We start from the raw sequence: 41,496 nt of genomic DNA, 5'->3' as shown, positions 1-41,496 counted from the left end.
ACCAGATTGAGAGGAAAACGCTCTAATTTTCATCAGATGATCCTCCTCAGGCTTCTATCTCTTTGAGACTATAAGCGCTTGCCCGTTCGTCGGGGAGGTGTCGCCAGTGAATGGCAGATACTCCTGATCTGACGCAGAACATAAGGTGTGAAAATTTATGTAAAAAGCGTGCGCTCTTTGCAATTTTCTTCAATTTAATCAGGGGATTATAAAGTTAATCAGGGGATTATAAAGGCGGGTGGTGGAGCTAAGGGGAATCGAACCCCTGACCTCCTCATTGCGAACGAGGCGCTCTCCCATCTGAGCTATAGCCCCGCCTGTATAAGTCTGGGATCTAAAGGGCTTATCAAGACGGTGTCAAGCTGTATTGTATCGGCCTGAGGTCTGGTAAAGCCAGATCTTCCCCTTGTGTTGTGGAGAAGTGTTCTTGCTGTTTGTTCTTTTTTCAGTGTTGATGCGCTTGTTAGAGATTTATTGCTGGATCCTGATCCTGTCCTGCATTTTCATCAATCTCTGCCTGTTTGGTATTCTGGACAGCCGGAAACCGCTTGTCTGGAAAGTGGGCCTTTTCCTCAACCGGATGACAGAGCCTCTGCTGGAACCGGTGCGCCGTATTCTGCCCTCACTGGGTGGCGTGGATTTCAGCCCCATGGTTGTGTTGCTGGGCATCCAGTATGTGGTGCAGCCCGTGCTGGTCAGCCTTTTCAGAACCCTGATTTATCGCTGAGAAACCATACAGAAGGTTCGTGCCCTGAAAGCTGGAGCACGAACCGAACTGACTTTCTCATTTTAGTAAAAAATCAGGCAGCGACCTTGTTGGCATGCGCAGCTGCAACAAGGTCTGCGATCCCGACACCCATCTGTGAGACTACGGGGAGATATTCGTCGGGTTAAAAACGGAAGCGGTCAACAGCTTGCAGCTGTCTAAGCAGCGTTTCTGACGCCCCCACTTACAGCCATCAGTTTAATCCTCGTCCAAGAACGCATGTCCGTTTTCCAACGTAAACGGAATCTGAGATGCATTATTTTTGAGACGATCTTGTAAGGTAAAGATGGCCTGAGGGTTATCGACACAGCCTGTACTGCTTATCCACAAGCTTACCCCCGCAGCCATCCGCAGAATCTGGGGATAAGTGCAAAAGCAGAAAAATAAGACAGCATGAAATGGAAAAAAGTGTGTGTTTTCAGGCCGGTAGGGTGCGGCAACTCGGATATCATGCAAAAGAGGCCAGGTGCTCAAAGAGCATCAGCCTCATACAGCATATGCAATCTAAGACGGTTTAAACCGAAGCAGGAATAGCGTTTAAATTTTTAGGAAAAAATGGTGCCCAAGACCGGGATCGAACCAGTGACACTGCGATTTTCAGTCGCATGCTCTACCAACTGAGCTACTTGGGCACCGCAGCCTTGCGGCGTGAGAGAGCATGTATCGCAGGAGGGGAGGGAGATCAAGTCACCTTTCGTCATTTCTCTCAGGTTTTTCAAGATTCTCTTCATCAGCCGGTGGGCCGGGGATGCGATACTGCCCGGAAAACCAGCGTCCGAGGTCAATATCCGCGCAGCGCTGGGAGCAGAAAGGGCGTGTGGCGGCCTGGGTTGGCGCGCCACAAACGGGGCAGGTGCTGTTTTTGCTCATGCGTGTGTCGTCCAGAAAAAATCAGGCAGGGCGGGGTCAAGCTGGAGGCGCAAAGGCTTACCGCGTTGAGAGATACAGTCTGCCAGAGCCTGCGGGTCCTGTTCCAGTGCGGTGATGAGGCCAAGGCCGCCCCGCAGGACGGTCGCTTCCATCTCCTGCGTCACAAGGTGGCGCAATACGGCCAGCGCCTGCCCATGCGGGGAGGAGAGGAGTTCTGGCAGAGACGGGTGAATCCGTGCCCGTACCAGCTCAACCAGCCCCAACGCAGTAATGCCAAGGCAACGGGGGCGGAGCGGATCATCCTGCAGAGCCGCTTTTACAGGCTCCAGAAGTGCCTGCCGCTTGCGTGTGGCTAGTCCGGCAGGGTCAATCAGAATCGCACCAGAAAGGTTGCGCAGGCGAATCTGGCGCATCAGAGCCGGAAGAGCATCCCGGTTGGCGGCAAACTGTGCGGTTTGTTTGGGCCAGCCTGTTTTGGCTGGGGGCGCATCCATATCAATGGCGACCAAAGCAGGTGTTGGCGTAATACTGGCCTGCATGCCACCGGGCAGGCTGATAAGCGGTTCTTCCAGCGCCGTGCAGGCGTGGGCAATCTCTTCCGGGAACGGCTGGAGTTCCTGCTGGCGGCGCGGGCGCAAAGCGACCGGAAGACAGGCCGCAGCAGCCGGGGAATCGACAACAATTGTAGCATCCGGCCACCGGGCGGCCAGACGGTCCAGTGGCGTGGGGCCTCGGCTGATCAGCCCCGGCGGCTTAGCGGGCAGAGTCGCAGGAGCTTTTTCTGGCTTCAGCCGAACCCCTTTACCGCCCTGCGCAGCCCGCACCACCCTCACGGTGAGGGTTTGCCCTTCCGTGAGGGTGTCTGAGCCCTTCTGGTCGGGCAGGAAGCCACTTGCGCCCCCTCCCAGATCCACAAACGCTCCGCCCATGCCGGGGGCATGCGCGCTGATGCGACCCAGATAGACATCATCCACACCATCCGGTGCGGCAGGACGCCAGAGCGCGTAATCAAGCAGGGTTTCGTCTTGTGTAACGGCAATGCGCAGTTCGCCGGGATAGGTGGCGAGGCGCAGATACACGCTCACGCCAGCCAGTGGCCCGGCTGGCCACGCAAAAGCTGGGCCGTTTCAAACAGGGGCAGGCCAATAACGGCGGAGGCGCTGCCGGAAACAAAACGGATAAAAGCCGCAGCATGGCCCTGCAGCGCATAGCCGCCCGCCTTGCCTTGCCAGTCGCCCAGATCTAGCAGGCTTTGGATCTGATGAGAGGTCATGCGGGAGAACGTGACTGCCGTTTCTACAACCCGTTCGGCCCGGTGGCCTTCCGGCCAGCCAGCAGAGGGGATAACAGAAAGGGCGGTTAGCACCGTATGACGACGGCCGGAAAGCTGTTCCAGGCAGGCGCGTGCAGTCTCACGGTTTTCTGCTTTGGGCAGAATGCGTCGGCCAAGGGCAACAACCGTGTCCGCTCCCAGCACCAGAGCAGGTTCGCTCAGGCTGGCAGCAACCACGTTCGCTTTTTCCATGGCCATGCGGCGCACGTAGGGGCGCGGCAGTTCTCTCCGGGCTGGGGTTTCATCAATATCAGCCGGGAGAACGCGGTCTGGCACCAGCCCGACCTGACGCAAAAGGTCAAGCCTGCGGGGCGATGCGGACGCCAGCACAAAGTGAGGGCGGCCTCCGTTCTCCGTGCCATCCGGCCCGGATACAGCCATCGTCTTACTTGAAGCGGAAGGTAATACGACCTTTGGACAGGTCATACGGTGTCATTTCGACATTCACCCGATCACCAGCCAGAACACGAATACGGTTCTTGCGCATTTTGCCGCTGGTATGGGCCAGAATCATATGTTCGTTGTCGAGTTTCACCCGGAACATCGCGTTGGGCAGCAGTTCTGTAACCGTGCCGCTGAATTCAATCATGTCTTCTTTAGACATGGCGTCCTTCGTTCATTTTTAAGCCTCGTTATGGTTGGATGTGCAGATATGGGTGAGGGAGCCGGTTCGGTCAAGCGTTAGGCGTGGTTTGGTCTAACGCATCAAGCCGGGCAGAGATGCTCAGCGCATGCGCTTCCAGCCCTTCGGCCTGTGCCAGAGCGACCCCTGCCGGGCCAATACGGCGCAGGGCGTCCGGGCCACCAGCCAGGAAGGTTGTCCGTTTCATAAAGTCAAAAACAGACAGGCCGGACGCAAAGCGGGCGGTGCGGGAAGTCGGCAGCACATGGTTCGGGCCACCCACGTAATCGCCCACAGCTTCCGGGCAGAACCGGCCAAGGAAAACCGCGCCAGCGTGCCGGACCTTGGCAAATAGGGCTTCCGGATCATCCACCATCAGTTCCAGATGTTCCGGTGCCAGACGGTTGGCCAGAGCCACGGCTTCGTCCAGATCTTTGACGACCAGAACCGCGCCGTTCCGCTCCCAGCTGGCACTTGCAATAGCGGTGCGGGTCAGCGTTTTCAGCTCGGTTGTGACGGCTTCTGTTACTTTGTCGGCAAAGGCTGCATCCGGTGTGATGAGCGTCGCCTGAGCGAGTTCATCATGCTCGGCCTGCGCCAGCAGATCCAGCGCAATCAGGCGTGGGTCTGTGGCCGAATCGGCAATTACCACCACGTCAGACGGACCTGCAATGCTGTCGATGCCTACATGACCAAACACCTGCCGCTTGGCTTCCGCCACAAAGGCGTTACCAGGGCCGACAATACGGTCCACGGGACGAATGGTCTGGGTGCCGAACGCCATGGCGCCCACAGCCTGTGCGCCGCCAATCCGGTAAATTTCTGTCACGCCAGCCCGATGCGCTGCGGCCAGCACCAGCGGGTTAATCACGCCGTCCGGTGTCGGTACGCACATGGCCAGCCGCTGAACGCCAGCCACACGTGCCGGGATGGCGTTCATCAGCACGGAGGAGGGGTAGGCCGCTTTCCCGCCGGGCACATAGAGCCCGACCGCATCCAGCGCGATCCAGCGCATGCCCAGCGTCATGCCGACATCATCCGTATAACGGACATTCGACGGCATCTGGGCTTTGTGGAAGGATTCAATGCGCGTAGCGGCGACATCCAGAGCCGCCATCAGTTCCGGGCTGACCTGTGTGCAGGCTTTGGCAATTTCATCCGCCGTAAAGGCCAGCCGGGCCGGGGTAAGCGGCAGGCGGTCAAATTTTTCGGTCAGCGCACACAGGGTGGCGTCTCCATCCCGGCGCACAGAGGCCAGAATCTCCGCAACAGGTTTATGAACTTCCTGCCCCTGTTCTTCACGGGCGGTCAGAAGCGAGGCGAAATTAGCCTCAAAACCCGGGTCGCGTGTGTCTAGCCGTTTCATGAAGACTGCTCTGCCTTGATCTTTTGTGCGGCGGAAGGAGCGGCTTCCATCGCGCTGCGAAAGCCGTTGATAATCGCACTGATTTCTTCCGGACGGGTTTTCAGGGCCGTACGGTTTACAATCAGCCGACTGGTGATGTGCGTAATCGTTTCCACTTCCCGCAGCCCGTTGGCGCGCAGGGTAGAACCGGTATCCACCAGATCTACAATCAGGCGGGACAGGCCCAGCATCGGGGCCAGTTCCATCGCACCATGCAAATGCACGATATTGGCGTTAATACCGCGCGCTGCAAAAAAGCGACGGGTTATGGCGGGGTATTTGGTCGCAACGCGGACTTCAGACCACCGCGCCCATTCCTGCGGGTCATGCGGCAGGCTGGCAGGCTGCGCAACGGAGACACGGCAGCCACCAATGCCCAGATCCAGCGGGGCATAAATTTCGGGGTAGTCAAATTCCATCAGCACGTCTGCGCCGCAGATGCCCACATGCGCGCCACCGGATGCCACAAAGGTGGCCACATCGAAAGAGCGGACGCGCACAACATCAAGATTGGGGTTCTGGGTCGGGAAGCGCAGTTTGCGGCTGTCATCACCCAGACAATCGGGGGAGGGGGCCATGCCTGCTTTATCAAGAAGCGGCGTGACGGCTTTCAGGATCCGCCCTTTAGGCAGAGCCAGAACCAGAGGGCCCCGGTCCTGCGCTCCGGAAGAACGCTCGGGCTGAAGATCTGGCTGGGGCACGGTCATGAAAACTCCGGTGGGGCGGGCAGGTCTGTTTTTACGAAGACCTTACCTACCATACGTGGCCGGGGGCCAAAAGAGGCAGGAAGCAGTTAGGGGGCAGGTGCGAACACCTACCCCCTTCTCCTCAGTCCTGCTTTAGCGACGCCACCACCCCGTGCGGCGCTTGGGTGCAGGCTTCTCGTCATCAATAACAATCGGCTGCACGATGGACGCATCCGGTGCGTCTTCCTTCGCAGGCGCTTTGTCAGCACTGGCGTCCTGGGCTTCAGCCGGGGCGCTTTTGCTAGTCGCAGCCGTGCTCTTGGCTGCGGCCCGACGGCGGCGCGGTGCAGGTTTTTCTGCAGCGGGTTCCGCTGTTTCATCCTGCGGTGCGGCGGTGGAAGCCTCGTCCGTTGCCGTCGCAGTTTTCCGGCGCGTGGTTGCGCGGCGGCGTGTGCGGGGCTTGGGCTCTTCTTCCGGCGCTGCATCGGCTGCCAGTGCGGCAGGAGTATCTGCGTCCTGAGCGGGCGCTTCAACCTCAGCCGTAGCCTCAGCCTTTTTCCGCGTGGCACGGCGGCGGCGCGGTTTCGGGGCTTCTTCTTCCACAACCGGGGCTTCAGCAGCAGGAGCAGTTTCCGTCACGGCTTCTACCGCAGCAGGAGCGGCCTGCTCAGCGTCGGCCACAACCGGAGCTTCTTCCGCTACAGGAGCAGCTTTGCGGCGGCGTCCCGGGCGCTTGCGGGCCGGTTTGGCTTCAGCTGTCGGCGCTTCGTCAGCCGGAGCTTCAACGTCTTTCGGCTCTTCGGCTGTAGCCGGTGCTGCCACCGGAGCGGCCTTGGCAGGTTCCGGCTTTGCTGCTGCTTTGGAGGCCTTCGCCTTTTCTGCTTCAGCGGCTTCCATGGTGGAATTTTCGATCAGATCGAAAATATCCAGACTGCCACCAAACGGGTTTGCCGGGGTCGGCCCCTGCCATGTCGGACGGCGCGGCTGCGGAGCCGGACCTTCCTCAATCGCAACCCGGATTTCCGGTGTTTCCGTTTCTGTCGGGCGCACGCGGGAATGGCGGGTGCGACGGCGGCCGGGGATCAGATTGCCTTCAGCCTCAGCGGGTGCTGCGGCAGCAGCCTGCTCTTCAGCTACCGGAGTCTGAGCCGTTGCTGCGGTCTGGTCTGAGGTCGTCCCGTTCTCTTCGCGGTTCCCGTTACCACGACGGCGACGGCGACGGCGACGGCGGCGCGGTTCGTCTTCCCCCGTGCCAGGTTCAGCGGCAGCAGCGGGAACTTCGGCGCGTGGTGTCGTGTCCTGTTCCACAACCGGCGTTGCGTCTTCCGGGGTGACGTCCACTACGGCGTTTTCAACCGGCGGCAGCGGCGCATGGTTGCGGTTCGCTTTGGGCGGCTGGCGGCGTTCAATGCGAATTTCCGGCACAGGCAGCGTGGCGTCGGCTTCAAACAGAATTTCCATCTGATGCCGCTGCTCGATTTCAGCCAGCCAGTCGCGCTTGTTGTTCAGCACATAGAACGCAATTTCTGCGGCAACATGCACGGTAATGGCAGAAGCACGACGGCGTGCGCCTTCTTCTTCCACCGCACGCAGCACATGCAGTGCAGAGCTTTCAATGCCACGAACCATGCCGGTGCCCTGACAGTGCGGGCAGGGCGTAAACGCAGCTTCCGCCACGGAAGGTCGCAGCCGCTGGCGTGACATTTCCAGCAGACCGAAGTGTGAGATCGAACCCATCTGGATCCGCGCACGGTCATGGCGTAGCGCATCTTTCAGGCGGCGTTCAATCGCGCTGTTGTGGCGGCGGGATTCCATGTCAATGAAGTCAATGACAATCAATCCGGCCAGATCGCGCAGCCTGAGCTGGCGGGCCACTTCATCCGCTGCTTCCTGATTGGTGCGGAAGGCGGTTTCTTCAATATTGCGCTGGCTGGTTGCTTTGCCGGAGTTCACGTCAATGGCGACCAGAGCTTCTGTCTGGTTGATAACCAGATAGCCACCGGAGCGCAGAGACACGACCGGGGAGAGCATGGCGTCCAGATGCCCTTCCACATGGTAATGTGTGAAGAGGGGCTGGCTTTCCTTGTTCCACAGCCGGACTTTTTCTGCGTGCTGCGGCATGAGCATCCGCATGAAGTCGCGCGCAGCTTTCCAGCCATGCTCGCCGTCCACCAGAATTTCGCTCACTTCACGCGTGTACACATCGCGGATGGCGCGTTTGACGAGGCTTGCTTCCTCGTAAATCAGCGCCGGTGCGACGGACTGCATCGTCAGGTCCCGGATATCGTCCCACAGATGGAGCAGATATTCGCAGTCTCGTGTAATTTCCGGTCCCGGACGCTGCGCGCCAGCGGTACGGACAATCATGGCCATGCCACGCGGCAGATTGAGGCCGGAGATGATGTCACGCAGGCGGCGGCGGTCAGGCACAGACGTAATCTTGCGGGAGACGCCACCACCACGCAGAGCGTTGGGCATCAGCACACAGTAACGACCGGCGAGGGAGACATAGGTTGTCAGAGCCGCGCCCTTGTTGCCACGTTCTTCCTTGACGACCTGCACCAGCAGAACCTGCCGGCGGCGAATGACTTCCTGAATGCGGTAGTTGCGCAGGAAGCGGGCAATACGCTTCTGGATGAGCGCTTCCTCACCCGTGTCAGTTTCACCACCAACATAGTCAGGCGTATCATTCCGGCGGGAGGGGCGGCGGCCTTCGTCTTCGCTGGTGGATTCGTCAGCATCAGAGCTGGCGTCTTCATCATCAGCGGCGGAAGCCTGCGCGTCGGTCTCGTCTTCGTCGGACTCGGATTCGCCAGCGTCAATCAGGTTTTCTTCTTCAGCCTGCAGGGCGAGAAGCTTTTCCCGGTCAGCAACCGGAATCTGGTAGTAGTCAGGGTGGATTTCGCTGAAGGCCAGAAACCCGTGGCGGTTGCCGCCATATTCAACAAAAGCTGCCTGAAGGCTGGGCTCTACGCGAACAACGCGGGCAAGATAGATGTTCCCTTTGAGCTGCTTTTTGGAGGCAGCTTCAACATCGTAATCTTCAAGTCTGTTTCCATCCATAACGACAACGCGCGTTTCTTCCGCGTGCGTCGCATCGATCAGCATACGCTTTGACATAAAAAGAAAAACTCCGGCGTGCCGGTGGCCGGCCTATCCGGTGGAGCCGTCTGAACGGCTGGACACGGGAGGGGGACGCTTCCGACAGGCATAGGTCTGTACGTGTGAGAAAATGAGAGGCGGATGTCAGGCCAGGCGCTGAGGTGACAGCAGAGGCGCGGAAACAGGATGCTGTCTCCGGTCTGGTCATGCACTCCAAGATCGTGGCCCTGACGATAGTCATGTATCCTTCAACCAATGTTTCCTGCTCCCATCTGCGCTGGGCGGCGGTTAAACGCCAGCCGCGCCTTTAAACCCTAAAGGAGCGGAAACAGGATGCATGACGGGCAATCCTGCCTTGAGCCATGCTTGCCGACCATGACCTAAACGGCAACAAACCGCAAGCCATTCAGCAAGACTGTTTTGCATCTCTCTGGCCTTGACACGGTTTCGACATTATCTGTGTGCAGGATCGCCCCAATTAGAGAAGTGTGAGCCTCGTCATGACGTCAGAATCCGAAAAAACACCCGGTTTTTTTCTGATGGCCGAGCGGTCCGCCCGCGCAGCCGGGATCGATGCTCCACATCCTGCACAAAATTCCCTTAACCGCCGCGGGCTTCTGATAACCGGGGCCGGACTGCTGACCACTGGCCTGCTCAGCACGCAGGCGCAGGCCGCAGGTACGACGCGCCATGCAACCGGGCAGACACTTCACGCACCTGCCGTTGTCGGCAAAGCCCGGCCTGCGTTGCCGCTGGTCATGCTGGACCCCGGCCATGGTGGGAAAGATCCCGGTGCCATTGGCTATACCGGCACTTATGAAAAACATGTGGCAGAAGCGGCGGCCACGGAATTGCGTCAGCAGCTTCTGGCTACCGGGCGGTATCGTGTAGCCATGACGCGCACCACTGACCATTTTGTGCCGCTGGATGGGCGTGTGGAACTGGCGCAGGAGCATGGGGCGTCTCTCTTTATCTCCATGCATGCAGATGCTCTGCACAATGCCGGGGTGCGGGGGGCGAGTGTCTATACCCATTCGCACGGAGCGTCGGATAGCCAGACAGCGGATCTTGCAAAAACAGAAAATAGTGCAGACCGATATGGTGGTCCTCTGGTGCAGGGGACATCGCCGGAAGTACAGCAGATTCTGGCCAGTCTGGTAACGGAAGAAGCCCGGCGCGGGTCTGCTCATATGGCCAGCGCTGTCGTGTCCTCTTTTCAGTCTCGCATCAATCTGTTGTCGCATCCCCACCGGCACGCCGCGTTTGCGGTGCTGAAATCGGCGCAGATTCCGTCAGTTCTGGTGGAAATGGGCTTTATGTCCAACCGGCTGGATGAAGCCGCTCTGAGGCAGGCCGGGCACCGGGCCATGGTGGCGGGGGCGATGTGTACCGCCGTCAATCGCTATTTCGCCTCGGCTGGTGTCGGGTTGGCAGGGTAAAGCAGACGCTCTGGTTGGGTTGTTTGTTACCAAGTGTAAACAGACTGGCCGAACGCCACACTTCCTGATATTCAGGCTATATTATAACATAGTCTGACAGGATGATGTCTCGTGCGGAAAAAACAGACAGGTTTGAAGCTGGCAGGGTTGCTGGCCACGGTTTCTGTGCTGGCAGCGGGTGCTGGTGTAGCCGTTCAGCCGATTGCTTTGGCAGAAGATACGCATCAGGCGGCTGATGCCGCAAAACAGAAAGTCAGCGTAGAAGATTTTCTGGGCAAACCGCAAAGCGTGACCTCCAGCGGGTCCGTTACCGTGCATGGGGCGCATATTGATTATGAAGCCGTGTCCGGCACCCTGATTGTCCATAAAGGTGGTTGGGATGATTCCGAACTTCCTGATGCAGACAAGGACAAAGACAAGAAGCAGCCGGATGCCGCAGCGTCCATGTATTACGTGGCCTATTTCAAGAAGGGTGTACGTCCGGAAAACCGGCCCATCACGTTTGTTTATAATGGTGGCCCAGGGTCCTCCAGCGTATGGCTGCATATGGGCGCCTTTGGCCCGAAACGTGTGGTGACTGCGGACGATACCCATACGCCTGCAGCGCCCTACGCCATTGTAAATAATAATGACAGCCTGCTGGATGTGTCCGATCTGGTGTTTATCGATGCCCCTGGCACCGGTTACGGCCGTCTGATCGGCAAGGATAAGGAAAAGGCGTTCTGGGGCACGGACCCGGATGCCGGTGCGTTTACCGACTTCATCGCTCAGTTCCTCTCTCGTTTCGGGCGTTACAATTCTCCCAAATATCTGTTTGGGGAAAGCTACGGCACAACGCGGTCCGCGATTGTGGCCAACAAGCTGGCTGACGATAAAGGCATTGATCTGAACGGCGTGATTCTGCTTTCGCAGATCATGAATTACGACAATGACATTGATGGGGTCGCCATGAACCCGTCAATCGATCAGCCTTATGTGCTGGCCCTGCCGAGCTACGCCGCAACGGCGTGGTATCACAAGCGTCTGCCTGCCGAGCATCCGGACCTCAAGGCGTTTCTGAAAGAAGTCGAGCATTTTGCACTGACCGACTACACAGCGGCTCTGCAGGAAGGCAACGCCATTTCTGACGCGCAGCGTGATGCGACAGCCCAGAAGCTGCATGATTATACGGGCCTGCCGGTAGATTACATTAAAAAGGCCGACCTGCGGATTAACGGCGGCGAGTTTGAAAAAACCCTTCAGGGCGATAAGGATCTGGATACAGGCCGTCTGGATAGCCGCTTTTCTGGTCCGACCATGGATAAGCTGTCCCAATTCTCCTATTACGATCCGCAGTCTTCGGCCATGTCCTCCGCCTATATTGCAGCCTTTAATGATTATGCCCGCAATACGCTGCACTATGGCAATTCCCCCGCCTTTGGCGATGGGTATCAGGAATACAAATTCTTTTCTGATGCCATCATGAAATGGGATTTCTCACACAAGCAGCCCAATACGGATTTCCCGATCCACGGTGCGGTTAATGTACTGCCGGATCTGGCTTCTGCTATGAAGCATAATCCTGCTCTGAAAGTGATGCTCAATCAGGGTTATTATGATCTCGGCACACCGTATTTCGAGGGTATTTATGAAATGAAGCATCTGCCCATTTCCCGTGATCTGAGCAATAACATTCAGATTGTGCAGTATGAATCCGGGCACATGGTCTATGCGAATGAGAAATCTCTGACGCAGTTGCATGATAACGTGGCAAAGTTCATCACACAGACGCACGGTGCTCCGGCTCCGGCAACAAAATAACGAGAAAACGTGCGGCTGGGCGCAGGAAAACCCCTGTGCCCGGATCAGGTTTTACAGTGGGGTCTTGCTCATCCGGGCAAGGCCCCGTTTCTGTTTCAGCACTGCCATCAGCACGCTGGTGCTAAGTCCTGCGGCAGAGCCGAGGCCCAGCCAGTAAAAAATGCCAAGAGCCGGGTCCTGAAACAGGCAGAGGGTCAGTGCGAGGCAGGGCGCTAATGCCCGGACAATCTGGTTAACAGACACGGCGCCAGCCTGCCGGGGGAAAGAACTGCGTGTTCGGGGCTGCAAACATTCATGGCACCAGAAGGCAGCGCTCCACAGCGCCAGCACAAGCAGGAAAGTCATGCAGCAGGTTCCCGTAATTTCAACAATGCACAGAGCGCGATCAGGCCCGTGAGAAATGCCAGCGCATCCGCTGTCATGAAGACGCTTGCGCCCTGTGCCCATGCGTGCGAGCGCGAGACCAGATCCAATAATGGAAGTCCGCATCCGGCTCCCGCCAGAACCCCGAGTTGCTGACGCCAGCCGGAGGCAGCATGGCGCGTTAAAGAGACAAGGAGTGCATGCGCAGCGCACAGGCCCCACACAAGAAAGAAGAGATTAATTTCCATCATCGCACGGCCAGAAAATACAGCCGGAAGGCAACGATTGACCCAGAAAATCCCAAGGATTGCAGTAGGAAAACCTACAACTGTCGTCATGGTCAGGGCTTCAGCTATCCGGAAGAAAAACTGTTCACCCGATGAGCGGCGACGTTTCATGAGAAACACGACTAACCCGCTTGCTGCCAGAGTGGTCGCCGCCAGCCCGGAGAGGAAGTACAGCCAGCGCAAAGGGAGGGGCGCATAACGGGCATAATGCAGCCCGCGCACAAGCTGCATGGTCGCAACAGCCGGCGGGCTTTGTGTGACAGAGCGAAGGGAGTGTCCGTCTTTCCGGCTGAAAGCCACATGATCTCTGGTCAGAAACGGGCCAAATGCATCGCTTTTGAAAATGCGCACTTCGTCCGGCGTAAACAGAATGAGATTACCGTCAGGGCTTCGCAAAACATCCCGCGCCTGTGCAATTAAAGGAGCAAGGGGTGGCGGCAACGGGCCAGCCTGTAACACACGTCCTTTGGGGGCGGTCTTTTCTTTTTTGTGCGGGGTTGCCGTGTGAGAGGGGAAAAAGGACTCGGCAGGAAGCAATGCTCGTGCGTGGATGGCGGTGCCGGTATAGCCCATGAAAGCAATAAACGGCAGGAACAGAACCCCCATGATCAGGTGAGCATCCACCCAGGCGCGCGGACGTGCTCCAAACGGGCGGAACAGGATAAGGTCCGGCCAAAGCGCCTTGATGTGGATGACAAGCCCGGAGCCAATGGCCACCAACAGGCAAAGCCCCAGAAAGGTGACGATCTGCACACCGGGCTGATTGCCGCCGCGCAGTGAGAAATGGAAATTATAGAAAAACTGGCCGCCAGCCGTCTCGCGGGCAGGGAAGACGGCTCCGGTTGTTGAATCCAGCGCAGTGCCGACAAACTCATACCCATCATAATGCAAAACCCGCAGAACGGGATCACGCTGCGAGGGGAGAGTGAGGAACGCGGAAAGTCCTTTCTCCTCTTCAGCCTGGACAGCCTGTGCGGCGGCCTGCAAAGCGGCAGGTGTGAGGGATGTTCCCTGCGTCAGCGGGACTTCAGGCTGCATCCACTGGGTGATTTCCGTATCGAATACGGCCAGCGTACCAGACGCGAAAATACAGGCCAGCAGCAGCCCTGCCAGAAAGCCAACCCAGCTATGGAGCCACCCCATATGCACCCGCAGTGTTTCACGCATGGGTCGTCTTTCTCATCAGAACGGAAGAATACCGGCAAGGATTGCTGAACCACAGGCGACAAGACCAAGGATTAGCCCCCACCAATGGCGGCGTCCGGCAAAGCCAACCAGCACAAGAACAGGGAAAAGAGCAGCGATCACCATGCCGCCCAGATCCGTTTTCAGCCGCATGTCTTCAAACGGGAGGCGCTGAGCATCCAGCATGACCAGATGGGCTGTCAGAAAGGAGAGCGCGCAGACAACAGCCAGCAAACCGAGCCGCCGGAGAACAGCCTGACGCTTCTGGTTTTTCCTGGTGTCAGGCTGGACGGAAGACGCCGTCATGCCCGGGCTTTTGGTGCGACTCATTCTCATGTTGCTAAGTAGTCAGGAGACGGCTGTAAACCCCGGACATAGGAGGAAATTATAAAATAATATTGCGAATGTCTCTTAATTGCGCTTATGGAGGCGCGGTCGGTCTCTAATTTTGGATTAATCATGATGATGCGTGGTCGCCTGCCGGTCCTTCGTTTACTACACAGAGTAGGGCGGGTTGCGTTCTTGCTGGCAACAGTTGCGGTCTTCAATGATGCTGCTTTTGCCGCACAACAGGAGGCAACCGCACCGCAGAAAACGGTAACGGATAAGGCTGCGCCCGTTAAGAAAGCCCCACAAACGGAGACGCCGACAACAGAGGCCCAGAAAGATGAAAACCTTCTGGTCACGGCCCGACGTCGCAACCAGATGGAAGTCATCAGTGGTGGTCAGCTTGGGGCATTGGGCACCAAGAAGGGGCTGGATGTGCCGTTTAACATCCGGAGCTATACGTCCAGTCTGATTCTCAACCAGCAGTCTCAGACACTGGGCGAGGTGCTGGAGAATGACCCCTCAGTGCGCACCACATACGGCTACGGCAACTTCTCGGAAATTTTCGTCATCCGTGGTTTCCCTGTGTATGGGGACGACGTCGCCATTAATGGTCTGTACGGTATCACGCCCCGGCAGCTTCTCTCCCCCCAGCTTTATGATCAGGTTCAGGTGCTCAACGGCGCCAGCGCGTTCCTGAACGGGGCTGCTCCCAGCGGGACGGCCATCGGGGGGAACATCAACCTGATGTTCAAACATGCCCAGAATACGCCGATTACCCGTCTGACGGGTGATTATGCCAGTCAGGGTGTTGGCGGCGGCAGTCTTGATGTGGGACGACGTTTTGGGCAGGACAAAGCGTATGGGCTGCGGTTGAATGTTGCGGGTCTGGATGGTCAGACGTCTATTGATCATGAACGTCGCCACTCTGTTGCCTTGGGCGCGGATTTTGACTGGCATGATGACAAAACACGCATTTCTCTGGACATGAATTACCAGAATCAGGGTGTGAATGGCGGGCGTCCGGGGGTATTCCTCGGTACGGATATAACGGGTGTGCCGCGTGTGCCCAATGCTTCTCATAATTACGGTCAGCGCTGGACGTATAATGATCTGAATTACATTTTCGGCATGCTTAATATTGAGCATGATTTGTCAAAACATGTTACACTCTATGGTGCTTTTGGTGGTCTTGGGAGTGACGAGAAGGGCAATTACTCCACCCTGACGGTGAATAATTCCCAGACTGGTGCCGCCACAGCCGGGGCCATGTATGTGCCCTATGCGCAGACAAATGAAAGCACACGCGGCGGCGTGCGCGCCCATTTTGACACCGGGCCAGTCAAACATGAAATCAATGCTGGTGGGTCCGCCTTGTGGGAAGAAAGCCGCACGGCGTATTCCATGGCGCTCAGTTCCTTCGGTACGAACCTCTATAATACGGCGGCAGTTCCGGCCCCGACAGAAAACTGGACAGGTGGCAATCTGGACAACCCGCTGCCAACCAGCCGAACGCAGCTCTATAGTTTGTTCTTTTCAGACACAATGTCCTTCTGGAAGGGGCGCGTCGCGCTGACTGCCGGCTTCCGTTACCAGAATATGCTGATAAACGGATACGATGCCTATACGGATGGCTCCCGTACGTCGCATTATAGCCGGGATGCCATCACGCCGGTTGTCGGACTTGTGGTTCACCCAACTCGCCGCACGTCTATTTACTTCAACCGGATTGAAGGGTTGGCGCAGGGGCTGACGGCAAATGGCACCAATCTGGTCAATCTGGGGCAGATTTTCCCGCCTTTCAAAAGTGTGCAGTATGAAATCGGGGCTAAATACGATACCGGACGGTTTACAACTACACTGGCATTTTATCAGATTTCTCAGCCTAACTCCTACACGGAACCGTACGGTAATAATGGATCCTTCATCTTCCAGGAAAATGGATTGCAGCGGAACCGGGGCGCGGAGCTAAGTGTGAATGGCCAGATACTTCCTGGTCTGCGCTTTAACGGAGGTGCCACGCTGATTGATGCGGACTTGCGGCGCACCGCGCAGGGACTGGATAATGGTCATACCGCTATTGGGATTCCTAATTATACCATCAATGGAAATCTGGAATACGACTTGCCGTTCCTGCGTGGTGCAACGCTGGTCGGTCGGGTGGAAAATACCGGCAAACAGTGGGTGAACACAGCTAACACGGCGCATCTGCCAGTCTGGACACGGTTTGATCTGGGGGCCCGCTACACGTTTGCGGTTGCACACAAACCCCTGACTTTGCGGTTTGGCGTTGATAATATTGCCAACACACGTTACTGGGCCTCAGCTTTTAATGGCTACTTGCTGCAGGGACTGCCCAGAACCTTCAAGTTCTCATTCACCACAGATCTGTAATTGCCTGCCCGCGTGGTCATGCCTAAGTCTGGATAACATCGGGGCTAAAGAGCATTCCTCTTTGAACCCGGTTTTACAAAGCCACCCTTTGGGGTGGCTTTTCTTTTTTCCGGACAAAACAATGCAAGACGCACAATCTACAAGTGGCAACACTTCGTCGGGCTTGCTGGCAACTGCGGACCAGTTGCCGACAGGAACGTATTTTATCGACCAGAGCGGCGCGGTACTAATGGCCGATACGGTTGGCACGCTGCCTGCAGACGTCACTCTTAACGGGGGCGTCTATATGGCTGGTTCGGCCACGCTGCCTGCCGGTCTGTCAGTTAATGCCGCCACGGGCGTGATCCTGACAGACGGCACCACCTATTACCCCAATACAATCAATAATGTCGGCGTTCTCTGCGCCGCTTCGGAGTGATTTGCATGCGATACGCGGCAACGCGCATTGCATGGATCGACGCGCAGTGGGGTTATAGCGGCTAACAAATTAACCGCCCATACGCATAAAACATGCCGCCGTGTGGGCGGTTTTTTGTATCCGGAAAATCTATGACTGAAGAACAGAGCGGCATAATCGTTGCAGCTGATGGTGACCTGCGCGAAATTGTTGGTGGTCATGAAATTCGTCTCGCTGCCGTTGAGCGGCGACAGGACGCGACTGACGGAAAGCTGGACGGCATCAGCAAAGATCTTGCCACTATGAGGGCAGAAGAGAATGCCCGCACTGTGGCGACAACAGCGGGAATAAGCCGTCTGGAAGTAAGAGTTTTTGATCTGGTAACACAGCTCGCAAAACTCACCGGCGCTCAGGAAAACCAGAACCGGCTTGCTGAAGAAAACCTGCGCCGCTGGCGGACACGATCAGTCATTGTCGGGATTATTTGCACCATTGCTGCGGCAGCGGGTGGCACGGTCCTTTCCAGCCAAACCTGGGATAACTACCTGTTTGGAAAGGTTGGTTTTCTGCACCGCCACCATATTCCAGTTCCTGCGCCGCAGCCTCAACAGCAAGATTCTGTTTATGCACTGGCTCCCCGAAGTTGGGAAAAATCATGACAAGCACACTACCAATTACTGACTCCGTGCAGGCAGCTTCCCGCACGGCTTGGGGTGAGGCCAGAGGGGAGGGAACACGGGGCATGCAGGCGGTCCTGAATGTCATCGGTAACCGGGCGAAACATCCAGGCTGGTGGGGGCATGATATTGCCGGAGTGTGTCAGGCACATGCCCAGTTTTCCTGTTGGGATGCCAGCGATCCCAACCGTGAAAAGCTTCTGACAGTTTCTGACTCAGACATGCAGTTTCGCGAGGCTCAGGGGCTAGCTGCTTGTCTTGTGAACGGCCGCCTGTCTGACCTGACTGGTGGAGCTGACCACTATTACGACTGGCGCGGCCAGAGGCCCTATTGGGCGCAAGGTCGCTTTTATAAATGCACTATTGGTCATCACGCATTTTATCGTGTTGGCCTGAGGGGAGGTGGGACGTGACAGACTCCACGAAAAACGCTTTTGCGGTTAATGCGGCCAAGATTGGGGGCATCACTACGGTGGTGCCCCTTTTGTTTTCAGCAATCCCGGAACCGTGGAGTTCGGTCATCTCCGGGGTGATCATCATTTGTGGCGGTGTGACCGCAGCAATCCAGCCCCCGCAAGCCGGCAGCAAATGGACGATCCCCTATCAGGTCGTTTCCGCCATAGGCCTAAACATCGGCTGGGCCGTCAATCACATCGGGGCGCGGGTCGATACATCTCAGAGTTTGGCTGCGCAAGCCTCATCCACTGTGCAGGACAAACAATCATGATCCAGTCTCGTCGCACTTTCCTGTGCTCCGCCACCCTCGTGGCTGCGGCCGGGACGCTCACTGCTTGCACGGTTACGACAAGTGGAAAAACGACCACGCTTACGCTGAATACGACCAAAGTTAAGGCCTACGCGCAGGCAGGTATCAATGCTGTCACAACTATTCTCAGCATCACGGCCGTATCCACTGCTATGGGGGCTCCGGCTGTGGCCGTTATTGAGGCTGCGGAAGGCGCTTTGTCTACCGCACTCTCTGCGTTGGCGAGCGAGACGAATGGTAGCCTGACAGTCAGCTACGACAGCACGAATGCCAAAACGCGCATTGATACGTTGCTGGTGGACCTCAATAATGTTGCCGTGGCAATCCGTGCCGGGTTGGTCGCAGCTCAGCAGACTGTGACCAACAGCGTGATCAATACAGCGATCATCACCTTTAACGCACTTCGGACCGTGATTGATGCGTTTGAGGGGGTTCTGGGTATCAGCCTGCCAAGCGTTACAGACGAGCAGGAGGCAACAGCACTTTCCGTGCTGGCGGTGCAGTGACGAGCTTTGAGTGTGGCCTGATCTTAGGCAGCCTGAGCACTGTGGTGCTGGGATCAGGCCTCGCCGCCTTCCTGTCCTGGAAAAAGCGTCAGAATGATTTGTTTGGTTGATTGATAAAGTTACTGATGTAGCCTTCTGACTCGCCGCAAATATGCCCTCAATAGGTAGCAGGCTTTGTCGGGCAATAAGGGCTTGTGGAAGTCAGGATCGGTCTGCGCAAGGAAGCTTACGGTGCCTGTTGGTCAATGATTGCTGCGTATGGCCATCGGGTATACGAGAAAAGACAAGATTGATTGGCTTGTGGCGGTGCCAGTGCGGGAACAGGGTCTCCTGCCAAACGTTTGTATCTTAGGTAAGGAGGATACTTCCATGGAAAAACTGTCTGAAGATTTCAAAGCTCGTCAGAAACCGGTGGCCCGCATCATTGTTGCTGTGAGTGCGGCTGTGGCGGGTTTTCTGATTATGCTGTTCCGGCAGCTCAAAAAGCCCAGATAATTTCTGATAATCATGTTCTTTCAAAGAAGCCCGGTTCTTTCTGCTGATGCAGGGGGAGCCGGGCTTCTTTTTTTGATTCTGGAAGCTTTCAATCTCAGGTTATCGAAAGTCATGGAATATCAGGGTGTTAGAAATTCTGACATAATCCCGGAAAGATGTACCCGTTATCCACAGGCTTACCCCCGCAGGCATCCTCAGATTCTGGGGATAAGTGCAGAGAGCTTTCGGCAAAAGGCGGTAGGGGGTGGCAATCAGGTGTGCGCCTCTTACAGCCCGCGCATCACGAAGCAGGTGATGTGGCTAAGAGAATGGTTCAGAAGCGAGCGGCATAAGCACAAGCTGAAAAACTACGCAGCGTCTCGGGCGGATTTGCATGCTGAGAATGGGAACAATGGGGGAGATTCACTCTCATCCCCCCCCTTCATGTAAAAAGCATAAGGGGATGAAGAGTAGTAGATACAAAAAAACCGCAGCGAACTGCGGTTTTTTTTGGTGCCCAGAAGAAGACTCGAACTTCCACGACCTTGCGGCCACAGATACCTGAAACCTGCGCGTCTACCAATTCCGCCATCTGGGCTCAGATGACAACCGGGTCACCCCGGCTGGTGAAGGGGTATTTAGCTCGACCCCGTACCCCCGTCAACGGAAAAAATGCATTTTTCTCAGGATTTGTTTCTTTTTGTTATTTGGCGTCCAGCCGCCTCTCCAAATTCCCTAAAAAACAGCAGTTTTTCATGGTGTGTTGCCTGTGTTCTTGGGGCGAGGCGGGTGAACTGGGAGGATGCTGAACCATTTGTGCTCACCGGGCGTTCCAAAAAGAAGCGTAGACTATGCGCAGGCTATCCCAGAAGGCAGGCCAGAGCAGACAGGAGTGGAAAGAACACCATGAGTGAGCAGAAGATTGCGACAGTGTTTGGCGGTGGTGGCTTTGTGGGGCGGTATGTTGTCCAGCGTCTGGCTGAAGCCGGATACACCGTACGTATTGCCTGCCGCAGGCCGGATAAAGCCGCATCCCTGCGAGTTTTGGGAAGGCTGGGGCAAATTGCGCCTTTCTATGCCTCGGTGCTGGATGATGCCTCAGTATCCTGTGTGGTCGAGGGCGCGTCTGTTGTGATCAATCTGGCCGCGGTGCTGGGAGATGCATCCGGGCAGGGGCTTGAGGCCGTGAATGTTGAGGGGGCAGGTCGGGTAGCGCGTCTGTCCGCACAGGCTGGCGTGCCAGCGTTTGTGCAGATGTCCGCTTTGGGAGCGTCTCATTCAGCACCGTCTGCTTACGGGCGGAGTCGGGCCGCGGGGGAAGATGCTGTCCGGGCCGCTGTGCCGCAGGCTTCCATTGTCAGGCCGTCCGTTATCTTCGGGCCGGAGGATCAATTCTTTAATATGTTTGCCACGCTGGCGCGGTATTTGCCGGTTCTGCCTGTTTATGGTGCCAATGCGCGCCTTCAGCCTGTGTATGTAGGGGATGTGGCGCAGGTTGTGGCGCGACTGGCGGAAGATCCCTCGCTGGCAGGGCAGGTGTGGGAACTTGGCGGACCGGATATCCTGACCATGAAGCAGATTTATCAGTGGGTTTTGCGGACTACGCAGCGCTCTCGTGCGCTTTACGTGGTGCCGCCGGCTCTGGCGCGCATTCAGGCAGCGATTTTCGAGCGTTTGCCGGGACATATCCTGACGCGTGACCAGTTGCTGATGCTCTCTCGGGACAATGTTGTGCCGCCCGGTCAGTCGGGTTTTGAAAAGCTCGGGCTGACTCCGCAGAGCATAGAGGCCATCGTGCCGTTTTATCTGACCCGTTATCGGGCGGGTGGCGGCCGTTCAGGGGTTCGCCTTGTAGAATAAGGGGTTAGAGATAAAAAGGTCCGATATGAAACCTATATAAAATGGTTTTTGAGGATAAATCTCTTTCAAAAACAGGAAAAATAAAGAAAGGACAGTAATGCTGTCTTTTCAGGATGGCGCGTAAGGCGCTACCTCAGTCCTGCTTGTTTGGGGCGAGGTCTGTCTGACGCGCGCCCCGTCTCCGGGGAACGCCTTATGACCACACCCATGCTGAAATTTGTCTCTGTCGCTCAAAAGCAGCCTGATAAGCGCACAGCGCAGGCGCGACGGGCGGATTTTGCGGAGATTTATGAGGAGTTCTCTCCCGCTGCTGCAGGTGAGCAGGCCAGTCGGTGTTCTCAGTGTGGCGTGCCGTTCTGTTCCGTGCATTGCCCGTTGGGAAACAATATCCCCGACTGGCTGATGCTGACGGCGGAAGGGCGGCTGGAAGAAGCCTATGAGGTCTCTTCCGCGACCAACACATTCCCGGAAATTTGTGGCCGCATCTGCCCGCAGGACCGTCTGTGTGAAGGCAACTGTGTCATTGAGCCGGGATTTGAGAGCGTTACCATTGGTGCGGTCGAGCGGTATATTACCGATACGGCCTTTGAGAATAACTGGGTCAAACCCACACGCCCTGTGCGGGAACGGACGGAATCCGTCGGGATTGTCGGCGCTGGTCCTGCGGGGCTGGCTGCCGCTGAGCGCCTGCGGGCCTCAGGCTATCAGGTGCATGTGTATGACCGGTATGACCGCGTGGGCGGCCTGATGGTTTACGGTATCCCTGGTTTTAAGCTGGAAAAAGAGATCGTCGCGCGCCGTCATGCTCTGCTGGAAGAAAGCGGCGTGACGTTTCATCTGGGGCAGGGCGTTGGTAGCGGCGAGGGTGATCTGTCCTTTGCAGAACTGCGCAGCCGCCATCAGGCCGTTCTGATCGCCACCGGTGTTTACAAATCCCGTGAGATTGGTGGCCCCGGTGCCGGACTGGCAGGCATTGAACGCGCTCTGGATTATCTGACCGCCTCTAACCGTCGTTCTCTGGGCGATACACTGCCGGACGATGCGCAGGCGCTGGATGCTAAAGGCAAGAATGTCGTGGTGCTGGGCGGTGGCGATACCGCCATGGACTGTGTGCGCACGGCCATTCGTCAGGGGGCCAAATCCGTTAAATGTCTGTATCGGCGTGACAAGGCCAACATGCCGGGGTCCGCGCGGGAAGTGAAAAACGCGGAAGAAGAAGGCGTTGAATTTGTCTGGCTGTCCGCGCCGGAAGCGTTTCTGGGTGATGACCATGTGACGGGCGTACGCGCCACCCGCATGAAGCTGGGTCTCCCGGATGCCACGGGCCGCCAGTCGGTCGAACCGCTGGAAGGAAGTTCCTTCACGCTGGACGCGGATCTGGTGATTGCCGCTCTGGGGTTTGACCCGGAACCGCTGCCGCAGCTGTGGGGTCAGCCGGACCTTGCTGTTTCCCGCTGGGGCACGCTCAAGGTGGGGCATGATAGCTTCATGACCACTCTGCCGGGTGTGTTTGCCGCAGGCGATATTGTGCGCGGGGCCAGTCTGGTGGTGTGGGCTATTCGCGATGGTCGGGATGCGGCGGAACGCATTCATCAATGGATTGAAACACACGCAACGGCGCAGGCCGTAGCGGAGCAGGGATAATGGGTATGCAGAAGCATCCTGACACCACGCATGGTGAAAGCGCCAAAGAGTTTTTTGAAGCGTGGGACAACAATGTTGCCGCTCTGGACGGCCTGTATGACCCGGCTGATGAACGGGATTCCTGTGGCGTTGGTCTGGTTGCAGCGCTGGACGGCAAGCAGCGTCGTGACGTGGTGGAAGCCGGTATTGCAGCCCTGAAAGCCATCTGGCATCGCGGTGCGGTGGATGCTGATGGAAAAACCGGTGACGGTGCCGGTATCCATGTGGAAATCCCGCAGAATTTCTTTGCGGATGCAATCACCAGCACGGGTGACCAGCCGGTAGAGGGTGCGATCATCGCCGTCGGGCAGGTGTTTCTGCCCAAGACGGATCTGGTCGCGCAGGAACAGTGCCGCCAGATTATCGAGACGGAAATTCTGGCCTTCGGCTACGGCATTTACGGCTGGCGTCAGGTGCCGATTGATACGGCCTGTATTGGTGAAAAAGCCAACGCGACACGACCGGAAATTGAACAGATCATGATCCGCAACCTGCCGGGCACGGCAGAAGAGGCGTTTGAGCGGGATCTGTATGTTATCCGTCGGCGGATTGAAAAAGCGGCGATTGCAGCACAGGTGGATCTGTATATCTGCTCTCTGTCCTGCCGTTCGATCATCTATAAAGGCATGTTCCTGGCTGAGCATCTGACCGAGTTCTATCCGGATCTGCTGGATGAGCGCTTTGTCAGCCGCTTTGCCATTTATCATCAGCGTTATTCCACCAACACCTTCCCCACATGGAAGCTGGCGCAGCCGTTCCGTCGTCTGGCCCATAATGGTGAAATCAACACCATTTCAGGCAACATCAACTGGATGAAAAGCCACGAAACGCGGCTGTCTCATCCGGATCTGGACCCGTGGATGAAGGACATCAAACCGCTGGTGCAGGCGGGTGGGTCCGATACAGCGACGCTGGACAACGTGTTTGAACTGCTGACCTTTGCCGGGCGTGATGCGCCTGCGGCCAAGGCGCTGATGATTCCTGCCAGCGTGGGCGGGAATTCTCTGATGAAGCAGTCTCACCGCGACATGTTTGCTTATTGCAATGCGGTGATGGAACCGTGGGACGGCCCGGCAGCCCTGTGCGCCACGGATGGCCGCTGGGTGATTGCCGGTCTGGATCGCTCCGGCCTGCGCCCGCTGCGCTATACGGTAACAGACGATAATCTTCTGATTGTCGGGTCTGAAACCGGCATGGTACGTGTGCCTGAAAGCAATGTTGCCAAACGCGGGCGGCTTGGCCCGGGCGATGTGATCGGTGTCGATCTGCAGGAAGCACGTCTTTACGGCAATGAAGAACTGCTGGATCTGCTGGCCTCCCGTCAGGACTTCTCCTCATGGGTCGGTGGTATTCAGAAAATTGGCTGTATTGTCCGCTCAGATGTAAAAGAGCCGGTTCTCTATCAGGGTGATGAACTGCGTCGCCGTCAGCTGGCTGTGGGCACCACGCTGGAAGAGCTGGAAGCCATCCTGCACCCGATGGTGGAAAACGGGACAGAAGCCATTGGCTCCATGGGTGATGATACGCCTCTGGCGGTGCTGTCTCCGCGTTTCCGTGGTCTGTCACATTATTTCCGGCAGGGCTTCAGTCAGGTGACCAACCCGCCAATTGATTCCCTGCGGGAATCCCGCGTGATGAGTCTTGCGACACGTCTGGGAAATCTTGGGAATATTCTGGATCAGTCCGCAGAGCAGTGCGAAATGCTGCAACTGCCCAGCCCGGTTCTGACATCGGGTGAATATGAAGCGCTGCGTAATTTCTGCGGCACCTCCGGCTGCCTGATTGACTGCTCCTTCCCCGCAAAGGAAGGCGAGGCTGGTCTGCGTGAAGCCATTGCCCGCATCCGGCGTGAGGCAGAGGAAAGTGTGCGTGGTGGTTGCACGCATGTGTTCCTGACGGATGAAAACCAGTCTCCGGACCGGGCGTATATCCCGATGATTCTGGCGACAGCGGCAGTCCATACGCATCTTGTCCGCAATTCCCTGCGCACCTTCACGTCTCTGAACGTGCGGGCGTCCACCACGCTGGATGTGCATTCGATTGCAGTGACCATCGGGGTCGGGGCGACTACGGTTAACCCGTATCTGGCGCAGGAATGTATTGCGGACCGCCATCGTCGCGGGCTGTTTGGTAAGCTTTCCCTGCGTGAGTGCATGGAGCGTTACCGGAAGGCCGTGGATAAAGGCCTGCTCAAGATCATGTCCAAAATGGGCATTTCGATCGTGGCGTCTTACCGTGGTGGTTGTAACTTTGAGGCGGTGGGGCTCTCCCGCGCGCTGACGGCGGAATTCTTCCCCGGTATGCCGTCCCGTATTTCCGGTATTGGTCTGCCCGGTATTGCCCGCAATGTGCTGACCTTCCATCAGGAAGCATGGGATTCTGCGTCTCTTGCCCTCCCTGTCGGTGGTTTTTACAAACTGCGCCGCAAGGGCGAGCAGCATGCGTTTGATGGTACGCTGATCCACATGCTCCAGACCGCTGTGGCGAGTGACAGCTTCACTATTTACAAGCGTTATGCGGACGCTGTGCGGGCACAGCCGCCGGTGGCGCTGCGGGATCTGCTGGACTTTAGGGAAGGACGCACGCCCATTCCGGTAGAGGAAGTGGAAAGCATTACGCAGTTGCGGAAACGCCTGATCTCACCAGCTATTTCTCTGGGGGCCCTCAGCCCAGAAGCGCATGAGACGCTCTCCATCGCCATGAACCGGATTGGTGCGAAATCTGATTCCGGTGAGGGCGGGGAAGATCCGGAACGTGCAAAACCGCGCCCGAATGGCGATAATGCCTCTTCCGCCATCAAGCAGGTGGCGTCTGGCCGCTTTGGTGTTACGGCACAGTATCTGAATGATTGCCGTGAGCTGGAAATCAAGGTCGCACAGGGTGCCAAGCCGGGTGAAGGCGGGCAGCTGCCGGGCTTTAAGGTCACGGGGCTGATTGCCAAGTTGCGTCATGCCACGCCGGGTGTGACTCTTATTTCTCCGCCGCCGCATCATGATATTTACTCGATCGAAGATCTGGCTCAGCTGATTTATGACCTGAAGCAGATCAACCCGGATGCCACGGTAACCGTCAAACTGGTGGCGCGTTCCGGCATTGGCACCATCGCGGCGGGTGTGGCGAAGGCAAAAGCCGATGCGATTCTGATTTCCGGCCATTCCGGTGGCACTGGGGCCAGCCCGCTGACCTCCGTGAAATATGCCGGTCTGCCGTGGGAACTGGGTCTGGCGGAAGCGCATCAGGTGCTGATGCTCAACCGTCTGCGGCATCGCGTAAAGCTGCGCACGGATGGTGGCATCAAGACCGGGCGTGACGTGGTGATCGCCGCCATGCTGGGTGCGGAAGAGTTCGGCATTGGCACGGCCAGCCTTGTGGCCATGGGCTGCATCATGGTGCGCCAGTGCCACTCCAACACCTGTCCGGTGGGCGTGTGCTCGCAGGATGAGGCGATGCGCAAGAAGTTTGAAGGCACGCCGGAGAAAGTCATCAACCTGTTCTCCTTCATTGCTGAAGATGTGCGTAATATTCTGGCGTCTCTGGGCTTCCGCAGCCTGAACGAAGTGATCGGCCGGACTGATCTGCTGCGTCAGGTGTCTCGCGGCGCGGATTATCTGGATGATCTGGACCTCAACTCCCTGCTGTCACAGGCAGATCCCGGCCCGTTTGCGCGCTATTGCACGCTGGAAGGCCGGAACGAGGTTCCGGATACGCTGGATGCGCAGATGATCAGCGATGCGAAACCGCTGTTCGACCACGGTGAGAAAATGCAGCTGCACTACAATGTGCAGAACACGCAGCGTGCCATTGGCACCCGCATGTCTTCTCTCATTGTGCGGAAGTTTGGCATGACGACGCTGGCGCCGGGCCACCTCACGGTGCGTCTGCGCGGGTCTGCCGGGCAGTCTCTGGGGGCGTTTGCCGTGCAGGGGCTGAAGCTGGAAGTGCTGGGGGATGCCAACGATTATGTTGGTAAGGGTCTGTCCGGCGCGACCATCACCGTGCGGCCTTCTCCGTCTTCCCGGCTTGTCAGCAACCAGAACGCCATTATCGGCAACACGGTGCTGTATGGCGCGACGGCGGGCGAACTCTATGCCTCAGGGCAGGCGGGTGAACGCTTTGCGGTGCGTAACTCCGGCGCTGTGGCCGTGGTGGAAGGCTGCGGGTCCAACGCGTGTGAATATATGACCGGCGGCACCGTGGTTGTGCTGGGCGAAATTGGCGACAATTTTGGTGCAGGCTTTACCGGTGGCATGGCGTTTGTGCTGGATGATACCAACACCTTTGAAAAGCGCGTTAATCCGGAGTCCCTGTTCTGGACACGGGTGACGGATGAGCGCTGGGCGGAGGAACTGCGGCGTCTGGTTGAGCGGCATGTGGAAGAAACCGGTTCCCCTTATGCAACAAATCTGCTGCATAAATGGAACGATGTTCTGCCGCGCTTCTGGCAGATTGTGCCGAAAGACTACGCCCGTATCATCGGCTTCAGCCTGCCGGAAAAAGAGCTGGCCAAATCTGCCTGATCAGGCTTTTGCCTGACAAAGAGGATGGTCCCGAAAGATCTGTTTCTGCCTTATGAGCGTATAAGGCAGGGAGGTCTTTCGGGCCGTGCTGAGTGCGCTGCCTGACCTGCGCCGTATGTGAACCCCGATTGCGTTCACATGTACTCGCCTCATGCTAAATTGCGCGATAGGATGCCGCTTATGAAACATACAGCGCATTCTCACCGTTCGTCTCAGCTTCCGGCCTTTGCTGCGGAAGCGGGGGCTGTGGCCGCAACCAGTGCCGCGCCGGGGCAGGAGGCTTCCACCCTTCCGCGCTGGGACCTTTCGGCTCTCTATAACAGTATGGAAGATCCGGCGATCAAGCAGGATCTGGCTCAGGCTGAACAGCAGGCCAAAGAGTTTGCCGCCCGTTATCAGGGCAAGCTGGCAGGTCTGTCCGGGGCTGAGGTGGCGGAAGCCATCCGCACCTGTGAGGCGATTGAGGAGATACTGGGCAAGGCCGGGTCCTATGCCTCGCTGCTGTTTGCCGCGAATTCGTCCGATCCGGAAATCAGCCGTTTCAGCCAGTCTATTAGCGAAAAGCTGACCGATATTTCCACGCATCTCCTGTTCTTTACGCTGGAACTCAACCGGCTGGATGATGCCGATCTGGCGCAGAAAATGCAGGACCCGGCTCTGGCGCACTGGAAGCCGTTCCTGGATGATACCCGCCTGTTCCGCCCGCATCAGCTTTCTGATGAGGTCGAGAAGGTTCTGCTGGAAAAATCTGTAACGGGTGCGCAATCCTGGTGCCGTCTGTTTGATGAGACGATTGCCGCCCTGCGCGTCACGCTGGATGGCAAGGAAATGCCGGTTGGCGATGCGCTGAACCGCCTGTCCGATTCGGATCGCTCTGTGCGTGAGAAGGCCGGGAAAGCCGTTGGTAAGGTGTTTGGTGAGAATGTGCGGCTGTTCGCCCTCATCACCAACACGTTGGCCAAGGATAAAGCGATTTCTGACGGACTGCGCCATTACGCCCGCCCCACATCCTCCCGCAACCTGTCCAACATGGTTGAGGACGAAGTGGTGGATGCGCTGGTCTCCGCCGTGCGGGAAGATTATCCGCGCCTTGCGCATCGCTATTACGCCCTCAAAGCGAAATGGATGGGGCTGGATAAGCTGGAGCACTGGGACCGCAACGCCCCGCTGCCCGGCTGTGAAGACCGCAAAATCCCGTGGGAGGAAGCTAAGCAGATTGTGCAGAAAGCCTATGATGGCTTTGACCCGCGTATGGGTAAGGTGATCAATACCTTCCTGACGCATCCGTGGATTGATGTGCCGCCTGCTCCCGGCAAGTCTCCGGGCGCGTTTGCACACCCCACCGTGCCGTCTGCGCATCCGTTTATCCTGCTGAACTATCATGGCCGCACGCGCGACGTGATGACGCTGGCGCATGAACTGGGCCATGGCGTGCATCAGGTTCTGGCGGCAAAGCAGGGCTACTTCCAGTCCAATACCCCGCTGACGCTTGCGGAAACGGCGAGCGTGTTTGGGGAAATGCTCACCTTCCAGTCCTTGCTGGATGCGGAAACGGACCCGGCCCGCAAGCGCACCCTGCTGGCCGGCAAAGTGGAAGATATGCTCAACACTGTGGTGCGCCAGATTGCGTTCTACGAGTTTGAAACCCGCGTGCATGATGAACGTAAATCCGGTGAGCTCCTGCCGGAGCGGATTGGCGAAATCTGGTTGCAGGTGCAGACGGAAAGCCTCGGGCCGATCTTCAATTTTACGCCTGAGTACGACGTCTTCTGGGCGTATATCCCGCACTTCATTCACTCGCCGTTCTATGTTTACGCCTACGCGTTTGGCGATTGTCTGGTGAATGCGCTGTATGGCGTGTTCAGTGAGGGCGCGTCGGGTTTCCAGGATAAATATATTGCCATGCTGGAAGCCGGTGGCACCAAACGCCACAAGGAACTGCTGGCACCGTTCGGGCTGGATGCGTCCGACCCGGGCTTCTGGCGCAAGGGGCTGGATGTGATCTCCGGCTTTATCGATCAGCTGGAGCAGGCGTAACATGGCTGAACGGGACTTGGACAATAGCGGCGTTTTTGGTGAGCTGCGCCGCATGGTCCAGACAACCGGCACCGTGGGTGGTATTGCCGCCCGCCTTGCCGGGCACAAAATGGGGATTCGCTCAGGCGGCGCCTCGCATGCGGAAGATCTGAAATCCATTCTCGGTGGTCTGAAAGGGCCGCTGATGAAGGCGGCTCAGCTCCTCTCCACCATCCCCGGCGCGCTGCCGGAGGAATATGCGGAAGAGCTGGCCCAGTTGCAGGCCAATGCCCCGCCTATGGGCTGGAACTTTGTGCGCCGCCGCATGACGGCGGAACTGGGGGCTGGCTGGGAACGGAATTTCCGCTCCTTCGGGCGGGAAGCCGCAGCGGCCGCCAGCCTTGGGCAGGTGCATAAAGCCGTGCTGGCCGATGGCCGACAGGTTGCGTGCAAGCTGCAATATCCGGATATGAATGCGGCGGTGGAAGCCGATTTGCGCCAGTTCCGTATGGCCATTGGGGTTTACCACCGGCTGGATAACGCCATCCGTCAGGATGATGTGGTGGAAGAGCTTGCGGAGCGCCTGCGCGAAGAGCTCGATTATCTGCGTGAGGCCGCCAACATGCGGCTGTATCGGACCGCTTTGGCTGACTGTCCGGAAGTGACGGTGCCCGCTCCGATTGATGAACTCTGCACGCGCCGCCTGCTGACCATGGAATGGGTCAACGGGCGTGGCCTGAACGCCGTTATTCAGGCAGGCCTGACGGAAGAGCAGAAGCAGAAGATTGCCCGCACGTTGTTCCGCGCCTGGTATGTGCCGCTGTATCAGTATGGCGTGGTGCATGGAGACCCCCATATGGGGAATTTCACCGTGCGGGATGATTACGGGCTGAACCTGCTGGACTTCGGGGCGATCCGGATTTTCAATCCGTCCTTCATCAAGGGGAATATCGACCTCTACCGGGCCTTGCAGACCAAGGATAAGGAACTGGCTACGCAAGCCTATGCCGCGTGGGGCTTTACGGACCTGACCCCGGAAAAGATCGACGTCCTGAACGAGTGGGCCGGGTTCCTGTATGAACCGCTGATGGATAACCGCGTGCGGTATATTCAGGAAGGCAACAATCCCGCTCTGGGGCGTGAAATCCTGTCCAAAGTGCATGAAGGCCTGCAACGCACAGGCGGCGTGCGCCTGCCGCGGGAGTTTGTGCTCGTGGACCGTTCCGCCGTGGGGCTGGGCTCAGTCTTCATGCGTCTGAAGGTTAAGATGAACTGGTACGAACTCTTTCATGAGATCGTGCAGGACTTTGATGAAGCCGCTTTGGCTGCTCGCCAGAAAGCTGCCGTTGAGGCTGCGCGCTTCCCGGCAACGCCTGTCAGCTAACCTGCTCTGCGGTCTACCCTTTGAGGGGTAACAGGGCAGGCTGGCAGCCATCCACACCGGCGCACGTGTTAGACAGGATGGCTGCCGTTTCAGGCTTTAGTAAGCCTGATAGTCAACTTTTTTCAGATGCTTTTCGTTATAGTCCAGCTGCTCTTTGGTGAGCTGGAAGCCCACTTCAAACCGGTAATCCGAGTCTATGTTCTTGGGCGGAATGGGCAGATCGACCGTCACGACCTTGCTGTCGCTGGTAATGCTGGAGAGGTTGGCCGGGAACTGGAACGTGTGTTTGAACACATGCTTGTTCACAATTCTGTCCCCATGCAGCACGGCAATAAACCAGGGCAGCGTGACGGTGCTGCCAGCGGCGGCCGGCCCGTGGCTGACTACAAAACGCAAAGCGATTCGGGTTTTCAGATCCTTCGGCCCGGCGCCCAGACAATCCCCCTGTAATTTCAGGATGCTCGCCCGCGTGATCAGATGCGGGAAGGTCGCGGTCTTGCCGTCATACAGATAGTAATCCGCAGCTTCCGGCGGAATATGTGTGAGCGGGCAGGAGGGGGCAAAGGCAATGGAGGCGTTTTCCTCATCCCCGCAGCCACCAAGGGTGGTCAGCAGGCCAAGAGCCGCAAGACCTGACACCGCAAAGCGGGGCAGCAGGCGGCGTGGATGAGAAAGGTCTTGGGACATGTGCAAATCCGGAATTATCGGTTAGAGGGGGTTGAACAGATAAAAAACGAGCAAAACATAGACATCAAGCAGGGTTGTGCTGGCCACAATGCCGGAAAACGGGTTGCATCACCACCTCGCTTTGCGTAGGCCATGGCCACGGTGACCGCGACCTGCTCAGGGTTTCGGGCATAGCCTACCTTACTTATGCTTCTTATAGCTGTTTTTTCTATACCGTCCGCCGCAAGTTTGGGGAACACCATGCCCGATCAAACTCCCGCCGCCACACAGGAGCCCGCACAGGCCCCGCATGGCAAGTCTCTTAAGGTTCTTCTCGCTGGTCCGCGTGGGTTCTGCGCCGGGGTAGACCGCGCAATCCGCGTGGTGGAAGAAGCCATCCGTCGCTACGGCGCACCTGTTTATGTGCGTCATGAAATTGTCCACAACCGTACGGTTGTGGAAGCTCTGGAAGCGCAGGGTGCCATTTTTGTCGAGGAACTGGATGAGGTTCCGCCTGATGGCCACGTCGTATTTTCTGCCCATGGTGTGCCCAAAACGGTCCCGGCTGAGGCGGAACGCCGCAACCTGCTGTATCTGGATGCAACCTGCCCGCTGGTGTCCAAAGTGCACCGCGAGGCCGAGCGTCATTTTGCCGGAGGTGGCCCGGAAAGCCGCCATATCCTGATGATCGGCCATGCCGGGCATCCTGAAGTGGTGGGCACTATGGGCCAGCTGCCCGTCGGTGCGGTTACGCTGATTAACGATGCGGAAGAAGCCCGCACCGTGCAGCCGGCTGATCCCTCCCGTCTGGCCTTTATCACGCAGACCACGCTCTCCGTAGATGATACGGCTGAGATCGTGGACATCCTGCGCGAACGCTTCCCGCTGATTGAGGGGCCGAAGCGCGAGGATATCTGCTACGCCACCACCAACCGTCAGGAAGCAGTGAAGGCCATTGCGCCGGAATGCGATCTGGTGATTGTGATCGGCTCCCCCAACTCCTCCAACTCCCAGCGCCTGCGGGAAGTGGCCGAGCGCTCCGGCGCACCGCGTGCTCTGCTGGTGCAGCGTCTGGATGCGCTGGACTGGTCCGTACTGGAAGGCGTGAACACGCTGGGCATTACGGCGGGTGCCTCTGCTCCGGAAGCACTGGTGCAGGAAATGGTGGCCGAAATGGCCAAGCGTTACACCCTGTGCATTGATGAGCGCACGGTGAAGGAAGAAAGCGTGATCTTCCGCCTGCCTGCTCCTCTGGGCTGAGGGCAGCGCAGAAGGATGGCCGTTTATACAGATGTGAGCGATGAAGCCCTTGAGGCTTTTCTGAGCGATTACGCCATTGGGAATCTGGTGGCGTTTCGCGGCATTGCCGAGGGTGTGGAAAACAGCAATTTTCAGCTGCGCACCACGCAGGGGGATTTTATCCTCACGCTGTATGAAAAGCGGGTGAATGCGCAGGAACTCCCGTGGTTTCTGGGGCTCATGCAGCATCTGGCGGGGGAGGGTGTTTCCTGCCCGCAGCCGGTGGTTAGTACAGCCGGGCAGACGCTCGGCACACTCGCAGGGCGGCCTGCGGCCATTACAACCTTTCTCCCCGGTGTATGGCCGCGTAAAATCCGGCAGGAGCATTGCCGCCCGCTTGGGCAGGCGCTGGCTCAGCTGCATGAGGCCGGGCGGAGCTATACGCCTGTGCGCCCCAACGCTCTGGGGCCGGACGCATGGCAGCCGCTGCTGGACTCCTGCCGGGCGGGGGCGGATGCGGTGCATCCCGGCCTGCTGGCGGAACTGGACGCGGCCTTTACGCACATTCTGCCGCACTGGCCGGGGCAGGGCGCAAATCCTGCGCTCCCTCATGGGCAGATCCATGCGGATCTGTTCCCCGATAATGTTTTCTTCCTTCGTAAAACCGTCTCCGGGCTGATTGATTTCTATTTCGCCTGCACGGATTTTCTGGCCTATGACATCGCCATCTGCCTCAATGCCTGGTGTTTTGAAGGCGATGGGTCATTCAACGTCACATTCGGCCGCCAGTTGGTGCAGGGCTATGAGTCTGTGCGCCCGCTGAGTGCCGCAGAACGGCAGGCGCTGCCGATTCTGGCCCGGGGTGCCGCCATGCGCTTCCTGCTGACGCGGCTGTATGACTGGATCAACACGCCAGCAGATGCGCTGGTAACCCCTAAAGACCCGCTGGATTACCTCAAGCGCCTGCGCTTCCATCTGGCAACGGAGACGGTCGATGGCTACGGATTCTGAAATGAGCGCCCCCGCCGAGCAGTCGGCGGAACAGCCTTCTCAGCAGGTTGTGGAAGTCTGGACAGATGGCGGGTGCCGCCCCAACCCCGGCCCCGGTGGCTGGGGGGTGCTGCTGCGCTTTAAAGGCGTAGAGCGTGAGCTTTCTGGTGGGGAAGAAGCCACGACCAATAACCGTATGGAACTGACGGCGGCGGCGGAAGCGCTGGAAGCCCTCAAGCGCCCCTGCACAGTGCGGCTGCATACGGACAGCGAATATGTGCGCAACGGTATTACGCGCTGGCATACGGGCTGGGTGCGGCGCAACTGGCGGAATGCCTCGGGTGACCCGGTTGCCAATATGGATTTGTGGCGGCGTTTGCTGGATGCGGCCAAACAGCATGATGTCTCATGGCATTGGGTGAAGGGCCATTCCGGTGTGCCGGAAAATGAGCGCGTGGATGAACTCGCCACCGAAGCCCGGAAAACCGTCGAAGAGGCCATGAAAACCGCGAGCTGAGCGTCGCGCTGTCCGGAGCAGAAGATGCCTGATTTGTCCTCAAGACAGTATGTGATTGTCCATGGTTATCTGGCCAATCCTGATGCGCACTGGTTCCCTTGGCTTAAAAAGCAGTTAGAACAGCGCGGAGCCACGGTCTCTGTGCCCGCTCTGCCATCTTCTCAGGCCCCGGAGCCTGAAGCCTGGGCCGAGGCTCTGGATACGCTTCTGCCGCACCTGAACAACCAGACGGTTTTGATTGGCCACAGCCTTGGGTGCGTGACCCTCCTGCGTCATCTGATGTTCCGCCCCAAAGGCGAGACGGTTGGGGGCTATGTTCTGGTTTCCGGGTTCGATAAACATCTTCAGACCCTGCCGGAACTGGATGCCTTTACGGATAGCACTCTGGATTATGAGGACTTGCAGCGGCGGAGTGCGTTTCGGGCGTCTGTCTTTTCCGACAATGATGGGATTGTGGACCCGCGCCAGTCTCAGGCTCTTGCCGCGTCTCTGCACACCACAACGCTGCAAGTGCCGGGTGGTGGGCATTTTCTGGGGCGTGAGGGGCACGAACAGTTTCCTCAACTGCTTGATCTGCTGACGCATGCCTGACAGCCCCTCGCTATGACAATTTGCCCGATTGTCCGTTTTCCTGACCAGCGTTTGCGGCAGGTAGCCGCTCCTGTGACGCTTTTTGATGATGGTCTGTCCGCTCTGGCGCAGGATATTCTCGACAGCATGCGGGCCGCACCGGGTATTGGTATGACCGGCCCGCATATTGGCGTGGCGCAACGTGTGGTGGTGCTTGAACTCCCCGATGCTCCGCAGCCCCAGATTTATGTGAACCCGGACATCATCTGGCTGTCGGAAGAAACGGTCCGGCCGGAAGAGGGCAGTGTCTCCATGCCGGGCGTGACGGATCTGATCGAGCGGGCCGCCAAAGTGCGGGTGCAGTATCAGGATCTGGATGGCGTTACTCATGTGGAGGAGGCGGAGGGCCTGCGGGCGGCCTGCCACCAGCATGAGATTGATCAGCTGAACGGGATTTTCTGGATTCAGCGGTTGTCCGGCCTGCGGCGTAAGCGTGTGATTGCCCGGTATGAGAAATTGCAGCGCCTCCAGCGGTAAAGTGCTGGCTGTTAAAGCTTGAAAAAATTTCCACTGCGTTTGGGGGAAAGCCAGTGTTTGAGAGAGCAAGAGTGTCTGTACTATTCAAACAGATCAGCAAGAAGAGCTTTGGCTATCTGCTGGCTTTTGTCGTGCTGTCCGGCTTTTACATGTCTCTGGCGGCCACCCTGCCGCTTAATTCAGACAGTGCCTCCGCTGTGCTGGAGGCGCAGGACATCCTGCATGAGAATGGTCTGCTGCATGGCTGGGACCTTTCCGCTGAATCCTACTATGCAACAGAAACGCTTCCATACGTTGTACTGGCGGGTCTGGCAGGCTGGCATCTGTCTTTTTACTATCTGGTGCCGGCCATGCTGTTGGCCGCTTTGGTGCTGCTGGCTTTCCGGATCTGTCGGATCATGGCTCCGGCTGGGGCATGGTGGTGGCTGGCTCTGGTTGCAGCCCCCACGGCCTTTGGTGTGCAGATGATGCTGATCCCCTGCATCCATATGGGTGCCTATGTGGGGGTTCTGGTCTGCTGGTTGCTGATTTTTGCGCAGATCAGGCAGGAGAAACCGGCGGTGTGGACCGTGTTTGTTGTGCTGCTGGTCCTGTGCCTCGCCAGTGATGACATTGTAAAATACTGCTTTGTCCTTCCCGTTCTGGGTGCAGTGGGTCTGCTGAGCGTGCAAAAGCGTCGGCTGGAATACGGGCGGCTGGTGCTGTGCGTGCTGGCGTCTCTGGGGCTGACGCATCTGCTGAAAACCGTGCTGGCACATAACGGCGCTTTTCATGTGCCGGGATTGTGGACCATGTCTTTTGCCGGGCAGGCGCGGGTTTGGTATAATCTCTCCGTGCTGGTTTCCGGGGTTCTGCACTTCTTCGGTGCGTATTTTTTTGAAAAAGAGTTTTCCCTGCACGGCGCAGGGAAAGAACTGCTCCATCTGGCCGTGTTGCTGCTGGCGCTGTGGGGTGTTGTGCGCATTGCGCGGAGTAAAACGCGCCAGCTGGATCTGTTTGATTATGCCGCGTTGCTGTGCCTCGGCATTATGGTCGGGGCGTTTACACTCAGTCAGTTGGCGATTGACGATGCCTCAACCCGCTATTTCGTGTTCCCATATGTGATGATGACGCTTCTGCTGGCACGGCATACGGTTCTGCCTGCTGCCGGCCGGGCAATGGGGCTGGCAGGAGCGGCAGTCTATGCGGTGCTGAGTGTGCCTGCGCCAACCTTGCACATCTGGCAGACAAACCGGAATTTCCCCATCAATATGGAATTAGCCCGTCTTGGTCTCACGCAAGGCTTTGCGTCCTACTGGAGTGCCGCGAGTAACAGTCTACCCAATCAGGTGCGCATTGCGCCGGTGGAATTTGGCGCCGAAATCAAGCCGTTTCATTACCTGTCAAAACGGGACTGGTACACGCAGGGCGGCAATTTTGTTCTGTGCGATACTCCCGCGCAGGCTGCTCAGGCACAGATCCGCTTCGGCTCAGCCCGCATGGTTGAGCCGGTGGACGGGCATATCCTGCTGGTGTGGGACAAGACCCTCACACTGCCGGGTTAAGGGACACAAAGCCTCCCGGCAGGGAATGTTCTCAGCGGTCCGTTAGGCGGAATTCAATCCGGCGGTTGCGGGCGTAGGCGGCAGCGTTACTTTCCGTATCCAGCGGCTGATAGTCCGCAAAGCCGGTTGCCGCCAGATGGTGCGGGTTGATCCCTTCCGCGACCAGCAGTTTGACCACCGTAATGGCGCGGGCGCTGGAGAGCTCCCAGTTGCTGGGGAAGGCGGTGTGAATGGGCTGGCGGTCAGCATGGCCATCCACGCGCAAAATCCACGGAATATCAGCAGGGATATGGCTGGTCACGCTTTTAAGGGTCTGGGCCAGCGTATGGATTTCTGACTGGCCTTCCTTAGAAAGCTCAGCACTCCCCACCGGGAACAGCACTTCGCTCTGGAACACAAAGCGGTCGCCCACCACATGCACACCCTTCTGGTTGTGCAGGATGTCCCGCAGGCGGCCAAAAAATTCGGAGCGGTAGCGGCTAAGCTGGCCGACCTTGTCTGCCAGAGCGGTATTCAGTTTTGCAGAAAGATCGCCAATGGTGGCGTCCTTGTTCTGCACGGTTTTTTGCGAGACATCGAGCGCCTGCGCCAGAGCAGCCAGACGGGCGTTCAGGTCCGTCAGTTCATCATTCAGCTGCGTCACCCGCGTCTGGTCGGCAACGCTCAGAGCGCTGGCGGCCTGTGCGGCATTGCGGGCGGCTTCGGCTTCGGTGGTCTCGGCAGAAAGCGCCTCAGTATCGTGGGTGTGCTGGGCCTGCAGGCCGGTCACGCTGTCTTCCAGGGCATGGTTGCGGGCGTGTTCCGTATCAAGCTGGCGGGAGAGTTCCGCCGTCTGGCCTTCCAGTTTTTCCAGTACATGCTCGCGCCGGTTCAGCGCTGCGGAGAGCAGGGTCTGGCCCATGACAAACACCAGCAGCACAAAAATAACGACCATCAGCAACGTGGAAAGCGCATCCACATAGCCGGGCCAGGCATCAAGCCCGGCGTGCAGCTTTCTGCGGCGGCGGGCCATGCTCAGGGTGCTTTCCGGTCGGAGGGCGCAGTCTCGGCTGTCGCAGCAATAGTGCGGGCCAGCAGACGCAGATCATTCCGCAGATCCGTCGTCATACGGGTGCGGCCTTCCTCATTGTTCTGCACCAGCGTTTGCAGCAGGCGTTCAATATTATGCAGGGCTTCTGTCTGGCCTGCGGTGGATTCCAGCCGGTCAGAGAGCTTGCTCAGCACAGCACTTTCACGCTCACGCCGGGCCTCACTGGTGCGGACCAGATTTTGCAGGGATTCCAGATTTTCTGCCGTTTGTTCCAGCAAGGCCTGAATATAGGCCGGAACGGAGGTCGTGCTTTCTACGCCAGAGCCGGCGGGCGCGCCAAAGCGGGTCTGTTCCGCCAGCCATTCTTCCAGCTCATTAAAGAAGCGGTTTTGCGCCTGCCCGGCGGTCAGATCCAGAAAGCCCAGAACCAGCGCACTGGCCAGACCGAAGAGAGAACCGGAAAATGCCGTGCTCATGCCATGCAGCGGCTTGGCCAGACCGGTTTTGAGCTGCGCGAACATGGCGTCCAGATCGCCACCACCGACGGACATGTTGCTAATGACGTCCGCAATGGCGGCGACAGTCAGCAGCAGGCCGTAGAAGGTGCCCAGCAGCCCCAGAAAAATCAGCAGGCCCGTAAGATAACGGGAGACTTCCCGTCCTTCATCCAGTCGGCCGGAGATGGAATCCAGCACGGCCTGCATGGCGGGGGTGGAAAGGGCGGCAGGGTTACCGCGCTGGTCCGGGCGGGTGCCGAGGGCCGTGGCCAGCGGGGCCAGCATACGCGGCGGCGGCAGGGCAGCCAGACCGGTGCGGGACTGACGAATGGCGTCCACCCAGCCTACTTCCGGCAACAGGCGGCGGACCATCACGACATTCCACAGAATACCGATGGCCAGAATCCCCAGAATCAGACCATCAAGCAGCGGGTTGCTGAAGAAGGCATCCCGCAGTGGCCGCCACAATGTTGCAGCGACAAGCGCCACACACACGAGAAACCCGATCATTCTGAAAAGATACTGTGTGGGGCGCGTCATCTGGTTCCGGTCCGGTTAGAAGAGGAAGGGCGTCAGGGTACAGCGTCTGACTGGTAAATATCGATATAATCCTGCCCGCCATGATCGGCGGGGGTTTTGGGCAGGCCGATGACGCGCAGATAAATGCGGGTGGAGGGAATGCCGCTATTCATCAGCACGCTGCGTGCCGCCAGCCCGCGAGAGAGGGACATGCGGCGGGGCAGGGACGGATCATCCACAGCGCCGGAGCTATAGGCATCAATCAGGGCGCGCACATGCGGCTTGTCAGCCAGCGACTGCGCAAAACCCAGCAGAGCCTGATGTGTTTCGGGGTTCAGCGTAGCGGCCCCGGCGGCAAAGGTAACCCGAACACCTCCTGGAATGGTGGACACAGTGCCGGTGGCTTTTTCGTCAATGGCAGGCTGTGCCGGCATGGGGAATGGGTGGAGTTCCACATCGGGCGGAGCCGGCGTGAGTTGGGGCACCGGTGGCGGTGCAAGCGGAATGGTTGCCGGAACTGGTGGATGGGCGGGCGTTGCCGGCTTGGCATTGCCTGCGGGTGCTGTGGTGCTGGCAGCAGGAGTTGGTGTGGTTTGCGGTGCAGCCGTAGTAGCGGCAGGCGCACTCTGCGTGGCAGCCGCAGGTGTTCCTGAGGTTGCGGGAGCGGGCGTGACCGGGTGCGCCAGCGGCGGTTGGGTGACCGGCTTCGGTGCAACCCGTTTGGGCGCGGGGGCTGTCTTGTGCGCAGCCGGATGCGGGGCGGTATGAGCCGGGGCGGGGTGCTTGCTCGCCAGTTCATCCAGTGCCTGCGTATTGGTGACAACCTGCGCATGCGCGAGCGAGGTCGGCAGCAGGAGGAGGGCGCACAATCCTGTCAGACGGCGCGGTCGGAGATGAGAGTTGTGCATTGCGGGCAAGACTAAACCAGAAGAGGGGCGGGGTGAAATGGCAGAACACCCTTCAGAGTGATCTTTTATGTGCCTAACGGGGCGAATGTAGGGCATCAGGCGGAAAACTGCTCTGCGGTAATGCGTTCGGACAGGGTTTGGCCGGGGTCAAACAGCACCGTTACGGCCAGATTGCGGTCCTCATGAATATGCACGGAGACCACATCGCGGATTTCAATCGAATCAGCCACCGCCGCGACCGGGCGTTTTTCAGCTTCCAGAATGGTAAAGCCCACCTGTGCCGTAGAAGGCAGAAGTGCGCCGCGCCAGCGCCGGGGGCGGAACGGACAGATGGGGGTCAGCGGCAGCAGATTGCCCGAAAGCGGGACAATTGGCCCATGGGCGGACAGATTATAGGCGGTGGAGCCGGCCGGGGTGGCCAGCAATGCGCCATCGCAGATCAGCTCCGGCATACGCACCATGCCATCCACATCCACCCGGATTTTGGCGGCCTGACGGGTCTGGCGGAACAGGAAGACATCATTCAGGGCCAGAGCCTCATGCGTGTCTCCCTGCAGGGTGCGGGCCGTCATGCGCAGCGGGTGCAGGGTGGCGGCCTGAGTGGTGGTCAGGCGTTTGGGCAGATTGTCTTCCAGCATCGGGTTCATCAGGAACCCGACGGAGCCGCAGTTCATCCCGTAAACCGGCACGGTCAGATTTTGCTCCAGCACCACGCGCAGCGTTTCCAGCATGAAGCCGTCGCCTCCAAGGCAGACAACTACATCAGCTTCTCCCGGATGGCAGTTGCCATACTGGTGAGTCAGGCGGTCAAATTCGTGTCTGGCGACCTCGGTCGGGGCGGCCATAAAGGCAATGCGTTCCGGCACTTTGGTCAGTACGGGTGATGGGGGAGTGGAGGGAAGTGGAGAGCTGGTCATGGCAGGCACCCCATAGCGGGCCGGTGTCGGAAAAAGCGGGCGGGCAGGCCGCATCCCTTATCCTGCAACGGACTGGTCCTGAAAGGGGGTGGCCTCATTTTTATGGAGCTGGGTGCCGAGCAGCTCATCGTAAACGCTCAGGGTCGCCTGCTGCATGGCGTGGGTCGTGTAGTGGGCCAGCACGGTCGCGCGGGCGGCTTCTCCCATAGCGTGCAGGGCATCAGGTGCGGCGTGCAGGATGCTGGCAATGGCCTCGGCCAGTGCCTGAACATCACCGGGGGGAACGCTCAGGCCGGTGAGGCCATGCTGGACCGTTTCCAGCGCCGCGCCATGGGCTGTGACGATCACGGGGCGAGACATGGCCTGTGCTTCTACCACAACGCGCCCGAAAGGTTCTGGTCGGAGGGAAGGAATAATCACCAGCGCGGCCAGTGCCATGGCAGCCGGCATGTCCTGACAATGCCCGGCAAACCGGACCTGTTCCGTCAGGCCCAGCGTGCGGGCATGGGCAACAAGGGCTTCCCCATAGGCATGGCCGGGCGGACAGGATCCCGCAAACACGCAGACCCAGGGCGTCATGGGGGCAGTCTTCTTCACGCGTGCCAGAGCATCCAGCAGGAAACGCTGGCCTTTCCACTCTGTCAGGCGGCCGGGCATGAGAAGAACCGGAACGCCTGCGGGCACGTCCCAGCTTTCAGCCAGC

Annotated in this window: 37 protein-coding genes and 3 tRNA genes (1 of these 40 running past the window's edge); 21 read left to right on the top strand and 19 right to left on the bottom strand. The window is 58.3% G+C overall.

Going from position 1 to position 41,496, the window contains the following annotated elements:
* Positions 1–239 precede the first annotated feature (239 nt).
* Positions 240–315, bottom strand: a tRNA-Ala gene (locus AD928_RS12905).
* A gap of 112 nt (positions 316–427) precedes the next feature.
* Between AD928_RS12905 and AD928_RS12900 the strand changes: the two genes are divergently transcribed.
* A complete protein-coding gene (locus AD928_RS12900; RefSeq protein WP_407639269.1) occupies positions 428–727 on the top strand; it encodes a YggT family protein in 300 nt (99 codons plus the stop codon).
* A 595-nt stretch (positions 728–1,322) separates the two neighbouring features.
* On the opposite strand, the gene AD928_RS12895 is transcribed toward AD928_RS12900, so the two are convergent.
* The 8 genes from AD928_RS12895 to AD928_RS12860 all read right to left on the bottom strand — a co-directional run bounded on the left by AD928_RS12895 (position 1,323) and on the right by AD928_RS12860 (position 8,802).
* Positions 1,323–1,398: transfer RNA gene (locus AD928_RS12895), tRNA-Phe, on the bottom strand.
* A gap of 55 nt (positions 1,399–1,453) precedes the next feature.
* Complete coding sequence (locus tag AD928_RS12890; protein ID WP_062250966.1) at positions 1,454–1,636, bottom strand: DNA gyrase inhibitor YacG; 183 nt, start codon at positions 1,634–1,636, stop codon at positions 1,454–1,456.
* Positions 1,633–2,721, bottom strand: a complete 1,089-nt coding sequence (locus AD928_RS12885; RefSeq protein ID WP_062250965.1) for a ribonuclease E/G — start codon at positions 2,719–2,721, stop codon at positions 1,633–1,635. The genes AD928_RS12890 and AD928_RS12885 overlap by 4 nt, the downstream gene beginning before the upstream one ends.
* The gene (locus AD928_RS12880) at positions 2,718–3,350 is read right to left on the bottom strand and encodes a Maf family protein (RefSeq protein WP_062250964.1); all 633 of its coding nucleotides are present in this window, start codon (positions 3,348–3,350) and stop codon (positions 2,718–2,720) included. Before AD928_RS12880 ends, AD928_RS12885 begins: the two co-directional genes overlap by 4 nt.
* Positions 3,351–3,354: 4 nt before the next feature.
* Positions 3,355–3,573 (bottom strand): translation initiation factor IF-1, encoded by a 219-nt coding sequence (gene infA / locus AD928_RS12875; RefSeq protein ID WP_003622234.1) that lies wholly within the window; start codon positions 3,571–3,573, stop codon positions 3,355–3,357.
* A gap of 70 nt (positions 3,574–3,643) precedes the next feature.
* The gene (gene hisD / locus AD928_RS12870) at positions 3,644–4,957 is read right to left on the bottom strand and encodes a histidinol dehydrogenase (protein ID WP_062250963.1); all 1,314 of its coding nucleotides are present in this window, start codon (positions 4,955–4,957) and stop codon (positions 3,644–3,646) included.
* A complete protein-coding gene (gene hisG / locus AD928_RS12865; RefSeq protein ID WP_062143817.1) occupies positions 4,954–5,703 on the bottom strand; it encodes an ATP phosphoribosyltransferase in 750 nt (249 codons plus the stop codon). The genes hisD and hisG overlap by 4 nt, the downstream gene beginning before the upstream one ends.
* A 132-nt stretch (positions 5,704–5,835) precedes the next feature.
* On the bottom strand, positions 5,836–8,802 hold the full coding sequence (locus AD928_RS12860; protein WP_062250962.1) for an Rne/Rng family ribonuclease: 2,967 nt from the start codon (positions 8,800–8,802) through the stop codon (positions 5,836–5,838).
* 482 nt (positions 8,803–9,284) lie between these two features.
* Here AD928_RS12860 and AD928_RS12855 point away from each other — a divergent pair, with 482 nt between their 5' ends.
* On the top strand, positions 9,285–10,223 hold the full coding sequence (locus tag AD928_RS12855; protein ID WP_233420070.1) for an N-acetylmuramoyl-L-alanine amidase family protein: 939 nt from the start codon (positions 9,285–9,287) through the stop codon (positions 10,221–10,223).
* A 111-nt stretch (positions 10,224–10,334) separates the two neighbouring features.
* Complete coding sequence (locus AD928_RS12850) at positions 10,335–12,023, top strand: S10 family peptidase (RefSeq protein WP_407639268.1); 1,689 nt, start codon at positions 10,335–10,337, stop codon at positions 12,021–12,023.
* A 51-nt stretch (positions 12,024–12,074) separates the two neighbouring features.
* On the opposite strand, the gene AD928_RS12845 is transcribed toward AD928_RS12850, so the two are convergent.
* The 3 genes from AD928_RS12845 to AD928_RS12835 are packed head-to-tail and all read right to left on the bottom strand — an operon-like array spanning position 12,075 to position 14,188.
* On the bottom strand, positions 12,075–12,368 hold the full coding sequence (locus AD928_RS12845; protein WP_062250961.1) for a hypothetical protein: 294 nt from the start codon (positions 12,366–12,368) through the stop codon (positions 12,075–12,077).
* Positions 12,365–13,840, bottom strand: coding sequence for a PepSY-associated TM helix domain-containing protein (locus AD928_RS12840; RefSeq protein WP_062250960.1), 1,476 nt, complete (start codon positions 13,838–13,840; stop codon positions 12,365–12,367). Before AD928_RS12840 ends, AD928_RS12845 begins: the two co-directional genes overlap by 4 nt.
* A gap of 15 nt (positions 13,841–13,855) precedes the next feature.
* Positions 13,856–14,188: a hypothetical protein gene (locus tag AD928_RS12835; RefSeq protein ID WP_062250959.1), complete on the bottom strand. Its 333-nt coding sequence runs from the start codon at positions 14,186–14,188 to the stop codon at positions 13,856–13,858.
* Positions 14,189–14,320: 132 nt separating this feature from the next.
* Between AD928_RS12835 and AD928_RS12830 the strand changes: the two genes are divergently transcribed.
* The 7 genes from AD928_RS12830 (at position 14,321) to AD928_RS15300 (ending at position 19,420) form a co-directional block, all read left to right on the top strand.
* Positions 14,321–16,579 carry a TonB-dependent receptor gene (locus tag AD928_RS12830; protein WP_373320562.1) on the top strand — a complete coding sequence of 753 codons (2,259 nt, stop codon included), beginning with the start codon at positions 14,321–14,323 and terminating at the stop codon, positions 16,577–16,579.
* A gap of 121 nt (positions 16,580–16,700) precedes the next feature.
* A complete protein-coding gene (locus tag AD928_RS14840) occupies positions 16,701–16,997 on the top strand; it encodes a hypothetical protein (RefSeq protein WP_156470200.1) in 297 nt (98 codons plus the stop codon).
* A 131-nt stretch (positions 16,998–17,128) separates the two neighbouring features.
* Entirely contained in the window at positions 17,129–17,635 is a 507-nt protein-coding gene (locus AD928_RS12820) for a hypothetical protein (protein WP_062250957.1), read from the top strand.
* Entirely contained in the window at positions 17,632–18,066 is a 435-nt protein-coding gene (locus tag AD928_RS12815; RefSeq protein WP_062250956.1) for a cell wall hydrolase, read from the top strand. Before AD928_RS12820 ends, AD928_RS12815 begins: the two co-directional genes overlap by 4 nt.
* The gene (locus tag AD928_RS12810; RefSeq protein WP_062250955.1) at positions 18,063–18,380 is read left to right on the top strand and encodes a hypothetical protein; all 318 of its coding nucleotides are present in this window, start codon (positions 18,063–18,065) and stop codon (positions 18,378–18,380) included. The genes AD928_RS12815 and AD928_RS12810 overlap by 4 nt, the downstream gene beginning before the upstream one ends.
* Positions 18,377–18,925, top strand: coding sequence for a hypothetical protein (locus AD928_RS12805; protein WP_062250954.1), 549 nt, complete (start codon positions 18,377–18,379; stop codon positions 18,923–18,925). Before AD928_RS12810 ends, AD928_RS12805 begins: the two co-directional genes overlap by 4 nt.
* Positions 18,926–19,294: 369 nt before the next feature.
* Entirely contained in the window at positions 19,295–19,420 is a 126-nt protein-coding gene (locus AD928_RS15300; RefSeq protein WP_264821347.1) for a hypothetical protein, read from the top strand.
* 490 nt (positions 19,421–19,910) lie between these two features.
* Here AD928_RS15300 and AD928_RS12795 read toward each other — a convergent pair.
* Positions 19,911–19,997: transfer RNA gene (locus tag AD928_RS12795), tRNA-Leu, on the bottom strand.
* 308 nt (positions 19,998–20,305) lie between these two features.
* Between AD928_RS12795 and AD928_RS12790 the strand changes: the two genes are divergently transcribed.
* The 5 genes from AD928_RS12790 to AD928_RS12770 all read left to right on the top strand — a co-directional run bounded on the left by AD928_RS12790 (position 20,306) and on the right by AD928_RS12770 (position 30,859).
* On the top strand, positions 20,306–21,259 hold the full coding sequence (locus tag AD928_RS12790; protein ID WP_062250952.1) for a complex I NDUFA9 subunit family protein: 954 nt from the start codon (positions 20,306–20,308) through the stop codon (positions 21,257–21,259).
* A 195-nt stretch (positions 21,260–21,454) separates the two neighbouring features.
* Positions 21,455–22,903, top strand: a complete 1,449-nt coding sequence (locus tag AD928_RS12785; protein ID WP_062250981.1) for an NAD(P)-dependent oxidoreductase — start codon at positions 21,455–21,457, stop codon at positions 22,901–22,903.
* Positions 22,903–27,459: a glutamate synthase large subunit gene (gene gltB / locus AD928_RS12780; protein WP_062250951.1), complete on the top strand. Its 4,557-nt coding sequence runs from the start codon at positions 22,903–22,905 to the stop codon at positions 27,457–27,459. The genes AD928_RS12785 and gltB overlap by 1 nt, the downstream gene beginning before the upstream one ends.
* 171 nt (positions 27,460–27,630) lie before the next feature.
* Positions 27,631–29,496 (top strand): M3 family oligoendopeptidase, encoded by a 1,866-nt coding sequence (locus AD928_RS12775; protein ID WP_082779891.1) that lies wholly within the window; start codon positions 27,631–27,633, stop codon positions 29,494–29,496.
* Between the two features lies 1 nt (position 29,497).
* Positions 29,498–30,859 (top strand): ABC1 kinase family protein, encoded by a 1,362-nt coding sequence (locus AD928_RS12770; protein ID WP_062250950.1) that lies wholly within the window; start codon positions 29,498–29,500, stop codon positions 30,857–30,859.
* A 96-nt stretch (positions 30,860–30,955) separates the two neighbouring features.
* Here AD928_RS12770 and AD928_RS12765 read toward each other — a convergent pair whose 3' ends face one another.
* A complete protein-coding gene (locus tag AD928_RS12765) occupies positions 30,956–31,546 on the bottom strand; it encodes a hypothetical protein (RefSeq protein ID WP_062250949.1) in 591 nt (196 codons plus the stop codon).
* A 240-nt stretch (positions 31,547–31,786) separates the two neighbouring features.
* Between AD928_RS12765 and ispH the strand changes: the two genes are divergently transcribed.
* The 6 genes from ispH to AD928_RS12735 all read left to right on the top strand — a co-directional run bounded on the left by ispH (position 31,787) and on the right by AD928_RS12735 (position 36,922).
* Entirely contained in the window at positions 31,787–32,785 is a 999-nt protein-coding gene (gene ispH / locus AD928_RS12760; protein ID WP_043553687.1) for a 4-hydroxy-3-methylbut-2-enyl diphosphate reductase, read from the top strand.
* Between the two features lie 15 nt (positions 32,786–32,800).
* The gene (locus AD928_RS12755) at positions 32,801–33,775 is read left to right on the top strand and encodes a homoserine kinase (protein ID WP_062250948.1); all 975 of its coding nucleotides are present in this window, start codon (positions 32,801–32,803) and stop codon (positions 33,773–33,775) included.
* Positions 33,759–34,271, top strand: a complete 513-nt coding sequence (gene rnhA / locus AD928_RS12750; RefSeq protein WP_062250947.1) for a ribonuclease HI — start codon at positions 33,759–33,761, stop codon at positions 34,269–34,271. The genes AD928_RS12755 and rnhA overlap by 17 nt, the downstream gene beginning before the upstream one ends.
* A 24-nt stretch (positions 34,272–34,295) precedes the next feature.
* Entirely contained in the window at positions 34,296–34,862 is a 567-nt protein-coding gene (locus AD928_RS12745; protein ID WP_062250946.1) for an RBBP9/YdeN family alpha/beta hydrolase, read from the top strand.
* A gap of 12 nt (positions 34,863–34,874) precedes the next feature.
* A complete protein-coding gene (locus AD928_RS12740; RefSeq protein WP_062250945.1) occupies positions 34,875–35,378 on the top strand; it encodes a peptide deformylase in 504 nt (167 codons plus the stop codon).
* A 71-nt stretch (positions 35,379–35,449) separates the two neighbouring features.
* Entirely contained in the window at positions 35,450–36,922 is a 1,473-nt protein-coding gene (locus AD928_RS12735) for a hypothetical protein (protein ID WP_062250944.1), read from the top strand.
* 31 nt (positions 36,923–36,953) lie between these two features.
* On the opposite strand, the gene AD928_RS12730 is transcribed toward AD928_RS12735, so the two are convergent.
* From AD928_RS12730 to AD928_RS12710, 5 genes are all read right to left on the bottom strand, one after another.
* Positions 36,954–37,934 carry a peptidoglycan -binding protein gene (locus AD928_RS12730; RefSeq protein ID WP_062250943.1) on the bottom strand — a complete coding sequence of 327 codons (981 nt, stop codon included), beginning with the start codon at positions 37,932–37,934 and terminating at the stop codon, positions 36,954–36,956.
* Between the two features lie 2 nt (positions 37,935–37,936).
* On the bottom strand, positions 37,937–38,989 hold the full coding sequence (locus tag AD928_RS12725) for a hypothetical protein (protein WP_062250942.1): 1,053 nt from the start codon (positions 38,987–38,989) through the stop codon (positions 37,937–37,939).
* A 32-nt stretch (positions 38,990–39,021) separates the two neighbouring features.
* Entirely contained in the window at positions 39,022–39,837 is an 816-nt protein-coding gene (locus tag AD928_RS12720; protein ID WP_062250941.1) for an OmpA family protein, read from the bottom strand.
* Positions 39,838–39,971: 134 nt separating this feature from the next.
* Complete coding sequence (locus tag AD928_RS12715; RefSeq protein ID WP_062250979.1) at positions 39,972–40,793, bottom strand: NAD kinase; 822 nt, start codon at positions 40,791–40,793, stop codon at positions 39,972–39,974.
* 57 nt (positions 40,794–40,850) lie between these two features.
* A protein-coding gene (locus AD928_RS12710) for a glycosyltransferase family 4 protein (protein WP_062250978.1) crosses the window boundary here: on the bottom strand, positions 40,851–41,496 show its 3' portion. It continues 566 nt past the right edge of the window; 646 of the gene's 1,212 nt are visible here — the last part of the coding sequence; the start codon falls outside the window, past its right edge — the gene reads right to left on this strand; its stop codon occupies positions 40,851–40,853.

The sequence above is a fragment of the Acetobacter cerevisiae genome, from assembly GCF_001580535.1.
In the GTDB taxonomy this organism is placed as follows: Bacteria; Pseudomonadota; Alphaproteobacteria; order Acetobacterales; family Acetobacteraceae; genus Acetobacter; species Acetobacter cerevisiae.
The sequence above is the reverse complement of the archived record's forward strand: the minus strand, read 5'-3'. Positions and strand labels throughout refer to the sequence as shown.

Excerpts from the sequence above, each read along its gene's own strand:
- AD928_RS12890 (WP_062250966.1), bottom strand. The coding sequence starts at position 1,636 with ATGAGCAAAAACAGCACCTGCCCCGTTTGTGGCGCGCCAACCCAGGCC.
- AD928_RS12880 (WP_062250964.1), bottom strand. The coding sequence starts at position 3,350 with ATGGCTGTATCCGGGCCGGATGGCACGGAGAACGGAGGCCGCCCTCAC.
- infA (WP_003622234.1), bottom strand. The coding sequence starts at position 3,573 with ATGTCTAAAGAAGACATGATTGAATTCAGCGGCACGGTTACAGAACTG.
- hisD (WP_062250963.1), bottom strand. The coding sequence starts at position 4,957 with ATGAAACGGCTAGACACACGCGACCCGGGTTTTGAGGCTAATTTCGCC.
- hisG (WP_062143817.1), bottom strand. The coding sequence starts at position 5,703 with ATGACCGTGCCCCAGCCAGATCTTCAGCCCGAGCGTTCTTCCGGAGCG.
- AD928_RS12860 (WP_062250962.1), bottom strand. The coding sequence starts at position 8,802 with ATGTCAAAGCGTATGCTGATCGATGCGACGCACGCGGAAGAAACGCGC.
- AD928_RS12855 (WP_233420070.1), top strand. The coding sequence starts at position 9,285 with ATGACGTCAGAATCCGAAAAAACACCCGGTTTTTTTCTGATGGCCGAG.
- AD928_RS12845 (WP_062250961.1), bottom strand. The coding sequence starts at position 12,368 with ATGACTTTCCTGCTTGTGCTGGCGCTGTGGAGCGCTGCCTTCTGGTGC.
- AD928_RS12840 (WP_062250960.1), bottom strand. The coding sequence starts at position 13,840 with ATGCGTGAAACACTGCGGGTGCATATGGGGTGGCTCCATAGCTGGGTT.
- AD928_RS12835 (WP_062250959.1), bottom strand. The coding sequence starts at position 14,188 with ATGAGTCGCACCAAAAGCCCGGGCATGACGGCGTCTTCCGTCCAGCCT.
- AD928_RS12830 (WP_373320562.1), top strand. The coding sequence starts at position 14,321 with ATGATGCGTGGTCGCCTGCCGGTCCTTCGTTTACTACACAGAGTAGGG.
- AD928_RS14840 (WP_156470200.1), top strand. The coding sequence starts at position 16,701 with ATGCAAGACGCACAATCTACAAGTGGCAACACTTCGTCGGGCTTGCTG.
- AD928_RS12820 (WP_062250957.1), top strand. The coding sequence starts at position 17,129 with ATGACTGAAGAACAGAGCGGCATAATCGTTGCAGCTGATGGTGACCTG.
- AD928_RS12815 (WP_062250956.1), top strand. The coding sequence starts at position 17,632 with ATGACAAGCACACTACCAATTACTGACTCCGTGCAGGCAGCTTCCCGC.
- AD928_RS12805 (WP_062250954.1), top strand. The coding sequence starts at position 18,377 with ATGATCCAGTCTCGTCGCACTTTCCTGTGCTCCGCCACCCTCGTGGCT.
- AD928_RS15300 (WP_264821347.1), top strand. The coding sequence starts at position 19,295 with ATGGAAAAACTGTCTGAAGATTTCAAAGCTCGTCAGAAACCGGTGGCC.
- AD928_RS12790 (WP_062250952.1), top strand. The coding sequence starts at position 20,306 with ATGAGTGAGCAGAAGATTGCGACAGTGTTTGGCGGTGGTGGCTTTGTG.
- AD928_RS12785 (WP_062250981.1), top strand. The coding sequence starts at position 21,455 with ATGACCACACCCATGCTGAAATTTGTCTCTGTCGCTCAAAAGCAGCCT.
- gltB (WP_062250951.1), top strand. The coding sequence starts at position 22,903 with ATGGGTATGCAGAAGCATCCTGACACCACGCATGGTGAAAGCGCCAAA.
- AD928_RS12775 (WP_082779891.1), top strand. The coding sequence starts at position 27,631 with ATGCCGCTTATGAAACATACAGCGCATTCTCACCGTTCGTCTCAGCTT.
- AD928_RS12770 (WP_062250950.1), top strand. The coding sequence starts at position 29,498 with ATGGCTGAACGGGACTTGGACAATAGCGGCGTTTTTGGTGAGCTGCGC.
- AD928_RS12765 (WP_062250949.1), bottom strand. The coding sequence starts at position 31,546 with ATGTCCCAAGACCTTTCTCATCCACGCCGCCTGCTGCCCCGCTTTGCG.
- ispH (WP_043553687.1), top strand. The coding sequence starts at position 31,787 with ATGCCCGATCAAACTCCCGCCGCCACACAGGAGCCCGCACAGGCCCCG.
- AD928_RS12755 (WP_062250948.1), top strand. The coding sequence starts at position 32,801 with ATGGCCGTTTATACAGATGTGAGCGATGAAGCCCTTGAGGCTTTTCTG.
- rnhA (WP_062250947.1), top strand. The coding sequence starts at position 33,759 with ATGGCTACGGATTCTGAAATGAGCGCCCCCGCCGAGCAGTCGGCGGAA.
- AD928_RS12745 (WP_062250946.1), top strand. The coding sequence starts at position 34,296 with ATGCCTGATTTGTCCTCAAGACAGTATGTGATTGTCCATGGTTATCTG.
- AD928_RS12740 (WP_062250945.1), top strand. The coding sequence starts at position 34,875 with ATGACAATTTGCCCGATTGTCCGTTTTCCTGACCAGCGTTTGCGGCAG.
- AD928_RS12730 (WP_062250943.1), bottom strand. The coding sequence starts at position 37,934 with ATGGCCCGCCGCCGCAGAAAGCTGCACGCCGGGCTTGATGCCTGGCCC.
- AD928_RS12725 (WP_062250942.1), bottom strand. The coding sequence starts at position 38,989 with ATGACGCGCCCCACACAGTATCTTTTCAGAATGATCGGGTTTCTCGTG.
- AD928_RS12715 (WP_062250979.1), bottom strand. The coding sequence starts at position 40,793 with ATGACCAGCTCTCCACTTCCCTCCACTCCCCCATCACCCGTACTGACC.